We start from the raw sequence: 57,671 nt of genomic DNA, 5'->3' as shown, positions 1-57,671 counted from the left end.
AAAACGACCTGAGGCGAGGCGATGTCCACGACAATGCGGTCGAATTTGTAATCGGGCAGTGTTTCTTCATACTCGAATCCAAGTATCTGGAACAGTGATTTTGCAGGCATCTCCGATGGATAGTCGACAATCAGAAACTCTTCACTGCCGTCCTCCTTTACCGTAGGATTGAGGCGGTTCATATTATTGTATACGTTGATGTCCCTTATTCTGGTGCCGTCCAGAAACTCCCTGACACCGACGACGGCTTCTTCCTCTATTGTGCCTCTTGCATTCTCTCCGTCCACCCAGATGAGCTGATAGGCACGCATGACACTATCAAACGGCAAAGGCTCACCCTGTCCGGTATTCGACGTCGATTCGATGGAAGTATCAATCTGCGAGAATTCGGGCTGATAGCTCCATACCATGTACGTCAGTATGGCACTGCTCACAACAAGAACGAAAAGGATGATGGATTTGATAGTCTCTCTATGCACCCCAATCATCCTCCTCAAGTGTTTCACACGGCAGATTGATGAAGATTGTGGTCCCTTTATTCTCTACACTGTTGGCCCAGATCTTGCCATCATGCGCTTCTATGATTTCCTTCGAGATGGCAAGACCAAGACCGGTGCCGCCCATTTTGCGCGCCCGTCCCTTGTCGACACGATAGAAGCGTTCGAAAATGCGGTCGACCTTGCTTGCCGGAATGCCAAGGCCATTATCCTTGATCTGTACCGTCATACGGTTGTAGAGACGGTTCTGTTTGACATGGAACTCCACTTTCTTGTTCGTGCTGCTAGAGTATTTGATGGCATTCGAAATGACATTATCAAGTACTTGACCCATCTTGTCCACTGCGACTTCCGTGAAAATTGGAGTGGAAGGGATGTTGCGGACGAACTCGACCTGATCCTTATGTGTCATCTCGAAGCGGTCGATGATGCGGTTCAGGAACATGTTGAAATCGACGATTTCACGTGTCAGTTCCTCTGCTTCGTTGTCCATTCTGGAGAGCTGGAGCAGATCTTCGACCAGCCGGATCATGCGGTCCGTCTCTTCGCGTGTCACCCCGAGGAACTTTGGCGCAAGCGTATCATTCTTCCAGGCACCTTCCTGCAGTGCCTCGATATAGCTTCTCATGGAAGTAAGTGGCGTTCTGAGCTCGTGAGAGACATTGGCAACAAATTCCCTGCGCTCATTATCCACACGCTCCTGTTCCGTGACATCATGCAGTACCGCGATATAGCCGTTGATGAAGCCGGTATCCTTTACAATGGTGGAGAAATTGACACGGATCGTCGTATCTTCCTCGCCGTTATTCAGGAATAGAAGCTGGCTTTCATTCATTTCCTGTATGTCTTCCACAGCCATATCGGCATCAAGCTTCAGGATTTCGAGCATATCCTCGCCGTGAAGGTCCTCACCGGACATCCCGAGCATATCCAGTGCCATCTCATTGACTACCCGGACACGTCCTCTGCGGTCTGTGGCGATGATGCCGTCCGACATGTGGGTGATGACGGAGTCGAGACGCTTCTTCTCGCTCTCCGTATTGGCCTGGGCCTCCTGGACACGTTTCGACAGTATGTTGAAGGAGCCTGCGAGTTCACCGATTTCATCACTGCTGTATATTTTAACCCGCGATGTATAGTCCCCCTCCGACATGAGCAGCGCCTGGTTCCTCATATCGGTGATAGGCTTCGTAATGGTCCGTGCAATGAAAATTCCGAGGATGCTTGTAATGATCAGTGAAATCAAGGTGGCAATGATGAAGGTATTATTGATCGATTCAAGCTGCTGATATACCGTCTCGATATTCGAGGCGGCATAGATGGCACCAAGGATCTGACTGTCCTGGATGACAGGCTGGTTCAGCAGCCATACACGCTGATGGTCCTGCTCCACATTGACGTAGATCTCCTCATTGGGAGTGCCGGTGGTGACTGCTTCTTCAGTCAGCGGCGCATTGATCCTCGACCCGATGCTCGATTCATTGGAAATGCGACTTGTCGCCACCAGGACATTATCGGAGTTTACATATCTGATTTCTTCAATTTCCGGCCTGTTTCCATAATCGGAAAGCAGACTCTGAATCTCTTCCCTGAACTGTTCACTGTCATCTCCATATTCGGTGTACAGTTCCTTGACTCTCGTATCTATAAGGCTTACCTGGGTTTCGATATTATCTTGGAAATTCCCGGTCAGTTCCTTCTCAAGCGTATTCGTAAAATACAGACCGATGATCTGCATGCCGATGACGATGAGGAGCACATATATGATTACAAGCTTTATATGAAGAGATTGCAGATTTCTAAAAAACTGCTTCATTAAGTGTTAACCCCTTTATTCGTCACCTTGAATGTAATACCCGACACCTCTTCTTGTCATCAGGTATTCCGGATGGGAAGGATCATCTTCAATCTTCTCCCTGAGTCTTCTGACCGTCACATCGACAGTACGGACATCACCGAAATAGTCATAGCCCCATACCGTTTCAAGCAGATGCTCCCGTGTCATCACCTGGGAGATGTGCTGCGCAAGATAGTTGAACAGTTCGAACTCACGATGGGTGAGTTCTATGTCCTTGTCATTCTTCTTGATGGCATAGGAATCCGGTATTACGGTGATGGCCTTGACCTGGATGTTATTGCTCTCCGGTTCCCGGTCCTTCGATGCCGTCTCGACGTTTCTTCTCAGATTGGCTTTGACACGGGCAATCAGCTCACGTGTCGAAAACGGTTTTGTGACATAGTCATCGGCGCCGAGTTCGAGGCCGAGCACCTTGTCTATTTCGGAATCTTTGGCTGTCAGCATGATGATCGGCATATCATGTGTCTTGCGGACTTCACGGCACACTTCCATACCGTCCATGCCCGGCAGCATGATATCAAGCAGTACAATATCCGGCACGACTTCAAGAATCAGTGCCAGTGCGTCATTGCCGTCATAGGCACAATGCACTTCATAGCCTTCCTTCTCAAGGTTGAACTCCAATATATCAGCGATGGGTCTCTCATCATCCACTACAACGATTTTCTTAGGCATTTCATTCCCTCACTTTCGTTAAGTGCCTGTTCACATAGTCATATCCATTATAAATGTATCACTTTTCCATGTTTATTTCCATCCGGGTATAGGAAAGAAGCCATCAGCATTGTATGCTGATGGCTTCTTGTGACGGTCCCGACGGGAATCGAACCCGCGATCTCCTGCGTGACAGGCAGGCATGTTAACCGCTACACCACGGGACCATGTGATGAAAGAAATATGAAAAGTGACCCGTACGGGACTCGAACCCGTGTTACCGCCGTGAAAGGGCGGTGTCTTAACCGCTTGACCAACGGGCCATACTGTTGATTGGTATTGAACACAAAAGTTATTATAGCATGATATAAATTTCATTTTCAACTGAAACTTTAATTTTATTGAAAAATAAATATCCCACGGCCATCCATGCCATGGGATATATGCTAGCTCCAGAAATTTTTCAGGAGGTTCGTCTGATTGCGGTCGGGACCGACAGAGAAGATGGAGATGCCGACACCCGTCAGGCGCTCGATCTCTTCAAGATAGTTCCTTGCGTTATCCGGAAGATCCTCAAGACGCTTGATGCCTGTAATGTCCTCGTTCCAGCCGGGCATTGTCTTGAAGATCGGCTTGGCGCGATCCAGTGCATGAAGCGTCGCCGGATATTCCGTCACTTCCTTGCCATCGATCTCATAGGCTGTACAGATCTTTACTGTATCCAGACCACTCAGTACATCAATGGAGTTGAGGGAGAGGTCCGTAATGCCGCTGACGCGTCTTGCGTGGCGCACGACGACGCTGTCGAACCATCCAACACGTCGCGGGCGGCCTGTCGTTGTACCATATTCACGTCCGATTTCACGGATATGGTCAGCGCTTTCGTCAAACAGTTCCGTCGGGAATGGGCCATCGCCGACACGTGAAGTATAGGCTTTGCAGACACCGACGATGTTTTTGACAGCTGTCGGGCCGACACCACAGCCGACCGTCACGTTACCAGCAATCGGGTTGCTGGACGTAACGAACGGATATGTACCATGGTCGATATCGAGCATGACACCCTGGGCCCCTTCAAAAAGGACCTTCTGGTTGTTCTGGAATGCATCATCGAGTACTTTTGCCGTATCGGTCACATAAGGTGCCAGGCGTTCTGCGGCTTTCTGATACGGTTCAAAAATTTCATCAAATGTGAAGCCTTCGCGTTCATAGAGTGCTGAGAACATGTGGTTCTTCAACTTGAGGTTCTCTTCCAGTCTTTTTCTGAACGTTGCTTCATCGATCAGGTCCGCCATGCGGATGCCGATCCTCTGTGCCTTGTCGACATAGCATGGTCCGATGCCGCGTTTTGTCGTACCGATCTTGTTGTCTCCACGTGCTTCCTCTTCCAGTTCATCCTGAAGCAGATGATAGGGGAGAATGACTTGCGCACGGTTTGAGATTCTAAGATTATCTACGGATATGCCGCGCTCGATCAGTCCATCAAGTTCCTTGATGATGGAGAGCGGATCGATGACGACACCGTTGCCGATCAGCGAAATTTTATCATCATAGAATATACCTGAAGGTACGAGGTGCAGTTTATATGTTTCGCCACCAAACTGGATGGTGTGTCCTGCGTTGTTGCCTCCGGAGAAACGCGCGATGATATCTGCATCTTCTGATAGGAAGTCTGTAATCTTCCCTTTGCCCTCGTCGCCCCATTGTGTTCCGACTACTACTGTTCCAGACATGTCTTTGCCCCCATTTTCTTTGAATTACCGTAATCATTCTAACAATAAGCCCGATAAAAGGCAATAAAAATACGAACGTTTTTATAAGTGGTATATAAAAACATTCGTAAATTTAATTCGGTGGAATGTAACCATCGTCATATCCCCGGTTATCCTGATCGAAGAAGCTGCTGTAGGACTTGTTGAAGATCAGTTTCACCGTGCCTGTGGGACCATTCCTGTGCTTGGCCAGTATGATTTCGATCTCATCCTGTTCCCGCTGGGCACCTTCTGCATCTTCCTCTCCGTCACCCCGAACATAGTAGTCCTCCCGGTAGAGGAAGGCTACAATATCCGCATCCTGCTCGATCGAACCCGATTCGCGCAGGTCACTCATCATCGGACGCTTATCCTGGCGTGTCTCCACACTTCTTGAAAGCTGGCTGAGTGCAATGACCGGACATTCCATCTCACGTGCCAAGGCTTTCAGCATACGGGAGATTTCGGAAACTTCCTGCTGCCGGTTGTCGCTTCTCTTGTTGCTCGAGCCCTGGATCAGCTGCAGATAGTCGATGATGACCATGTCGATGCCATGCTCCTGCTTCAGACGCATGCATTTGGAACGGATGTCGCTCACCCGGATACCAGGTGAATCGTCTATGAATATTTTCGATTCCGCCAGACTGCCGATGGCTGTCGTGAAGTTGTCCCAGTCATCGTGGTTCAGATTCCCCTGACGCAGTTTTGTCGCATCAATCATGCCCTGGCTCGAAATCATACGTGACACGAGCTGGTCGGCCCCCATCTCGAGAGAGAAGATGGCGACGGTATATTTTTCACGGGATGTACCGACGTGCCCTGCAATATTGAGGGCGAATGCCGTCTTACCCATGGAAGGGCGTGCAGCCAGTATGATCAGATCGTTGCGGTTGAAGCCTGATGTCATGAAGTCGAGATCACGATAACCTGTCGGGATGCCTGTCGTACTGTCGGTCTGGCCGGCGCGTGCCTCGACCTGCTCATATACTTCGTGGACGACGGATTTCATGGATTTGAAGCCTTCGTTACGACGACTCTCCGAAATGGACATGATCCTCGACTCGGCCTCGGTCAGGAGATCTTCGACATCCATCTCTTCCGAGAAACCTTCATTGGCGATTTCTTCTGCTGTCCTGATCAGTGTGCGTTTCAGCGCGTATTTCGCCACTATATCCACATAGAAAGCGACGTTCCGGCTCGTCGGCACGACATTGGATAGTTCTGCAAGGTATCTCGGACCACCGACGGAGTTCAGTACTTCCATGCTTTTCAGCTGATCGATCAGTGTGACAACATCAATACTCTGATGATTTTCACTTAGAAAGCCCATTGCACGATAGACGTGCTGGTGCTCTGAACGGTAGAAATCTTCCGGCTCCAGCGTTTCCGCTGTGGAAATGAAAATTTCGGGATTGATCAGTATGGCACCAAGGACAGACTGTTCCGCTTCCATGTTATGCGGCATCTGCTGATGTATGTCCAAAATCAATCCCTCCCTGATCTACTATTGCTCAATAACATGCACCTTGATTTCTGCAGATACTTCCGGATGCAGTTTGACACTCATCTTATGGTATCCGAGGCTCTTGAGCGGCTGGGACATATCGAGCTTCCTTTTATCCAGCTTGATGCCATGCTGCTTTTCATATGCTTCAACAACCTGCTTGGAACTGATGGAGCCGAATAGACGACCGTCGTCACCGGACTTCGTCTTTATTTCAACTTCCTTCTGTTCCAGTTCCTCTTTCATCACTTTGGCATCTTCCAATGCCTGCTCAGCCTTCGCCTCCTCGGCGTTCTGCTGCTCTTCGAGCCTTTTCAGGTTGGCTGGTGTCGCTTCTTCGGCCAGACCTTTCTTCAGCAGGAAATTCTGTGCATAGCCTGTTGCGACTTCTTTCACTTCACCTTTTTTGCCTTTATTTTTAACGTCATTCAGAAAAATTACTTTCATTCCTCTTCACTCCTGTTATCAAGTATTTCCTTAATTGCTTCATCCAGTTCATCATAGAGTTCATCCATCGATTTGCCGCTCACCCGTGTTGCTGCATTGGACAGGTGACCGCCGCCGCCGAGTGCCTCCATGACGAGCTGTACATTCATTTCCCCGAACGATCGGGCGGAAATGCCGATCGACTCGTCTTCACGTGCTGCCATGACGAATGAAGCCTGTACGCCTTCGATCTGCAGCAGCTGGTCGGCTGCCTGTGCCACCGTTACAGGGTGGTAGGTCATCATGGAATCCGCTTTGACGATGGCAATGCCGTTATCCCTGATTTCGGCCGATTTGATCAGGTCACTTCGTGCGATATACGTATCAATGTCATCCTTCAGGAAAGTCTGGGCAAGCACCGGATCAGCACCGCTGCTTCTCAGAAAGCTCGCTGCATCGAACGTTCTCGACCCGGTGCGCAGCGTATAGTTTCTTGTATCCACAATGATACCGGTCAGCATGATTGTCGCTTCAAGGCGGGAGAGCTTCTGCTCCTTGTTCTGGTATTCGAGCAGTTCTGCAACAAGCTCACTTGCACTGGAGGCATACGGCTCCATATAGACAAGGAGAGGGTTCGAAATGAAGTCATCGGCACGTCTATGATGGTCGATGATGACCTTGCGTGCCGCCTTGTTGAGAATCACTTCGTCGAGCACCATGTTCGGGCGGTGCGTATCGACGACGACGACTGTCGTTTTCGGATTCATCTTCTCCCAGGCTTCCTCGGATGTGATGAACATCTTCATCAGATCTTCCCGTGCCTTAAGCTCTTTCATCATCCGCTGCAGTGTTTCATCGATGTCATCTTCATTCAGTACGATATGGGCCTCGATGCCATTCATGGAGGCGATCTTGGCAACACCGATGGCGGATCCCAGAGCATCCATGTCCGGATGTTTATGGCCCATGATGAGCACATTGTCACCTTCAAGCAGTATGTCCCGGAGGGCATGGGAAATGACACGTGCTTTGACACGCGTCCGTTTTTCCATCGGGTCCGTCTTGCCGCCGTAGAACCTGGCATTGCCGTTCACCGCCTTGATGGCCACCTGGTCGCCACCGCGTCCGAGGGCCAGATCAAGACTCGACTGGGCCAGTTCGCCGACTTCTATATAGTCATCGGAGCCTTCCCCAATACCGACGCTCAGCGTAATCTGTGCACCAAGCTCCTGTGATCGGTCACGTACTTCATCCAGCAGATTGAACCGTGTCGATTCGATTTCCTTCAGGCTGCTGGAATTGAGCAGGATGATGAAACGATCCTGGGAGAAGCGGCGGATATATATATGGTGCCGGTTGGCCCATTCATTGATGGTGTTTGTAATGCTGTTGTTGAGCTCGCTTTTCAAAGCCTCACTCATATTCTGGGTCACTTCGTCATAGTTGTCGAGAAACAGGATGCCGATGACCGGCTGCTTGTCTTCAAGCTCAGTTTCACGGTTGCGCTGGCTTGTAATATCTATCAGATGGAGGGCCTGGTGCTTTTCATCCCAATAAATCTTGAAGTATTTATCGTTATAGGTCGATTCCGTCCGATGGATGTTGTTGGCTTTGAGCGTTGTCATGATATTCGGGAACAGACGGTTGATCGGCGTATTCATATTATCCTTTGAAATTTCCTTGCACATGTAGTCGTTCATCCACTCGATCTCATCGTCATCATTCAATATGATGAGCCCCATCGGCAATTCGTCGATGGCATACTGCTTGCTGCCGGCAATATCGACCACCATCTGCCGGAAACGGTTCTCATTGATGACAAAGGAACGGTAGAGGTACAAGAATAGAAGTGTCAGGAGAATGGTACTTACGATCAGAAAGAGCAGGCCGGTTCTGAAATGGTTCGTCAGTACAAATATATTCATTACCAGAATATGAAACGCTGCGATTGCAAAAGGTATGAAGACCATTTTCCTGTCCAGCACGTTATACATTCCCATCACTTCCTTTTCAACTGTATTAGCGTCCTTATCCTAAAGATCATTTCGAACAGTCCGATCAGAAGTGTGATCGGTCTCAGGATGACCAGCGGAATCAGCAGCAGTATGGAAAGTGCTACATTCAGCTTCTTTTCCCTGAAGAAGAAATAGCTGAAGCTGAGACCATGAAGGTAGAGCATCCATTCCACAACAATCAGCAGGTTGCTGACTGTAGACTGCGCCGTCGTTCCTTCAGTTGTAAAAAATGATACTACAAATAGAATCAAAAATAAATAAAGGATGAGGCGGGGAAACGCCCAATCTTTAAATGAACAGTAGTTCCACATTTTCACAGAAGAGGAACTAAATAGCACACGCTGCATCAGTATGGTGTAGAGTGCGAGCAGGAACGCAATCACTGTAATATATGCAGGGAGATTGATGAATATCTGATCCATCGAAGTACGTATGATATCAGTATCCAGATCAGCGGCAAAAGTGCCGTACATCTCGAGCTGCGACAAGTACCAGCTGCGGATATCAAGATAGGCATCCGATATCGGCTGGATGATTCCGAATCCTTGTAGCAGGTTCAGTATGCCGATGAACGAAAGCATCAGCGTTGCCGTCACATAGAACAATGCCAGCTCCTGCGATATATTCTTTTTCAACGTGTGGTGAACCACTGTCGCCACTATATATAATACCACAAACCATACCCAGGCATCCGGTGAAAGCAGTAGCGCGGCAGGTATGAGAAAGCTGACGAATGTCAGCCAGAAATGATAGTTTGACTGATGCTTCAGATTGACCAGAAAGTACACCGCAAACGGCAGCAGGACTGCGCCGAAAAGCAGACTGATGTCGGTAAGTGTGATGAACACGAATACAGCAAACAGCACCAGCATCAGCTGAAGCATCGATACTCTTTTATTCAATTTTCCACTCCTCCAACCATAAAATAAAGCTCCTAAACGAATAGGAGCATTCAATATTACTATTATAACGCTTCAAGCTTTTCCTGACCACTCATATAAGGCCTCAGTACTTCAGGGATTGTCACTGAACCATCTTCGTTCTGGTAGTTTTCGAGCAGGGCGGCCATCGTCCGGCCGACCGCCAGTCCACTGCCGTTCAGAGTATGCAGCAGTTCCGGCTTGCCATCCAGCTCGCGTTTGAATTTGATATTCGCACGGCGGGCCTGGAAATCGGTCATGTTTGAAATGGAGCTGATCTCCTTGTAGTCCTGATAGCTCGGCAGCCATACTTCCACATCGTACGTCTTCGCAGATCCGAAACCGATATCTCCAGTACAGAGCAGCACGGTACGGTGGGGAATCTCGAGCAGATTCAGTATGTTCTCGGCATGATTTGTCATCTCTTCGAGCGCATCCCAGGAATCCTCCGGACGCTCCACACGGACCATTTCGACCTTGTTGAACTGGTGGAGGCGGATGAGACCGCGTGTGTCCCTGCCGGCAGAACCGGCTTCACTCCTGAAGCATGCCGTCTGGGCAGTAAACTTCACCGGCAGCTGATCATTGGAGAGCGTCTCATCCTTATGGAAATTCGTCAGAGTGACTTCCGATGTCGGAATGGTATACATCTCCATGCCGTCGATCTTGAAGAGGTCCTCTTCAAATTTCGGCAGCTGGCCTGTCGAGTACATCGCTTCCGCCCGCACAATCTGCGGCGTCATCATTTCCTTGTATCCCTTTTGACCATGCACTTCAAGCATGAAGTTCATCAGCGCACGCTCAAGACGGGCACCATCGCCGGTATGATATACAAAGCGGGCACCGGAAACTTTGGCACCGCGCTCAAAGTCGGCAAGCTCAAGGTCCTCAAGAATATCCCAGTGGGCCTTCGGATTGAAATCAAACTGACGGGGTTCACCTGTTTTGCGAATTTCCACATTCTCGGAGTCATCCGCACCTTCAGGGACATCATCATGGATGAGGTTCGGCACACGGCTCATCCTGTCCTCGAAGTCCGCTTTGATGGTGTTCAACTGTGAATCGATGCCTTTTATCTCTTCACCGACTTCACGCATTGATGCAATGGCATCGTCTGCGTTCTCCTTGTTGCGCTTCTTCTGTGCAATCTCTTCGGACACCTTGTTGCGTCGGCTCTTCAGTTCCTCCGTTTTCTGAATGAGCTGTCTGCGGGATTCATCCAGCTCGAGAATTTCGTCTATGGTTGCAGGATCCGTCCCGCGTTTTTCTGTTTTTGCCTTCACTTGTTCAGCATCGTTGCGAATCATCTTGATATCCAGCATAAGTCTACCTCCATCTTTATAGAAAAATAAAAGATACCACGCCCCGGAAAGGGACGTGGTATACGCGTTGCCACCCTAATTTGATGCTTTTAGCATCATCTCATTCTTCTAACGGTACGGGGTACCGGCCACTCTTTATCAGAAGGACGGAAATTCGTATTCCACTGTAGTCATTTTCACCATCCATGACCTCTCTATAAACAGGGGGACACTACTGCTTCCTTCAAGCGACTCATATTCAGCTTAGCCCCATTCTATAATGAAAATGCCGAAAATGCAAGACTACCGGATCGGCTCGAGTCCCGGCTGCCTATAGATGACCTGGCCCCGGGCGATGACAGTATGTGCGTGATTGACGCCGTAGTGGTAGGGGATATATTCATGATTCGGTGCATCCCAGAGGACGATGTCCGCCTGGTCACCCGCTTCAAGTGTTCCCTTATCCACATCGATGGCATGCGCGGCATTGACGGTCACAGCGTTCCATATTTCATTCGGTGTCATTTTCAGCTTGAGGCTCGCAATGGCCATGATCATCTGCAGGTTGTCCGTCACACAGCTGCCCGGATTATAGTCGGTTGCGAGACTGATTGCGCCACCATTCTCAATCATGCCGCGGGCATCCGCGAACTGGTCCTTGCCGAGATAGAAGGTCGTACCCGGAAGGAGTACAGCAACAGTGTCCGTATCAGCAAGCATCTTTTTTCCTGCCTCGCTTGCGGCAACAAGATGATCTGCACTGATGGCATTCTGCTCGATGGCAAGCTCAAGGCCGCCGAGCGGATCGATTTCGTCAGCATGGATCTTTACACGCATGCCGAGTGCATTGGCCGCCTCCATGTATTTTCTTGACTGTTCGATTGTGAATACACCTGTCTCGCAGAAGATGTCGGCAAAATCGGCATAGTCCTTTGCTTCCTCAAGCAGATTGATCATGTCATCCAGGAAGGCATCTCCATCTGCACCTTTCGGTATGGCATGCGGGCCGAGGAAGGTATGACGCATCGTTACCGGGAATTTTTCGGATATTTCCCGGGAAACTTTCAGCTGTTTCAGTTCGTTTTCACGATCGAGACCATAGCCGCTTTTGCTTTCGACAGCGAGCACCCCGTGCTGGATCATGCGCGTAATGCTTTTTGACGCCTTGTCGACAAGCTGCTGATGGGTCGCTTTGCGTGTCTGCTCCACAGTATTGAGAATGCCGCCTCCCTGTTCCAGTATGGTGAGATAGTCCACACCCTGGCGCTTCAGTGACATCTCATGCTCCCGTGAACCGCCATGGACTACGTGGGTATGCGGATCGACGAGGGCAGGGGAGGCGATCATGCCGGAGGCATCCAATTCTTCAGATGCTTCATATTCATCGGTTGCCGCACCACGATAGACGACCTGGCCATCCTTGATGACGATCATCGCACCTTCGATGATCTCCAGTTCATCCATCTCCTTGCCCTTAAGTGGTCTGTCGCTCTTCTTCGGCAGAATAAGTGCACCTATGTTCCTGATGATTGTATCGTTCATTACTGATCCTCCTTGAGCATTGGAATATTGACACCGCGTTCTTTCGCTGTTTCAATCGCAATCTCATAGCCTGCATCGGCATGTCTTGCCACACCCATGCCAGGATCACTCGTCAGTACACGTTCAAGACGGCGTGCTGCATTATCTGTACCATCGGCAACAACGACCATGCCGGCGTGGAGCGAGTAGCCCATGCCGACGCCGCCTCCATGATGGACGCTGATCCATGAACCGCCGGCTGCAGTATTGACCAGGGCGTTCAGGATCGCCCAGTCGCCGACAGCATCACTGCCATCCTTCATGCTTTCCGTCTCACGGTTCGGACTGGCGACGGAGCCACTATCAAGATGGTCACGGCCGATGACGACCGGTGCGGAGATTTCGCCGCTTGCGACCATGTCATTCAGTGCCATGCCCATCTTTGCACGCTCACCGTAGCCAAGCCATGCTATTCTTGAAGGCAGACCTTGGAATGCAATCTTCTCCTCGGCCATATCAAGCCACCTCAGAAGCTTTTCATTTTCCGGGAACAGCTCACGCATCTTCCTGTCCGCCGCTTCGATATCCTTCGGATCGCCACTCAGGGCCACAAAGCGGAATGGCCCCTTGCCTTCACAGAACAGGGGACGGATGTAGGCCGGCACGAACCCCGGGAAGTCGAATGCATCCTCCACACCTTCGTCTTTTGCCACCTGGCGGATATTGTTGCCGTAGTCGAAGACGACTGAACCGTTTTTCTGGAACTGGAGCATCGCCTGGACGTGGCGTGCCATGGATTCCGAGGCCAGTCTGACATATTCCTTCGGATCCTTTTCCCTCAGATCATCCGCTTCGCGAAGGCTGTAACCGACAGGAACGTAGCCGTTCAGGGGATCATGCGCGGACGTCTGATCGGTGACGATATCGATTTTGAACCCACGCTCCAGAATCTCATGATGGACTTCAGCCGCATTGCCGAGCAGGCCGATGGAGAGTGGCTCCCCTTTATTTTTGGCTGTTTCCGCCATTTCAAGCGCCTCATCCAGTGAATCGGTCTGCGTGTCGAGATAGCGCGTTTCAATACGCTTCTGTATTCTTGATGGATCAACCTCGACACAGATGGCCACCCCTTCGTTCATCGTGACAGCCAGCGGCTGGGCACCCCCCATGCCACCGAGCCCCGCTGTCAGAGTGATGGTCCCCTTCAGGCTGCCATCATAGTTCTGATTCGCCAGTTCCGCAAACGTTTCATATGTGCCCTGGACGATGCCTTGGGAGCCGATGTAGATCCAGCTGCCCGCCGTCATCTGGCCATACATCATGAGCCCCTTCCTATCCAGTTCGTTGAAGTGGTCCCAGTTTGCCCATTTCGGTACAAGCACGGAATTCGACAGGAGCACACGCGGGGCTTCCTCATGGGTTCTGAACACCGCAACCGGTTTGCCGGACTGTATCAGCATCGTTTCGTTCTTTTCCAGGTTGCGCAGTGTGTTCTCAATCGCTTCAAACGACTCCCAGTTCCGTGCCGCCTTGCCGATGCCACCGTAGACCACAAGGTCCTCCGGACGCTCCGCCACTTCAGAATCCAGGTTGTTATAAAGCATGCGCAATGCCGCTTCCTGTTCCCATCCTTTACATTCCAGTTCCAATCCTTTTTTTGCAGTGATTTTTCTAGACATATTTCTCTCTCCTTAGAATATTAGTAATGTGAACGGTATTACTATCAACAGGGAAAGTATGGCCCTGATCAGCCAGATGACCACCATTTTCCACACTTTCATCTTTATATCTGTTGCAAGAATGCATGATACGAGTGCTGAGAAGAAGATGATGCACGAAACGGAGATGACAGCTGTAATGAAACGTGTCTCCAGTGCAGCTTCAACCACAAGCAGGGATGGCAGGAACATTTCAATGATGGAGACGGTCGCCGCCTCTGCGAGCAGTGGTGCATCCTGTATCGGGAAAATATAGAGTATCGGGTAGAAGATGAACGATATCCAATAGATGATGTCGGTAAATTCGACAATCATGAGTCCAAGGAGCCCGATGGATAGAATGGTCGGCACAACCGTCATTGTCATTATGAAAGCATCCTTCAGGTTGGTAATGATGTTCTTCAGAATCGGATCGCTTTCATAGGACTGCTGCTTCGCCTTGTACCAGGCATATTTCAGACGTCCACCTTCAAAATCTTCCTGCTCAGCATTATTTCGACCCTCATAGTAGTAATCTTTTTCTGTCCTGAGTGGCGGAATTCTTACAGAAATCGCCGTAACAAAGAAGGTGACCAGGAGCGTTGTCCAGAAGAACAGATTCCAGTAGTCCATCAATTCCAAAGTCCTGCCGATGACGATCATGAATGTTGCTGAAACCGTCGAAAATCCTGTCGCGATGATCATTGCTTCTTTTCTGCTGTACAGCCCATCCTTATAGACCCGGTTGGTGATCAGAAGACCGATGGAATAGCTGCCTACGAATGAAGCCACTGCATCCACTGCAGACCGCCCCGGTGTTTTGAAGAGCGGCCGCATGATCGGCTCCATGATGACTCCGATGAAAACAAGCAGCCCATATCCGACGAGCAGACCGAGTACTGCGCCGCCAACTGGAATCAGGATGCTCAGATTGACTGCCAGCGAATTGAAGAGAAAGGGTCCGATGTCTTCTCTCAATACGAAAGCAGGACCGACTCCGAATACGACCATCACACCGACAACAACACCCAGAATCTTGAATATGGTAATGATGATATCTGTAAAACTTCTGTTCCATTCCTTCGAAAAGAATGGATAGGCCGCACCCAGCATGATGACCAGCAATGTGTAGTATTTGATGCCATCGCCAAATGTATTTCTCACTAATGTAACAAAGTGGTCGAGCAGTATGGAGTTGCTTTCAAACAGCGTCACCGGTATAAAGAACATGATGACTCCAATTGCGCTATATAGGAAAAAACGCCACATTCCTTTTCCACTCTGCGCCTGCATCTGCTTTTCTGTAATCATATCTCCACCCCCATGGAATTTATGAATGCCTACCTCACTTCTTCTGAAGCCGTTCCAACCCCTTTGATCTGTTCCAATTCATCCGAAAGGATCTTGATATCTTCGCTGAAGTTGCGGTCCTGGCTGATGAATGCCACGTGCCCGCGATAGATGTCGAACTTGTCACGTGTCCGTGGTGACAGTTTGTCCTCCCCTTTGATTTCAACTGCTGTCAGCGCGATGAACAGCTCGATCGCCAGTACGTTTCTGACGTTATCGATGATATCGCGGGCATGCCTTGCACCGATGGTGCCCATGGAAACGTGGTCCTCCTGGTTGGCTGAGGATGGAATGGAATCGACGCTCGCCGGATGGGCAAGTGTCTTGTTTTCCGACACGAGGCTCGCGGCTGCATACTGCAGGATCATTGCACCGGACTGCAGCCCTTCCTGTGGACTCAGGAATGCTGGCAGGTCGCCATTCAGTGCCGGATTGACAAGACGCTCGATGCGGCGTTCCGATATGTTGGCCACTTCACTGACACCGATCTTGAGCAGGTCCATGGCAATCGCAATCGGCTGGCCATGGAAGTTTCCACCTGAAATGACTTCCTCCTCACCGAATATGAGTGGATTGTCGTTGGCGGCATTCATCTCGATCTCGAGCTTCTCCTTGACGTAGGCAAGTGTCTGGAGAGAAGCCCCGTGCACTTGCGGAATGCATCTGAGGGAATAGGCATCCTGCACCCTGACTTCGCCCTGGCGTGTCGTCAGCTCGGAGCCTTCAAGCAGGTACCGCATCTTCTCTGCGACTTCGATCTGCTCCTTATAGCCGCGTGACAGGTGCACTTTTTCATTGAATGCATCCGTAATGCCATTCAGCGCCTGATGGGTGAGTGCGGAGATCCAGATGCTGTCGTCCATGATCTTTTCCGCTTCAATATAGTTGATCAGTCCCTGTGCCGTCATAGGCTGGGTACCATTGATCAGCGCAAGTCCTTCTTTTGCCTGCAGTGTGAGCGGGCGGATGCCGAGACGATCCAGTACTTCCCGGGAAGGGGACAGGCGGCCTTCATGAAATACTTCTCCTTCGCCGATCAGCGCAATCGCGAGATGGGCGAGTGGGGCGAGGTCACCGGATGCACCGAGCGATCCTTGTTCGGGCACTTTCGGTATGATGCGCTGGTTGATGAATGTCCTGAGCTGGTCGACCAGGTCGACTGTTACGCCGGAGTGGCCTTTCAAGAGCGTATTGAGCCTCAAAACCATCATGGCAAGTACCGTCTTTTCTGCAAATGGTCTGCCGACACCACACGAGTGGGAGCGGATGAGGTTGACCTGCAGCTCTGTCGTCTTGTCACCCGATATTCTTACATCACTGAACAGGCCGAACCCTGTCGTGATGCCGTAGATGGTGCTTTCATTTTCAATAATGCGTTCAACGGTTTTCCTCGATTCCCTTACATTCGCGTAGGCCGCCTCTGAAATTTCGATGGTGCTTCTGTCATCGTTCAGGAACGTCTTCATCTTCTCGATGGTCAGTTCCTGTCCGTTCAATGTTAAAACCGTCATGCTAACGCCTCCTTTTCTGCATTAAAAAAAGACACATTCATCCCTCCGGATGTAAAGTGTCTCTAATGGCTAATGTCTATGACATGTATATTCGATTGAAAACTACATATGATTGATGCCAAGGCCCAGTGTTTCATGCTCCTTGCCTTTGATGGGGGCACCGATGGTTCCGTAGAAGCATACGGCAATCCATTCCCCTTCATCCGCTTCTGCATAGGGTCGCCCTCTGACGACTGAGAATGTCAGTCCGACAGTACGCATGACTTCCCCGACGCTCAATTTGCCGCGTGTCACACCTTCCGCCGCTTCGATGATGGCGTGATAGAGTGCGTGGGTTTCGCGGTAGACCTCTCCATTGATCAGCTGGTTGCGCTTTGCTGCCGTCTCGACCGAGGAAATGACCTTCTTCAGGTCCATCGATCCGACTTTTCCAGTTACCACTTTGAAAGATTTGTATTCAGGCATGAGCCCGAGTGCCGTACCAGCATCTGTCAAAGCAACGAGTGTGGCATATTTGCCGAATGCCTGCTGCTGATTCTGATTCATTGGCATCCCTCTCCAAAATCCATCTATGATTATTTCTCTGATTGACTAATGACTACTTTATATTATAGCGCTTCCATCGTGTAAGCGCAATTGCATCTGCAATCAAAAAAATCCCGATCCATAATATATCATGGATCGGGGAATCTTCAGAAACGCATTCTATTCTTCTTCGACTGCCTCGGATTCCACATCTGCATTGGAATCCGCTTCTTCTTCGACGACTTCCTTCACTCTGGCGACTGTTGCGACCTTCTGATCGTCACTCATCTTGATCAGTCGGACACCCTGCGTATTACGGCCGGTGGAGGAGACTTCCTCCATGACCAGTCGGATGATGACACCGTGGTTTGTCACAATCATCAGATCCTCATCGCCATCGATGGCAGCAATATAGACAAGTTCACCGATGCGCTCTGTCAGATTCGCAGTCTTCACACCCATGCCGCCACGGTTTGTAATACGGTAGTCCGCTTCAGGCGTACACTTGCCATAACCGTTGTCGGTAACGACGAGGATGGACTGGCCTTCGGTGAGGACATCGAGTCCGATGACATAATCGCCTTCGCGCAGCTTGATGCCTTTCACACCCGCTGCCGTACGTCCCATCGTACGTATCTGCGTTTCCTCGAAACGGATCAGGTTGGCATCTCTCGTACCGAGAATGATGTCCTTGGAACCATCCGTCAGACGGACAGCGAGCAGCTCGTCATCGCCACGGAATGAAATGGCGATCTTGCCGTTCTTATTGATGCGTTCGAAGTCACCGAGTGGCGAGCGTTTTACAAGACCATTTCTGGTCGCAAACACAAGGAATTTATCCTCAGTATCCTCATCCTTTACGCCGATCATCGTACCGATCACTTCATCCTTGTCGATCTCCAGCATGTTGACGACCGGAATACCTTTCGACTGGCGGGAGAACTCAGGAATCTCATAGCCTTTCAGACGGTAGACACGGCCTTTATTTGTAAAGAACATGATGTAGTCATGCGTACTCATCGTCACAATCTGGCTGACAAAGTCGTCTTCGACCGTATTCATCCCCTGTACCCCGCGTCCGCCACGATGCTGCGCACGGTAGGTGGAGGACGGCAGACGCTTGATGTAGTTGTTGTGGCTCAATGTGACAACAATCTGCTCTTCAGGGATGAGATCCTCATCCTCGATGTCCGACAGGCTGCCAAGTGTGATTTCGGTCCTGCGTGCATCGCCATACTTCTCCTTGATCTCGATCAGTTCATCGCGGATGATCTGAAGCAGTTTCTCATCATCTGCCAGAATCTCCTTGAGGTACTGGATCGTTTTCAGGATTTCGTTGTATTCATCCTCGATTTTGCCTCTCTCAAGTCCTGTCAGGCGTCTGAGACGCATATCGAGGATGGCCTGGGCCTGGCGCTCGGACAGATTGAACTGTTCCATCAGACCGGTTCTCGCCGCTTCGTCGTTCTGGGAACCACGGATAAGCGCGATGATCTCATCGATGTTATCAAGCGCAATCTTCAGCCCTTCCAGAATATGCGCACGGTCTTCGGCACGTCTCAGATCGAACTTCGTACGTCTTGTCACGATGACCTTCTGGTGTTCCAGATAGTGGGCAAGCACTTCTTTCAAGCCGAGTATTTTAGGCTGCCCTTTGACAAGCGCCAGCATATTGATGCCGAAAGAGGTCTGCAGAGGTGTCTGCTTGTAGAGGTTGTTCAGAATGACGTTGGCATTCTTGTCCTTGCGGATCTCTATGATGATTCTGACACCTGACGCGAGGCTGGTTTCATCACGCAGATCGGTGATGCCTTCGATCTTCTTGTCGCGTGCAAGCTCTGCAATCTTCTCGACCAGTCTTGCCTTGTTGACCTGGTACGGAATTTCGGAGACGACGATGCGTTCCTTGCCGTTGCTCATCATTTCGATCTCACAGCGTGAACGCATCATGACCGAACCGCGACCCGTCTCATATGCCTTTCTGATGCCGCCTGTACCGACAATCAGGCCGGCAGTCGGAAAGTCGGGACCTTTGACATGCTCCATCAGCTCGGGCAGTGTGATTTCCCCGTCTTCCGAATAGGCGAGGACGGCGTCGATCACCTCAGTGAGGTTATGTGGCGGGATGTTCGTCGCCATACCGACTGCAATGCCGCTCGTGCCATTGACGAGGAGGTTCGGGAATCTTGAAGGCAGAACGACCGGTTCGCGTTCATTGCCGTCATAGTTATCCTGGAAATCGATGGTATCCTTGTTGATGTCACGCATCATTTCCATGGAGATCTTGCTCATTCTGGCTTCGGTATACCGCATCGCCGCCGCACCGTCGCCATCCATGGAACCGAAGTTCCCCTGGCCGTCAACAAGTGGATAGCGGTAGCTGAAGTCCTGTGCCATACGGACCATGGCATCATAGATCGAGGAGTCACCGTGCGGATGGTATTTACCCATGACGTCCCCGACGATCCTGGCAGACTTCTTGTAAGGCTTGTCGGAAGTCATGCCGTTATCGTGCATGCCGTAGAGTATTCTGCGGTGCACCGGCTTCATACCATCCCTGACATCCGGCAGTGCCCTTGAAACGATGACACTCATCGCATAGTCAAGGAAGGATGTCCGCATCTCTTTGCTTATATTTACTTCTTTCAATCTATCCGTTCTATCAACCATTCAATTACCTCCACTAATTAGACGTCAAGATTCTGGACGTATAACGCGTTTTCTTCAATAAAGTTCCTTCTGTGTTCGACAATATCGCCCATCAGCATTTCGAATGTCTGGTCTGCATCGACGGCATCGTCCATTGTGACCTGCATGAGCGTTCTGAATTCCGGATCCATTGTGGTCTCCCAAAGCTGGTCTGCATTCATCTCGCCAAGACCCTTGTAACGGGAAAGCGCAATTTTCGGTGTTTCCTTGAGTTCTTTTTTGAGCGCGTCAAGCTCCCTGTCATCAAACACGTAATATTTGTTCTTGCCCTGTTCGACTTTGTAGAGCGGTGGCTGGGCGATATAGACATATCCCGCTTCGATGAGCGGCTGCATGAAACGGTAGAAGAATGTCAGCAGCAATGTACGGATGTGCGCACCATCGACATCGGCATCGGTCATGATGACAATCTTATGGTAGCGGGCCTTCGACAGATCGAACTCCTCGCCGATGCCTGTACCGAGCGCCGTAATCATTGATCGTATTTCATTATTGTTGAGAATCTTATCAAGTCTTGCCTTTTCCACATTGAGAATTTTTCCTCGGAGTGGGAGAATCGCCTGGGTCGTGGAGTTGCGTCCGGATTTGGCAGAACCACCGGCGGAGTCCCCCTCGACGATGAACAGTTCACTTTTTGCGGGATCCTTGCTCGAACAGTCGGCAAGCTTTCCTGGCAGACTGGAGACTTCAAGTGCCGATTTCCTGCGTGTCATCTCACGCGCTTTCTTGGCTGCGACCCTTGCACGCTGGGCAGTAAGCCCTTTTTCAACGATGATTCTTGCAGCAGTCGGATTCTCGAGAAGGAATCTGTCGAAGCCTTCAGTGAACAGCTGGTCTGTGATGAGTCTTGCTTCCGAGTTGCCGAACTTCGTCTTGGTCTGGCCTTCAAACTGGGGATCCGTATGCTTGATGGAGATGACGGCGGTCATGCCTTCACGCACGTCCTCACCACTCAGACGGTCTTCATTCTCCTTGATGATGCGGTTCTTCACACCATAGGCATTGATGACTTTTGTCAGTGCACGCTTGAACCCGTCCTCATGCGTACCGCCTTCATACGTATGGATGTTGTTCGCATAGGAAAGCAGGGTGGAATTGTAGCCGTTATGGTACTGCAGTGCAATTTCGACTTCCACGTCGTCCTTCTCACTCTGCATGTAGATCACTTCATCATGCAGTACATCCCGTGTTTCATTCATCTGCTCGACGTAGGATTTGATTCCGCCTTCGTAGTAGTACTCAAAACGTTCATCCTCTTCCCCACGCTCATCGATCAGGGTGATTTCAAGTCCTTTGTTGAGGAAAGCGAGCTCCTTGATGCGTTTCTGCAGTGTTTCGATATCATATACCGTCGTTTCCGTGAATATCTCATCATCTGCCTTGAAACGGATGATCGTACCCGTCTTATCAGTTTCACCAATGACTTTGAGATCGAAATCAGGCACACCTCTTGTGTAGCTCTGGTGATGGATCTTGCCATTCAAGTGGACATAGACTTCGAGTGTTTCACTCAGCGCATTGACGACAGAGGAACCGACCCCGTGCAGTCCGCCGGACACCTTATATCCGCCTCCGCCGAATTTACCACCGGCGTGGAGTACGGTCAGGATGACCTCGACTGCCGGACGGCCCATCTTCTCCTGGATGTCCACCGGAATACCACGGCCATTATCGGTCACTTTGACCCAATTGTCTTCCTCGATCGTTACAGTGATGCGATCAGCATAGCCCGCCATCGCTTCGTCGATGCTGTTGTCCACAATTTCCCATACGAGGTGGTGCAGTCCTTTTGCAGCTGTGGAGCCGATGTACATCCCCGGGCGTTTGCGGACCGCTTCCAGTCCCTCCAGTACCTGAATCTGACTCGCGCCATACTGTTCCATATTATTTTCAGCCATATTATCACCTTCCATTATACTTTCACATTGCCGTCTTCTATGCCGAATACCTGCATTTCATCCATGATTGCATGATTGATGTCACTGATTGACGTCGTCGTGACAAAGGTCTGCACCCTGTCGCGGATCGAGGTCAGAAGATGGGACTGCCTTGTCTCATCAAGCTCGCTCAGGACATCATCGAGAAGCAGTATCGGATACTCGCCGACTTCTTCATTGATCAGTTCGAGTTCTGCCAGCTTCACAGAAAGTGCCGTCGTCCTCTGCTGTCCTTGGGAACCGTATGTCTGGACATCATAGTCGTTGATATGGAACGAAATATCGTCCCGATGCGGACCAACCAGTGCCTGGCCTCTTTCAATCTCCCGCTCGAGTGCTTCATCCAGCAGCAGTTTCAGTTCCTGTTCGAGCATCTCCACACCTGTCGCCTCGTACCTGATGTTCGGCCTGTATCTGACCGACAGGATCTCCTGGCCATTCGATATATCCGAGTGGATCTCCCTGGCATATCTTTCAATGGTATCCACGAACTGCTGCCTCTTTAAAATAATTAAACTTGCATAGTATGCAAGTTGTTCATTCAATACATCGATCATCACCCGATCGACATTCTTCTGTTTTAGATAGTTGTTTTTCTGGGCCAGTACCTTCTGGTAGCCGCTCAGCATGCTGATATACACCTTTGAGATCTGTCCGCATTCCATATTGATGAACTTGCGTCTGACCTGGGGGGAGCCTTTGACGATGTTGAGGTCTTCCGGTGCAAACAGCACCACATTAAGATGCCCGATATACTGGCTCAGTTTCGATACTTCCATATGGTTCACCTTCGCACGCTTCCCTTTTCCGCTGACACTGAGCGACAGGGGAAGGGTGCTGTAGGCAGTCGTAATATTGCCGTTGACGTACGCTTCATCCTGACCGAAGCGTATGAGCTCCTTGTCCTTTGAAGTACGGTGGCTCTTGGCCAGGGCGAGGAAATAGATCGATTCCAGAAGATTCGTCTTGCCCTGTGCATTCCGGCCGATGAAGACATTGAGTTTTGGATGGAATTCAAGGTCCAGCATTTCGTAATTTCTGTAATCCCCAAGGTGTATACGATTCAGAATCATTTGGAATATTCTATCCTGAATTGGCCGAATTCTCCCAGATCCAATACATCACCTTCATGCAGCTTCTTTCCTCGGCGGTTTTCAGGCTCTCCATTCAATAGTACTTCGTTCTCCTGAAGGAACCACTTGGCTTCTCCGCCGGTTCCTATGATGCCTTCGTGCTTCAGAAATTTTCCTAGTGTAATCAGTTCGTCGAACCGGATACTTTCCATGCACTCATCCTCCTTAATCTCACTTATATATTATACTACATTTTTCAATAAAATTCACCTTGGAAGCCCAAATAAAGCCCTAGGAGCGTTTTGCGATATAAACAAGGGTTTACCCCTGAAAACAAAAAAGCGACTGAGAACCCCTTTTTTTTAATTTCTGGGGGCTCAGTCGCAGTTTTGACTGGAATTCTAATATGTGCGGATTGGAAGGATCAGCTGAACGACCGCGTCCGATTCAGCTGCTTTCAGAGTGAATGGGCGCATCGTGCCGAAGAATTCGATCGTCACTTCGTCATCATTGATGGCCTTCAGTGCATCCATCATGTATCTGGAGTTGAAGGATATCTTCAGATTCTCGCCTTCAACGTTGCCGGTACTGATATCTTCGTGAACCGTACCGACTTCAGGAGAATTGGAGGATAGGGCAACGTTGCCGTTTTCCACACTCATGCGGATGACGTTGTTGCCGCCCTCCCTCGCGAGCAGCGAGACACGGTCGATGGCATGGTAGAATTCACCATTGTTCACAGTGACCTTCGTTTCATAGTTTTCAGGGAACAGACGGGATGTATCCGGATAGTTGCCTTCAAGCAGCCTGGAAATGAAGCGCATGTTGCCGTAGCTGATCAGCACCTGGTTCTGTGAGAAGTGGATTTCGACTTCCTCATCGGAATCATTGATGATCTTGTTGAGTTCATTCAATGATTTGCCCGGGATGATTGCATGCATGCTGTCCATACCGAACTGGTCACCTTCAAGTCTTCTCAAAGCCAGTCTATGGGAATCCGTAGCTGTGAACTGGATGCCCTTATCATCGAACTGCCAGTTTACACCCGTCAGTACAGGCCGTGTTTCAGACAGTGATACTGCAAAGTTGGTCTGGTTGATGATATTTTTCAGCACTGCAGATGGCAGGACGATGCTTTCTTCATCATTCACTTCAGGCAGCAGTGGATACTGGTCCGGGTCATTGCCGCTCAGATTGAATTCCGACTGGGAAGCTGTAATCTTCGTCTGGAATGCATCATTTGTTTCAAGCTGTACAAAGTTGCCTGAAAGCTTCTTGATGATATCCACAAAGAATCGGCCGGATAGTACAACGGTACCTGTTTCACTGATTTCGAGTATTTCTTCATTATCGATTTCTGTCGGGATGGTGATTTCAATTGAAATTTCAGAATCACTGCCAGTAAGAAGCAAATGATCCTCTTTTACTTCAAGTTTTATGCCATTAAGAATCGGTAGGGTTGTCCTTGGGGAAATTGCCTTGAGACAATGATTCAGCTGTTCGATGAAATACTGGCGGTTGATACTGATTTTCATAAGTTAGCGACTCCTTATATATATTAAGTAGTATTTAAAGTAATAATAGTAGTAAGCCCTGTGGATTTGTGGATAAGTGGGTTCGGTCCATGGCGTGCAAGTTATCCACATGTGGGTAAGCTGTTTGTTACAGTGTAACATCTATCCACATCATTCACATCTCTAATTGATCTGGTTTTCGATTTCCTCGAGCTCCTGCTTGAAGCGTTCGTCTTCATTGATCATTTTGGAAATTTTCTCATGTGCATGGATGACAGTAGAGTGGTCCCGTCCGCCAAAAACTTCCCCGATCTTCGGCAGGGAGTAGTCTGTAAGCTCACGTGCCAGATACATCGCGATCTGACGTGGGAAAGCAATGGATTTCGTCCGCTTCTTGGAGGCGAAAGACTCGATCTGTATATCATAGAAGGATGCCACTGCCTCCTGTATGTCTGTAATCGTAATCTTCTTGGATTTGGTCTGGGTGACGAGATCCTTCAGTGCTTCGGATACCATTTCCGGTGTCAGTGGCTGGTTGACCAGTTTCGAGTACGCTGCGACCCGTGTCAATGCACCTTCCAGCTCACGGATGTTCGTATGGATATGGTTGGCGATATAGATCATTGCTTCGTTTGGAATCTCGACTTTTTCTTCTTCGCATTTCTTTCTGAGAATCGCAATGCGTGTTTCAAGGTCGGGCGGCGTGATGTCGGTGATCAGACCCCATTCGAAACGGGAGCGTAGTCTGTCTTCGAGTGTCGGAATCTCCTTTGGCGTACGGTCGCTTGAAATGACAATCTGCTTATTGTCTTCGTGAAGTGCGTTGAAAGTATGGAAGAATTCCTCCTGCGTCGATTCCTTTCCGGCAAGAAACTGGATATCATCAATCAGCAGTACGTCGACATTGCGGTACCGGTTGCGGAATTCCTCGGTTTTGTTGTCGCGGATGGAATTGATGAATTCATTTGTAAACTTTTCACTGGAGAGATACGCCACTTTGGCGTTTGGACGGTGCTCCAGTACATAATGGCCGATGGCATGCATAAGGTGTGTCTTGCCGAGACCGACGCCACCATAGATGAAGAGGGGATTGTAGGCCTTCGCCGGAGCTTCTGCCACAGCGAGGGAAGCGGCATGGCTGAAGCGGTTGCCGTTGCCGATGACGAATGTTTCAAACGTATTGTTGACATTCAGCTGGCTGTTCACGGGAACTTCAGGTTCTGCTTTTGTCTTCTCAGGCGCTTTTGCAGGGGCCTCCTCTTCTTCAGTGACGATTCTGATTTCAGGCTTCTCTCCCATGACTTCGTACAGCTGCTCCTGAATCAGACCACTATAGTTCTTCTCAAGCCAATCCCTCTGAAACTGGGTATCTGCTTTGATGACAGCCGTGTCATTGTCCAGATGGATCATCGAAGTGTCCTGGAACCATGTCTGATAGCTGGCATTGGCGATGGTTTCTTTGATCCCTTTCAGCGTATTCTCCCAGATTTCTTTAATACTACTCATACGATTGTCCTCTTTTCCTATTCACATAATCACAGTGTGTGGATAATAATTTCCACAGTGCTGAACAACTATCCACAGGTTACTCACAATCTGTGGACAAATCTAGTTATCAGGACGGTTTTACCACAAATTCATACACAGAATTATAACGAAAAAAGCGAGTGATATCAACAGCTTTATAAAGATATACACAATTCAGGAAGTTATCCACACAGTAGATATCAAGGTCTGTGAATCTGGGGATAAACAGTGCAGATTGCTGTGGAAAATAGTTATCCACATTTCATTTATCCACACATCTTGTCCACACTGTGGGTTATCCACATGGCGGTGCGATAAATTCCTGGTGAAAAATGTATTGAAATCTATTGGCTCATCTGTTATTCTTTAATAGTTACAATTCTAAAAGCTATACACAGGCAATAGGTATCATGGAGGTGTATTTAATATGGTAAAACGTACTTACCAGCCAAATAAACGTAAGCACAGCAAAGTGCACGGTTTTCGTAAAAGAATGAGTACAAAGAACGGACGCAAAGTATTGGCCCGTCGTAGAAGAAAAGGTAGAAAAGTACTTTCAGCCTAATCCCCAAGATCATCTGATATAGGTGATCTTTTTTTGTGCATATAGGCGTGCTGTTTTATAAATTTCGTGTAATTTTGTATAATGAAATATCATATGTGAGAGAGCGTAATAGTGATGAAAAAGAGATTCAGAATTAAAAAAGAACGTGATTTCCAACTTGTTTTCAAAAAAGGCAAATCCTATGCAAACAGGCAGTTCGTCATCTACCTGGCCGATCATCCGAAGACGGATCACATGCGGCTCGGAATCAGTGTGTCGAAGCGTCTCGGCAATGCGGTAAAACGCAACAAAATCAAAAGACGGATACGTGTTTTCTTTCAGCATCACCAGGACAGGCTCAAGCCGAGAGAATATGTGGTCATCGCCAGACAGCCGGTCAGCAGCATGGATTACCATCAGATGGAGAAATCACTACTACATGTGCTGAAAATCGCAAAATGCATAAAATGACACGGGAGGCACCGTCATGGACAGAGTTTACAGGGATGAAACTGTTGATCGTGCAATCGCAAAAGGGCTGGAAGAACTGAATGTATCGGAAGCGGACGTCAAAATCGATGTTGAAGAAGAAGGCAGAAAAGGGCTGCTCGGTTTCGGCAAGAAGGATGCGGCAGTCAGACTGACGATCATCAACCCCGAACTGAAGCTTTATGACTCGATCGAAGCGTTGGCTGCAAGGAACATGGAAAAGACAGAAATCGATGTGTCTGGAATATCACCTGAAAATGAAGTGCAGGAACAGGCGTCGGCGCACCATAATACTATGGAAGAAACAGAACCGGTTCCTCCGGATACGGAAGTACAGGAAGATGCCCTGGTTCAGGAAGAGATGCCGGATGAGACAGGGCGGAATGAAATGTCCATCGAAGAAGCAGCGGAGGAGACAAGGCGCTATATCGACCGGGTCATCCGGGATATGAATATTGAAAGAAGCAGTGAAGTCAGCATCAGGCAGAACGAAGTCCAGATAGAACTGTCTTCGCCGATGGCAGCCAAGCTGATCGGCAAGCGCGGGGCGACGCTCAATGCGTTGCAGGAAGTGGCCCAGCAGTATTTCAATTCGATCTACAGAAGCTACGGTTCCATTCTGCTGGATGTCGAGAACTACCGGGAAAAGCGCCGTGAAACGCTTGAGAGCCTGGCAGTCAACATGGCCAAAAAAGCGCAGCGGACGAACAGACCGGTGCGCCTGGAGGCGATGCCTTCATCCGAACGGAAGATCATGCATCACGTATTAAGCAGAATCGAAGGTATTGAAACCCATTCCGAAGGCTCGGAACCGAACCGCTATATCGTAATAGAAAAGAAGTAAAGGAGTATTGCATCATGCAATTAGAAACAATATCCAGCATCTCCACCCCCGTGGGTGAAGGTGCAATCGCTATCGTGCGTCTATCAGGCGTCGATGCCGTTGAAATTGCAGACCGTCTCTATAAAGGGGCGAAATCCCTATCATCAGTGGATTCGCATACGATCAACTATGGTCATATCATGGATCCGGATACACAGGAGTCCGTGGAAGAGGTCATGGTTGCAATCATGAGGGCGCCCCGTACCTATACGCGCGAGGATATCGTTGAAATCAATTGCCATGGTGGCATACACACGGTCAACCGCGTGCTCCAGCTGACATTGAAACACGGCGCCCGCATGGCGGAACCGGGCGAATTCACGAAACGTGCATTTCTTAATGGCAGAATCGACCTGTCCCAGGCCGAAGGTGTCATGGATTTCATCAGATCGAAGACGACCGAAGCATCCAAAGTGGCCAATCAGCAGATGCAGGGCAGATTGAAGTCATACGTCGAAGATCTGCGCCAGAGCATCCTCAACATACTGGCCCAGGTGGAAGTCAATATCGACTATCCCGAATATGATGATGTCGAGGAAGCGACGACCGAATTTCTCCAGGAAGAATCCCGAAAGGTCAAACAGGAAATCGAGAAGCTGCTGAAAAGCAGTACGCAGGGCAGGATTCTAAGAGAGGGTCTGAGTACCGTCATCATCGGCAAGCCGAATGTCGGCAAGAGTTCCCTGCTCAACTATCTCATCCAGGACAACAAGGCCATCGTGACGGATGTCGCAGGGACGACGCGCGATATTCTGGAAGAGTATGTGAATGTCAACGGCATTCCGCTCAAGCTGATCGATACGGCAGGTATACGTGATACCGACGACATCGTGGAAAAGATCGGTGTCGAGCGCAGCCGCCAGGCACTGAAGGAAGCGGAACTCATCCTTTACGTGCTGAATAATAATGAACCACTGACCAATGAAGACGTGGAGATTCTCGATTCCATGGCGGATCAGAATGTCATCAGTATTGTAAATAAACTGGATCTGGAAGCAGAGCTTGATGTGGAAGATCTGAAATCAAGATACCCGGGGATGTCCATCGTCAAGACATCCATCATCAACAGTACGGGTGTCGATGAACTTGAGGACAGGATTGCCGGATTGTTCTTCGAAGGTGAAATACAGTCTGTGGATTCCACCTATGTATCGAACAACCGCCACATCCACCTGCTTGAGCAGGCAATATCCGCAATATCGGATGCAATAGAGTCTGCTGAAATGGATGTTCCGGTGGATATTGTCCAGATCGATCTTGTAAAAACATGGGAACTGCTTGGAGAAGTGATTGGTGAGGACGTCAGCGAACAGCTGATCGACCAGCTCTTCAGCCAGTTCTGTCTTGGAAAATAAAAAGGAGGATAACTATGGCAAGTAATATGAAATATGATGTTGTTGTCATCGGTGCGGGGCATGCCGGCGTTGAAGCAGGACTGGCCTCGGCACGAAAAGGGCTCAGAACGCTCATGCTGACAATCAACCTTGATAATATCGCCTTCATGCCCTGCAACCCTTCAGTAGGGGGGCCTGCAAAAGGCATTGTAGTCCGTGAAGTGGATGCACTCGGCGGACAGATGGCAAAAGTGATAGATAAGACACACATACAGATGCGCATGCTCAATACCGGCAAAGGTCCGGCAGTCCGGGCACTGCGTGCACAGGCGGACAAGGTCCTGTATCAGCAGGAGATGAAACGTGTGCTGGAAGATGAACCGAATCTGGACATTCTTCAGGGCATGGTGGATGAAATGATCATCGAAGACGAAGAAGTCAAAGGCGTCAGAACAAATATCGGTACAGTGTATGAAGCGGATGCAGTCATCGTGACGACAGGCACGTTCCTGCGCGGGGAGATCATTCTTGGAGATTTGAAATACTCCAGCGGTCCGAACCACCAGATGCCTTCCGTACCACTTGCCGACCAGATGAAGGATCTCGGCTTTGATATTGTACGCTTCAAGACGGGCACACCACCGAGAGTCAATTCCGACTCCATCGACTACTCCAAAACCGAAATCCAGCCGGGAGACGATGTCCCGCGTGCATTCAGTTTCGAAACAACTGAATTCATCATGGATCAGCTGCCTTGCTGGTTGACCTATACTTCGGAAAATACGCATATGATCATCAACGACAACCTGCACCTTTCAGCAATGTATTCCGGTATGATCAAAGGGACAGGGCCACGCTACTGTCCGTCCATTGAAGACAAGATTGTCCGTTTCAACGACAAGCCGCGCCACCAGATCTTCCTCGAGCCTGAAGGTCGCGATACGAAGGAAGTCTATGTACAGGGTCTTTCCACGAGCATGCCTGAGAATGTACAGAGGGAAATGCTCGCTTCAGTTCCAGGTCTTGAAAATGCCAGAATGATGCGTGCGGGCTACGCCATCGAATACGATGCACTCGTACCGACACAGCTCTGGCCGACACTCGAGACGAAGAAGATCAAGAATCTTTATACCGCTGGTCAGATCAATGGTACAAGTGGCTACGAGGAAGCAGCAGGACAAGGCCTCATCGCCGGCATCAACGCAGCAAGCAAATTGCTCGGCGAAGAGGAACTGGTACTCAGCCGTTCCGATGCCTATATCGGCGTACTCATCGATGACCTTGTAACAAAAGGTACAAATGAACCGTACAGACTGCTCACTTCAAGAGCGGAACACCGTCTGCTGCTGCGCCATGACAATGCGGATATGCGTCTGACCGAGATCGGTCACGACATCGGTCTGATTTCGGACGCACGATATGATGCATTCCAGGTGAAAAAGCAGAACATCGAAGATGAGATCGAACGTCTGAAAGGAATCCGTATCAAGCCGAATGAACTGGCCCAGTCCATTATTGCGGAAAAAGGCGGCACTGCACTCAAGGATGGCATTCTTGCCATCGAGCTGCTCAGACGTCCGGAGATGGATTATGATTCCATTATGACTATAATGGAAGATGAAACGACGCTGACACAGGAAGAGTATGAACAGGTTGAAATCCAGGTGAAATACGAAGGCTACATCAAGAAGTCGCTTCTTCAGGTCGATAAGGTGAAACGCATGGAGAAGAAGAAGATTCCAATGGACATCGACTATGACGTCATCCATTCCCTTGCCACTGAAGCCCGTGATAAACTGAAGACGGTCAAGCCGCTTGATATCGCCCAGGCTTCAAGAATATCCGGTGTTAATCCTGCAGACATCTCCATTCTGCTCGTCTACATCGAACAGGGTGACATCAAACGGGTGAATGCATGAGAGAAGGACAGTTCATCGACGCACTGAAGCAACAAGGTATTGAACTGACTGATGTTCAGATCGATCAGTTCAGAAAGTATTTCGACATGCTGGTCGAGTGGAATGACAAGGTCAATCTGACAGCAGTAACTGATGAAGCGGACGTCTATCTGAAACACTTCTATGATTCATTGACACCATTGTTCCATGTGGATATTCCAGAAGGTGCGAGCATCTGCGACGTAGGTGCCGGTGCCGGTTTCCCGAGTATTCCAATGAAAATAGTCAGACCGGATATCAAGGTGACCATAGTGGATTCGCTGAACAAGCGCATCATGTTTTTAAATGAGCTGACAGCAGAACTCGATCTGGATAAGATGCATCTGGTGCACGACCGTGCCGAAAACTTTGCACAGGGGGCACAGCGCCATATGTTCGATATCGTAACGGCACGGGCTGTCGCCCAGCTGAATGTATTGGCGGAACTCTGTCTGCCACTCGTCAGAACAGGCGGGCGATTTATCGTACTGAAAGGCCGCAAGGGTGCCGAGGAACTTGAAGACAGCCGCTTCGCCCTCGAGCTTCTCGGCGGAGAACTTGAAGGGACGCACAACTTTACGCTTCCGGAAGAAGACAGCGAACGGTATATACTGGATATCAGGAAACGAAGAAAATCACCCGGGAAATATCCGAGAAAAGCGGGTACTCCGAACAAATCTCCATTAAAATAAAAGGCAGGTGTGGCATGTGAAGAAACCATTTTCAAGACTTTTCGGTCTGATAGACAAAAGTGAAGATCAGCAGGAGAATGTATCATTGCAGCACTTGTCGATGGAAAATATCGTCCCGAACCGGTATCAGCCGCGGACGGAGTTCGATCGCGATCGTATCAGGGAACTGGCGGATTCCATCGAGGAGCATGGATTGCTCCAGCCCATCACCGTGCGCCCGATCGAAGAGGGAATGTATGAAATCATTGCAGGGGAACGCAGATTCAGAGCATTGAAGATGCTCAATCGGGAAGAAGCGGAAGTCATCGTGAAATATCTGACCGATACCGAATCTGCTGCCATCGCGCTGATAGAGAACATCCAGCGCGAAAACCTCTCCAGCATTGAAGAGGCGAAAGCCTATAAGAAACTGCTCAAGATGGATGGCATCACACAGAAGAATCTGGCTCAGAATCTCGGCAAGAGCCAGTCCTTCATTGCCAATAAGCTCCGTCTTCTGAAGCTCTCCGACGAAGTGATCGAAGCACTCCAGAAGCAGGAGATTACAGAACGCCATGCCAGATCGCTGCTCAGTCTTGAAGATGAGATGCAGGGTGAAGTCCTCGAGGAGATCAGACGGGAAAAGATGACGGTCAAGGACACGGAGCATGCTGTCAAAAAGAAGCTGAAGCATACCAATGATGCGCTTGATTTCAACGATGATGTCTCTTTCGTTCTGAACGATCTCAACCGGGAAGTGGATAAGCTGAAGAACAAAGGCTTCAATGTTTCCTATGAGGCGTCCGATGAAAAGGCATTTCATGAGGTGACGATCAAGATATACAAATAGACACTCACTTGTGTGGGTGTTTTTCTTATGTTACAAATGGCAAGCTGGCTGATATAATAACAGCATGTGATTTTTACATACAGGAATGCTGCACTGGAGGTAGTGGACATGGCGAGGCAAAAAGGATTGGGCAAAGGTCTCGGAAAGGGACTGGACGCTCTATTTTCCGGAATCAGGGAAGGTGAGGCAGTCATCGAACTCAAAATTTCCGATATCAGAAGGAATCCATATCAGCCCCGGGTTGAGTTCAACGAAGAAAAGTTGAAGGAACTGGCTGAATCAATTGAAAATCATGGTGTCATCCAGCCGATCATCGTCAGAAAGTCCGTCAAAGGCTATGATATCGTTGCTGGAGAGAGACGTTACCGTGCAAGCAGACTCCTAGGGCGTGAAACTATACCGGCCATCATCAAGGAGATGACGGATACGGAAATGATGGAACTGGCCATCATTGAAAACCTGCAGCGGGAGAACCTGAACCCGCTCGAAGAGGCACTGAGCTACCGGCAGCTGATGTCGACATTGAATATCACCCAGAGTGAAGTGGCCCAGAGGCTCGGCAAGTCACGGCCCTACATTGCCAACATGCTGAGACTGCTCAATCTGCCCCAGACCATCCGGCAGCTGATCAACGACGATGAGCTCTCGGGCGCCCACGGGCGGACACTGCTGGCACTCAAGGATCCCTTGCAGATGGAAGAAGCCGCAAAGCATGCTGTGCGAGAGCAGTTGAGTGTCAGAGCACTTGAAGCCTACGTGAAAAGCCTTCAGGAAGTGACAGTGGCCAAAAAGCCCAAGCAGCGCAGGCCGGCATTCATCGAGCGGCATGAAGCAATGCTCAAGGAGCGGTTCGGCACGACAGTGGAAATCAGGAAGAAGCGGAAAAAGGGCACCATTTCCTTTGAATTCAGAAGCGAAGAGGAATATAAACGGATCATGTCCTTGCTGGAAAATGAATAAAATGAAAAGTGAAGGTGAAAAATTGTGAGTTTGTTTAGTCTTAATCTTGGTAGCACAACATCGCTGGATGAGCCGGTGGATCTTTCGTTTATTGAGGAAATCATGGCTGAAATCAAAAATCCAGATTTGTGGATTGGAATCGGCGCCAGGATACTAGCGGCGATTGCACTGATCATCGTAGCAATGATCGTCATTAAAATCATCAACAGGATCATAGGCAACTTCTTTATCGTCAAAGGCAGGTCCCGCCTCAAAGGAACAGATAAACGCAACCAGACACTTGTCAGTGTACTGCAGAATGCAGTGACGGTCTTCATCTGGTTCGTCATCATCATGATGATTCTTGAATCCTTCAGTCTGCCCGTACGCACACTCCTTGCCGGTGCCGGTGTAGTCGGTCTGGCTATCGGTTTTGGTGCGCAGAGTCTTGTAAAGGACATCATCACCGGATTCTTCATCCTTCTTGAGAACCAGTTTGATAAGGGTGATTTCATCAGAGCGAATACTTCCGGCGCTACCGTAGCGGAAGGTGAAGTGCTGTCTTTCGGCCTCCGTGCGACAAGAATCCAGGGCTGGGAAGGTGAATTGTTCATCATTCCGAACGGCATCATCAATGAAGTGGTCAACTTCTCGCGCTATAATGCGATAGCGATGCTCGATATAAACGTTGCAGTCGAAGAGGATGTCAAACGGATTGAGAACATACTCGAGTCCTACTTTACTGCACATTGGCAGGAGGAGGAGACTCTGATTGCGAAGCCTGAGGTTCTCGGACTGCAAGGCATCCAGAATGGTGAAGCAATCATACGTGTCATGCTTGAAACACAGCCGATGGAGCACTTCGGAGCGACACGTCGCATGAGACAGGCAATTAAGAGTCATCTTCTGGAGCATGGCATCCAGATTTCTGTACCGAAGATGGATATTCAGCAGTTCGATACCACTAAAAATAAAGGTGAATAGTCATGGCCAAAGATTATGATCTGAACGATATTGTTGAAATGAAGAAGCAGCATCCATGTGGCAACAGGATGTTCCGTATCACCCGCATGGGGGCGGACATCAAAATCAGATGCACCCAGTGCGATCGGGTGATCATGATGCCACGACGCGATTTTGAAAAGAGAATGAAAGCAGTAAAACAAAAATATGAAGCATAAAGGTGATTAAAAATGGCTTTGACAGCAGGTATCGTCGGGTTGCCGAACGTCGGTAAATCCACACTATTCAACGCAATAACAAAAGCAGGCGCGCTCGCAGCAAACTATCCATTCGCAACAATCGATCCGAACGTCGGCATCGTGGAAGTACCGGATGAGAGACTGAATGTACTGACGGAGATGGTGGAACCGAAGAAGACCATCCCGACCGCTTTCGAGTTTACGGATATCGCCGGCATCGTGAAGGGTGCTTCCAAAGGGGAAGGGCTTGGCAACAAATTCCTCGCCCACATCCGCGAAGTGGACGCAATCTGCCAGGTTGTCCGTGCGTTTGATGATGAGAATGTGACACACGTTTCAGGCAAGGTCGATCCGATTGATGATATAGAAATCATCAATATGGAATTGATTTTTGCTGACCTTGAAAGCATCGAAAAAAGACTGCCGCGCCTCGAGAAGATGGCGAGACAGAAAGACAAGGAAGCGATGGCAGAACAGGCGCTGCTGTCCAAGATCAAGGAAGGTCTGGAGAACGACCAGCCGGTCCGTGCGCTTGAATTTACTGAAGACGAAGCGAAGCAGGTCAGAACGCTCCACCTGCTGACGCAGAAGCCGATGCTTTATGTAGCGAACGTAGCAGAAGACGAACTGGGTGATCTGGATCAGAATGAATACCTCAAATCGATTCAGGAATACGCTGAGAAGGAAGGCTCTGAGGTCATTGTCATTTCTGCGAAGGTCGAAGAGGAGATTGCGGTGCTGGATGATGAGGAGAAGGAGATGTTCCTCGAAGATCTCGGTATCGAGGAATCCGGCCTCGACAAGCTGATCAAGGCGGCATATGGCCTGCTTGGACTGGCAACATACTTTACAGCCGGTGTGGAGGAAGTCAGGGCATGGACGTTCAAAGAAGGCATGACGGCACCGGAATGTGCTGGCATCATCCATACCGACTTCCAGAAAGGCTTCATCCGTGCAGAGACGGTCAGCTATGATGATCTCGTCAGCAACGGTAATATGGCTAGAGCCAAAGAGGCCGGCAAAGTCCGCCTTGAAGGCAAAGAGTACATCATGAAAGACGGGGACGTCGTTCATTTCAGATTTAATGTATAGAAACATTGTAAAATGAATCAATGACTGGTATAATGTTGGATTGTGAGTAATGAAAATTATTCCTTGCCTATTTCCATGTAGATAGGCCGCTAAAGACCATAAGGAGGTGTAGAAGATGAAGGCATATGAAATTCTATATGTTATCCGCCCGGATATCGAGGAAGATGCGAAAAAAGCGGTTGTTGAACGTTTTGACAACGTACTGACTTCCCAAGGTGCGGAAATCGTCGAATCAAAAGAGTGGGGTAAACGTCGTCTGGCTTACGAAATCAATGATTTCAAAGAAGGCTTTTATCACATCATCAAAGTCAATGCTGATGTGGAAGCAACAAGCGAATTCGATCGTTTGGCCAAAATCAACAATGACATGATCCGTCACATCATTGTTGTTGATGAACAAGCTGAAAACAACAAGTAATAATACAATGGAGTTGATTACATGCTGAACCGTGTTGTATTGGTAGGGCGTCTTACTAAAGACCCTGAACTGAAAGTCAGTCAAAGTAATATTTCTGTAGCGACCTTCACACTGGCGGTCAATCGTCCGTTTACAAGTTCGAATGGTGAGCGCGGTGCTGACTTCATCAACTGTGTGGTTTTCCGTAAACAAGCAGAGAACGTCAACCAGTATTTGAAGAAAGGCAGTCTGGCAGGAGTAGATGGCAGATTGCAGAGCCGTTCCTATGAGAACAAAGAAGGTCAAAGAGTGTATGTGACTGAAGTAGTGTGTGATAGTGTGCAGTTCCTGGAGCCTAAAGGGCAGCAGGGGCAAGGCAGTAATCAACAGTATAATAACAATTCCGCAGATAGCTACCAGAATGCGTACGGCAATCAGTCCACTGGTTCCAGACCGGCACCTCAGCAGTCGAGAAAGAACTCGAATGAAGAGAACCCATTTGCCAATGCAGATGGACCGGTCGATATCAGTGATGATGATCTACCATTCTAATCGATACCCAAAGAATGGGTATTTGTAATAAACGTGTGAAAAGTGTGTGTGTGCGTATATGGGATATTGTGTGGTATTCCATATGATAGGCATTCCGGATAATCCGGAATGCCTTTTTTATTTCACAATAAATCACCGTGACTGTGTTCTATAATGCCTTACGAATGTTTATAATTGTAGATGAACCTATAATCGAGAATGGAGCATTTTTATGAGAAGGATCATGCTTGCATGCATGCTGATATTCATGATGCTTGCCGGCTGCAGCAGTGCTTCCGGCGAAGCAGAGCAGTCTCTGACCGTTTCGGCAGCAGCGAGTCTCGGTGATGCCATGGACGAAATCAAGACGTTTTATGAAGAAGCAAATCCCGAGGTTTCGCTGTCCCTCAATTTCGGGGGATCAGGGACATTGCAGAAACAGATTTCCCAAGGCGCCCCTGTGGATCTTTTCATATCAGCAGCAGAAGACAGATTCCAAATACTGCTTGATGAAGGCAGGATGGATGACTCGGCACATACCGAACTGCTCGGCAACTCGCTCGTTCTTATCGTGCCAGAAGGAAACGAAGAGATTGCCATGGACGAACTGGATCATGTGGATACACTTTCCATCGGTACACCAAGTACAGTTCCGGCCGGCATGTATGCCAAGGAAGCACTGAAGTCTTTGGGCCAGTTTGAAACATTGGAAGGGAATATTGTCTACGCGAAGGATGTCAGGCAAGTGCTGTCCTATGTGGAAACAGGGAATGTCGATGCAGGCATTGTCTATCGTACAGATGCTGTGGGGAGCGAGAAAGCCACCATTACTGAAGAAATTTCTCCATCTCTCCACACCCAGATCAACTATCCGGCGGGTGTACTGAAAGATTCGCAAAATCACGAAGCCGCAATGGATTTCTATAAATTTCTCCAGTCCGAAGCGGCACTGAAGGTGTTTGAAGACCATGGATTCACGACTCAGTAGCATTACATTGGAAGCCTTTCTCGAGCCGGTCCTCCTTTCTTTGAGAGTGTCCATCATCGCGTTCATCATCGTGTTCATTCTCGGTACTTTGACAGGAAAATGGATGGTGGATCGCAGGTTTAGAGGCCAGTCCGTCGTAGAGACGATCATCATGCTGCCACTGGTACTGCCGCCGACGGTAGTCGGATTTCTGCTGATCATCCTTTTCGGCAACAACAGCATTCTGGGAGAGTGGATTACATGGATCTTCAGCCAGCCTGTCATTTTCACCTGGTATGCCGCAGTGATTGCGAGTACTGTTGTCGCCTTTCCGCTGATGTACCAGTCCGCCAAGGCAGGATTCCAGAATATCGATAGAGATGTTGAAGAAGCAGCCAGGGTGGACGGTGCAGGACACTTTCAGACATTCCTCCGCATATCCATCCCTCTTGCATCGAGAGCGCTCATGGCAGGTGGTATACTGAGCTTTGCCAGAGCTCTTGGGGAGTTCGGTGCGACTTTGATGTTTGCCGGCAATATCCCCGGGGTCACACAGACGGTGCCGACTGCCATCTATATCGCGCTTGATTCCGGGAGGATGACGCTTGCCTGGTTGTGGGTCATTACCATCATCATCATTTCATTCATCATGCTGTTCATTGCGAGAACAAAAAATCCAAGCCGATAATTGTTTGAGTAGAAGATACAATTAACATAATTCTTGGATTGACAACAGTCCTGAAAATGTGTAAAATATACCATGCACATACAAAGACACTTCCACACGTTCATAAGAAATAACAAAATTATAGATATGAACATGCTTACGCAGTACCCACACACTACTGCAACGCAGCGTTCAATCTGTAGAGGAGGATAACTCATGGCAGGTCCAAGAAGAGGCGGTCGTCGCCGCAAAAAGGTTTGTTACTTCACAGCTAATGGCATTACGCACATTGACTATAAAGAAGTAGATCTCCTTAAAAAGTTCATTTCAGAACGTGGAAAAATTCTTCCAAGACGTGTAACAGGTACTTCTGCGAAGTATCAGCGCCAGCTTACAAAAGCGATCAAGCGTTCACGTCACATGGCATTGCTTCCATATGTTAAGGAAGAGCAATAATATAGGCTAAGTGTTAAACCCTTGGAGCGGCAACGTTTCAAGGGTTTTTGTTATGTTCTTATTGAGCTATCGAAGAAAATCTCCTACTGCACTGGTATGCTACAATAGTATAAAGTTAACCTATTACACATAAGGGGGGGGATGTTTCGGATGAATAACGATGGAGAAACACCTGAACAGAGAAGAGAGAGATTGAGGCAGGATGAACTGAAAAATAATTCAGGCGGCAATCTGAGAGATGCTTCGGGTAGAGCAGGTGGTGGCAGTCTCACCGATTTGACAGGCGGCCTGGGCTCGAAAGGGCTTGGCATACTGATCCTGATTATTATGATAGTGGCAGCCATCGGTTTTCTCATTTTCAACTAATAGCAGTAATTGTTCACACAATGTTCACTTATGAAGCGGGTTGCTATATAGGTATACTGACTCTTATTGATTAGAAAAGGAGATTCATGTATGCCAACTACAAAAAAAGAAAGCCTAGTTTTTAGTATGATCATGTGCTTTTTCATGGTCTTTATCATGACCATATACAATGAAGTTTTAAACGGTAGTATTTTCACCATGTCTTTTTCCAAGCAGGTTGTCAGTTTCATCTTCGCCTATGTGATCGCTCTATTTCTGGATATGGTTCTGATTGCGCCGATCGCTAAGGGTATCGGCCACAAAGTCTATAGTATGACATCGAAGAAGATCTTTATGATATTGACCATCTCGTTCTTCATGGTGACTGGAATGGCAATGCTGATGTCCATCTTCGGTCTAGTGATGTCATCCATGAACACTGATGCAGTGGGTAATATATCATTGGTCAATCTGTATCTATCCACTTTCCTGAAAAACTTCATTTTTGCACTGCCGCTGCAACTGATTGTAGTAGGGCCGCTGGTCAGATTCATCTTCAGTAAAATATATGTCAGGCAAGCCGCTGCAGCTTAGCTATAACTGTTCAGCCAGTCAGATGATAAGACATAAAGAAACCCCAGTGACTAAATAAAGTCATTGGGGTTTAAATCTATTACTAGAATCTATTTCTGTCGTTATCCAGACGGTCGTTGTCCAAACCATCTCTATCCAGACGATCATTATCAAGCGTGCCTCTTGAAGTGTCGGTTTCATCAATGTCTACGTCTTCACGACGGACATCTTCGGAAACGTGCTCTGTATCTCTGACTTTATCTTTTTTGACAACAACTTCTTCGCTTACTACATCTTCTTTTTCAACGTTTACACGCTCTTCGTTGATAGAAACATTGATGGAGTCGTTGTCTGTTGCATCGATATCACCAGCTGGCCGGTTACCATCTACAGGACGGCGTTCGATTGTTACTTCGTCACGCTCTACAGGGACATCGAATTCCTGGTGTTCTGTTTCGGTATGCTTATCAATGTTTACTTCGCCTGTTTTGACATTCTCTTTATCTACATTCAGTCGTTCTTCACGGAGTTGAATTTTTTCTTCATCAGTCAAGTCCGTTCTGTCGGAAAACTCATCATTAATTCCATCATTATTATTCAGTGCTCTTTCATCCACGTTATATACACCTTCTCTTTCTCCTAGTGGCGCATCTCTTTCAGTGTCCACAATATTTTGATCGCGACGTCCTTCGACCAGGTCGTCATTGATTACACGGTTATCTCTTTCACCATCACGATAGTCTTGACCACGTTCCGGAAGGTCAGCTCCATCAACATAACTGTTTTCATGACGTCTCCGCTCATCGCCAATTCCACCAGCAGCAGCCGTTGCGCCAGCAGCACCCGTTACGCCTGGGCGGTGTGCACTGCCTGGAGTGGAATCCGGACGGTTCGCTGTTTCGCCGGTATCTACTCTATCGCTTTCATCTTCCAGCAGTGGGTCAGTCGGATAGTCAGTAGTACCACTCTCAATTTCATCATTTACATATAGAAGGATTTTACCGCTGTCCAATGCCTGTCTATATTCTTCTTCTTCTTCGGAGGACAGGTTCATGTTTGACATGACACGCTCTTCCGGTTGCTCTGCAGAGAACCATGAAACGATTTTGTCCCAAGTAGTACCTTCAGATGTCTTGTAATTAACATCAGTGTAGTTCAATGAGGAACCTTCAAGCTCTTCTCTGGATACTACAGTGATCTGGTCTTCGTTGATACCTTCGGATTTCAGTTGCTCGATTCTACCCAGCATTTCCTGTTCACTTGTATAGGATTCAATCTCACGCATAACTCTTACCTCCATTTTTTTAAATAGTTAATTGCCGTTATGACTCTTACGTTTACTTCTTCAATTCCATTTTTTATACTTTCTTTGCATGTAATAAATGTATACCCATCATGAAATCGAATAAACTAAGCATGAAAATTTAAATAGACAGAAGTATCAACATTATGGAATAATATTCTAAAAAGGGTGGGAACATTTGGAAAATGTAGGAGAAAAAATCAGGGGGAGAAGAAAGATGATGGCATTCTCCCAGTTGAAGTTGGCTGAAAATATAACATCCCAATCTGCGATATCGAGACTGGAGAATGATATATTCACCATTCCTTTGAATGAACTGATGGACGTTCTCGAAAGATTGAATCTGAGCATGCATGATGTGTTTTGTGGGAACGAAAAGACACTTGGTAATATCGTCCGAGAGGAATTGGATGAAGCTCGAGGAGAGCTGGATTATGAAAGAATGGAACAGATTCTAAAAAGCTATAATAAAAAATTTTGGAACCAATCGCCTGAAATGGCAGGTTACGAGTCGTGGCATCGTGGGCTTGTTAAACAAGCAAATGGAGAATATAGAGATGCCCTGCGTTTGATCAGCAAAGCAATCGAAAAGAATCAAATAAATGAAAAGATGTATGAAATGATTGCAGAGATGCATTTAGCAAAAGGGAACATATATAATATGAACAACTTGAGTGGTCTGGACTCTTATAAAGAAGCATTATACTACTATGAACTTTCCAAAAAAAGTTCTCATAAGCTGGTTGTGAAGATCTTATACAACCTTACAGTGAGTTTCTGTGAAGCTGAAGAACACGGGAAATCTCTCAGATACTCTAATAAAGCTCTGGAAATTCTTCATAAGAATGAATCTACATATCTGATCTGCTACATAATGTATATGAAAATGTCTGCCATGATTCATTTGGGGAAGCAGGAGGAATACGTTCTATTCAGAAATAATAATAGGATATTTTTTGAGATTTATAATAAACTGCAATTGCTGGTTAATTTAGAAAATTATTCCCGGGAGAATATTTCGTGACAAGTAGTAAGTTTTACATAGTCATTACTCTATAATGAAGGTGTTCTAGGAATAGAAACATACATCAAAGATTATGGAGGGTTTAAAATGAAGAAGTTATTCGTGTTTTTCGCAGTATCATTAATCTTGGCAGGTGGAAGTGGTGTATCATCTGAAAATAGTTTAGCTAAGCAATCTCATGATTGCTGGTGTTTAGAACATATTTTCTAGATGAAGGTAGACGACATTAAGATGAGAAATCTGGAAAATCCTGTTATACGTCTGCTGTATTTCAATCAGTATAAGATTCTAAGTCTGCTGGATCCGATAAATCGCTCGTCTTATGGCTACTATATGGACATTCTCGTTGAAGGGATACAGAAAAGGTATCCTGACATTCTGGAAATGGTCGATGCGGAGGGTATAAGGGTGGATGTTTCTGATGAAGTGGATCTGATTCTTGAGATGTTTGCAAAATTGGAAAAGTCGTTGGATTGTCTCCCGGATGAGTTACGAAATGATCTGGTTGATAAATATCATGTATATTTCGGAGGTTTTGACTGCAGCAGCAAGGTGGAGCATCATTGTTTTATATATTATAATTTTCTAAAGCGTCATCAGAAGGTCAACATTCAGAAAAGGACAGGGATGCACGCGAACCTGTCTCTTCATCATTATCGACAGATGGCTGTGACTTATAGGTCCCTAGGCTATGTGGCCGTACTGTCGGCTGAACAGATCCGGAGGGTCTGCATTCGAAAGGGCAGGGAATCGCAGCTGCTCCGTCCCATCCATATAAATTTCCCGGAACCATGGGGAGCGGGTGGTGCACAGCTGGTGAAGGAAGAAAGATTTGATCTGGAAGAATAAACATCTAAAAAACGATTTGGAAACGCACTTGCGCTCCAAATCGTTTTCTCTATTTAATAGGATCTCTGGCTTCTGCTTTGAAATCCGCTTCTGCGCTTTCGTCCTTGTCTTCTTTTCTGCGTTCCATCATTCCGTAATCCGTATAGAACATCAGGTAGTTGCCTTCACTGATCTTATATAGATATCTTTCGACTTCATCTTCATCAGGCAGATAATAATGCAGGAACCTTTCTGCGGGTTCACTTCTGGCCAGTATTTCCTTGAGTCCTCTATCATCCGGAACATGCATGTGGTATGTTACTTCTGTATACTCCAAAGCATCAAATTCTCTGTCGTCCCTGCCGAGCAGATGGATATCTTCTTCATAATACCCTTCAGATTTCAACTGAGCCATTCGATCGAGTACAGCTTCCTGACTATCGTAAAGTTCAAAATAAATCACAATGGACCTCCTTTTTCAGTTTTTATGTATGTTTACATTTCTATTCCCTGATAGCCCTTCCCAAAACGCCAATAGTCATATTAATTAAATTTTCTGTATTGTCTATCTTATTTGAAATGGATTGTTTATAATGAGCTTTTTTGCTATCATAAGTAATTAATTATTTTATTTCATATAATCATAATAATATGGATTATGAGTTTCTAGGCTTTACCTTAAATAAAGCTGCTATGAAATAACAATTGGATATTCGGCAATAGCTGTATTTCTATTGTTCCTATCATATGTCTTATTTAAGGTGCACTGTTTGAAAAATAGGAGGCATTAAGAATGTGGGAGAAAAAGTTTGAAAAAGAAGGTTTGACGTTTGATGATGTGCTGCTTGTTCCAGCGCATTCTGAAGTATTGCCAAAAGAGGTGGATCTGTCCGTTCAGCTATCCGATAGAATTAGATTGAATATTCCTGTACTGAGTGCCGGTATGGATACTGTAACTGAATCGGCCATGGCGATTGCGATTGCACGCCAGGGTGGTCTTGGTGTCATCCATAAGAACATGTCGATTGAGCGCCAGCGCGACGAAGTGGAAAAGGTGAAGCGTTCTGAGAATGGTGTCATTACCAATCCTTTCTTCCTGACCAAGGAGGAGCAGGTCTTTGCGGCGGAGCATCTGATGGGCAAATACCGTATCTCCGGTGTGCCGATCGTCAATAATCCGGAAGAGAAGAAGCTGATCGGTATCATTACAAACCGCGACCTTCGTTTCATCGAGGACTACTCCAAACCGATTGACGATGTCATGACCAAGGAGAATCTTGTTACAGCTGACGTCGGTACGACACTCGACCAGGCAGCGAAGATTCTGCAGCAGTACAGAATAGAAAAGCTCCCACTGGTTGATGAGAATAATATACTGAAGGGGCTCATTACGATAAAAGATATCGAGAAGGTCATCGAGTTCCCTGATGCGGCGAAGGATGAGCAGGGGCGTCTGCTTGTTGCTGCTGCCATCGGTATCGCGAAAGAAACTGAAAAGCGTGCGCAGGAACTGGTAGAAGCGGGCGTCGATGCACTCGTCATCGATACAGCACACGGTCATTCCGCAGGTGTACTTGCCGCAATTAAGGACGTCCGCGATAAGTTCCCGGATGTAGCACTGATTGCCGGTAACGTAGCGACAGCGGAAGGAACGAAAGCTCTGATTGATGCAGGTGTTGATGTCATCAAGGTCGGCATCGGCCCCGGATCAATCTGTACAACACGCGTTGTTTCAGGTGTCGGTGTGCCTCAGATTACCGCCGTATACGATGCCGCTTCAGAAGCACGCAAGCACGGCAAGGCGATCATCGCAGATGGTGGCATCAAACTATCCGGTGATATTGTCAAGGCACTGGCAGCGGGTGGCCACGCAGTCATGCTCGGCAGCCTGCTTGCAGGTACGAGCGAATCACCAGGTGAGACGGAAATCTTCCAGGGCAGAAGGTACAAGACCTATCGCGGCATGGGCTCCCTCGGCGCAATGGAGAAAGGGTCGAAGGACCGCTACTTCCAGGAAGATTCAGAAGCGAAGAAGTTTGTTCCGGAAGGTATTGAAGGTCGCACAGAGTACAAGGGACCATTGAGTGATACAATCTATCAACTGATGGGTGGACTGAGATCCGGCATGGGCTATACAGGATCACAGAACCTGGAGGCTTTGAGAGAACAGGCACAGTTCATAAAAATAACAGGTGCCGGTCTGATTGAAAGCCATCCGCATAACGTACAGATCACTAAAGAATCCCCAAACTACTCTAGATAGGAGCACTGCTGAAAGATGGAAATGGCTAAAGAACAAGAACTCATACTGGTTATCGACTACGGCAGTCAATATAACCAGCTGATTACACGACGCATCCGTGATCTCGGAGTCTATAGTGAACTTCACAATCCGAGCATTACGGTAGATGAAATAAAAGCACTGAATCCTAAAGGCATCATCCTTTCAGGTGGACCACGCTCCGTCTATGCAGACGACGCTTTCAAGGTGGACCCTGAAGTATTCGAACTCGGCGTTCCCGTCCTCGGCATCTGCTACGGCATGCAGCTGATCACGCAACTGAATGGTGGAGAAGTGGTCCCATCCAATGAGAAGGAATTCGGCCCGACTGAAATCAGCCTTGATACCAGCGCATCAATATTCAATGGTCTTGTTGAAAATGAAACGGTACTGATGAGCCACAGCGATAAGGTGACCCGCATTCCGGAAGACTTTAAACAGATTGCCTATACGCCACTGTGCAAATATGCAGGCATCCAGCACGAAGAGAAGCACATCTATGGTGTGCAGTTCCACCCGGAATCCAAGCATACAAAAAATGGAGACACATTCCTCAGAAACTTCATCCGCGATATCTGTGGATGCCATGGAGAATGGACGATGGGCAACTTCATCGACATCGAAGTGGAAAAGATCCGTGAAGAGGTCGGCGACCGGAAAGTCCTCTGTGCAATGAGTGGCGGCGTAGATTCCTCTGTGACCGCTGTACTGATGCATAGAGCCATCGGCGACAATTTGACATGTATTTTCGTCGATCATGGTCTGCTTCGTAAAGGCGAAGGCGACATGGTCATGGAGCAGTTCGGTGAAGGCTTCAACATGAACATCATCAGAGTTGATGCAAAAGACCGCTTCATGAGCAAGCTGAAAGGCGTTGCGGACCCTGAGCAGAAACGCAAAATCATCGGCAACGAATTCATCTATGTATTCGACGATGAAGCGACAAAACTGAAAGATGTTGACTTCCTGGCACAAGGCACCCTCTATACGGATATCATCGAATCCGGTACCGAAACCGCGACAACGATCAAATCACACCATAACGTCGGTGGCCTGCCGGAAGACATGCAGTTCAAACTGCTCGAGCCGCTCAATACCTTGTTCAAGGATGAAGTGCGCGCACTCGGTATCGAACTCGGCATTCCGGAGCATCTCGTATGGAGACAGCCATTCCCAGGTCCAGGTCTCGGTATCCGGATTCTCGGTGAAATCACTGAAGAGAAGCTCGAAATCGTACGTGAAAGCGACTGGATTCTGCGTGATGAAATCAGCAAAGCCGGCCTCGACCGTGAAATCTGGCAGTACTTCACTGTACTCCCTGATATCCGCTCCGTCGGCGTCATGGGCGACTACCGTACGTATAGCCATACCATCGGCATTCGTGCAGTCACAAGCATCGACGGCATGACAAGTGAATTCGCAAAGATCGACTGGGACGTACTTGAGAGAATCTCAAAACGCCTCGTCAACGAAAGCGAACAGATCAACCGCGTCGTATATGATATAACAAGCAAGCCACCTGCTACGATCGAGTGGGAATAGTGACATAGAGGAAATTCGGCCCCAGTCTTTTAGGTTGGGGCCGAATTTTTATTATAGATATTTATTTAATAATGGTTCTGGAATATGGCAGTAGTCATCCGGATGTTTGGAGAGTCTGTCCTGATGTTCCTCTGCACTTCTTATGTAGTTTGTAAGCGGGAGGACTTCGACAGCAATCCTCTCCCGATCTACTCTACGATTAAGAAATGACTCCGCTGCTGCCAGGTGTTTCGGATTCTCGCTATATACCCCAGTTCTGTATTTTTCGCCAACATCTTCGCCCTGTTTGTTCAAACTGTACGGGTCGATGATTTCGAACAGGTATTCCATCAGTGCCTTGACGGATACGACTTCAGGATCGAATGTTGTTCTGACACATTCGGCATATCCATCATACTCGCCATTCAAGGAACTGCTCGATCCATTCGCTCTTCCGGCTTCTGTCGCCTCGACCCCGGGCAGGGTTTTTAAAAATGCCTGGACGCCCCAAAGGCATCCGCCGGCAATATATATGGTTTCCATGTTGTTTCTCTCTCCTTTTGTTCATACGGTCAGAGACAGTGTAACATTAAAAGTTTTCTCATATGGCTTCAATGGATTCTTAATTCATGGAAAGTGGATTGTTTCGGGTGCAATACTGATTTGATGGTGTTTTTATTCCATTTTTTATAGTATTATTTAACCTAGTGTTACAGTAATTGGATAAGTAAAATTATAAAATACATAACAAGCAAATAGGAGGCTGACATGCGTAAAATCACCTATTACATGGTCATCATATTGCTCGTCATACTCATCCCTGTTTCTCGTGCCGCTGCGGACAGTACTGAAGAGATGACGCAGGAGGAGTATTCGGAGCAGCCATCTGTTGAGGGAACGATGGAAGAGCCGGTGGCTGAGCCGTCGGTCCAGGAGGAATATACAGAGGAATACAGCTCGGAGGAATATACGGTAGAGGAGTACACAACAGAGGAATACACACAGGAATACTCTGAAGAGTGGACGGAAGAACCTTACCAGTCCTATCAGCAGCCTGAACCATCCACTGAAGAGACGTTTGAACAGACAGTCGAACAGTATACTGAAGAAGTGACTGAACAGCCGATCGTTGTGCCGACTGAAGAGCCTTCCATTGAACCTTCTGTTGAACCCGAACCTGAACCGGTCCAGGAGCCGGTAGATGTGAGCATCAACCAGATGGAAGTGACGGAGTTTTCCATTGAAGGTGAAGTGGTATCGGAAGGCGAAGGCATGGAGGGTGTTGCAGTTTCATTGACAGGCGGGATGGAAGCGGAAGTGATGACGGATGCTGAAGGCCAATTTTCATTTACGGAAGTGCCTGCGGGTGACTACACGATTGAGAGTGGTGTGCCTGACGGATATGAACTTGAGGAAAACAGTCGTACTCTGACGCTCGAGGACAAAAGCAAGAAAGGGATTACTTTTGATCTTTCTGCCATTCCTGAAGAATCGGAAGAGGAAACAGAAGAAAGTATCGAGACGATCGCCCCTGATGAACGTGTATCGGCAGATCAGAATGTAGATGACAGCAGTATGAATATGATGCTGATTGTCATAGGCAGCGCCCTTCTATTTTTTGGACTATTGATTTTCATGATACGTGCTCTCAGAAACAGATAGATAATGAGCAATGTAAGAAAGTCTGACATGTGATGTCAGGCTTTTTTACATAGATTTTGAATATTCGAAAAATGCGGTTATACTGTGTCCATACTTAAATTTGGAGGGATAAATTATGGACAGTGTTTTCATTTTTCTTTGTACTTTGCTCGTGTGGCTCATGACGCCAGGTCTCGCTCTATTCTACGGTGGTCTCGTACAGTCAAAAAACGTATTGAACACATCAATGCATAGTCTGGCTGCGATTGTTGTTGTTACTTTTGCCTGGGTGGCTGTCGGATTTTCAATCAGTTTCGGAGGTAGTAATCCATTCATCGGTGACCTGTCATACATCGGTCTCTCAGGCGTAGGCGCTGAGCCGAACCCTGCATTTTCCGAAACCATTCCTTTCGCACTTTACATGCTGTTTCAACTGACGTTCTGTACAATCGCAGTTTCCATCCTGACAGGATCGGTTGCGGAACGTATGAAATTTGGTCCTTTCCTGGTATTCATGGCATTATGGGTCATTCTTGTCTATAGTCCAGTTGCACACTGGGTATGGGGCGGCGGTTGGATCCACGCCATCGGCGCCATCGATTTCGCCGGAGGAACAGTTGTACATATTTCCTCAGGTGTTTCAGGACTTGTACTTGCGCTGATGCTTGGATCAAGAAAGCCGGATAACAAAAAGCCGCCACACAATCTTGTCATCACAATGGTTGGTGCCATCCTCGTATGGTTCGGCTGGTTCGGATTCAATACAGGCAGTGCATTGACGTTTGATGCCATCGCAATGAGCGCTTTCACCAATACAATCCTTGCTTCCACTGCTGGTATTGCAGGCTGGAGCATTGTTGAAAGAATCACCAAAGGCAGAGTATCACTGATCGGTACACTCTCAGGCATGCTTGCCGGACTCGTTGCAATCACACCAGCAGCTGGATTTGTCACTTATGGTGGCGCGATGGCACTTGGATTGCTTGGGGGAGCAATCTGTTTCTTCGCCATCACCAACCTGAAAGTAATGCTGAACTATGATGACGCACTTGACGCGTTCGGTCTTCACGGTATCGGTGGTATCGTCGGTGCAATCGGTACAGGTGTCCTTCAGACGAGTGCAGTAAATCCGGGTGTTGCAGACGGTCTCCTTGCTGGCGGCGGTTTTGCACCGGTACTGGCACAGATTGTAGCAGTGACGGCAACGATCATTTTCAGTGCAGTCATGACATATGCAATTGCTAAAGGTATCAGCATCTTCGTTACATTGCGTACAGATGAAAAAGAGGAACTGGATGGACTCGATGTGGTCATCCACGGGGAGAAAGCCTATGAGTATTCCAACTCATAGAAAATGATTTGAACAAAGGGGTTTCAATCATATATTAAGGGGTACAATAGAACAGACTGATATATATTTCCTTCCAAAGACCCGATGCCGCTCATACAAGCGGCATTTTTTTATGTCTTTTTATACTTTATGAAAGCCTTTACACGTCTGTCTAGACATGCTAAAATTATGTCAATAAAACAAACATGAGGGAGTGTGGAAGGAATGGCAGTGAACCGCGACGATGTGAGAGCGATAATTGAAGCAGTAGGCGGTAAGGAAAACATTAATGCAGCAACGCACTGTGTCACTCGATTAAGACTTGCATTGGAAGATGATTCCAAAGTGGATAAGGAGAAACTGGATGCCATCGACCTGGTCAAAGGCTCATTTGCAGCAAATAATCAATTTCAGGTTGTTATCGGCCAAGGAACTGTAAATGATGCATTCAAAATTTTTGAGGAGGAGACAGGCAAAGGTGGCGGTACCAAAGACGAAGTCAAGGCTGCTGCTGCACAGAAGATGAACCCGCTTCAGCGCTTCATCAAAATGCTGGGTGATATTTTCATTCCCATTCTTCCAGCCATCGTGACAGCAGGTCTCCTGCTCGGTATCAACAACCTGCTCACTGTCCAGGGTCTCTTCTGGGAGAATGATTCCATCATCACCCGCTTCCCTGGTATTGAAGGCATCGCGAGCATGATCAACTTCATTGCGGTCGCGCCATTCATCTTCCTGCCGGTGCTCATCGGCTGGTCAGCCATGAAAGTGTTTGGTGGGAATCCGCTGCTTGGTATTGCGCTCGGACTGGCTCTCTGCCACCCGGATCTTGCCAGCCAGTATGGTCTGTTCGATGCTGAAGCGGGGGAACTTGCAGAAATTCCGACCTGGAACTTCTTTGGACTGCAGATTGAACAGCTGAACTATCAAGGACAGGTACTGCCGGTGCTTGTTGCCACATGGCTGCTTGCCAAGGTGGAGCATTTCCTGAACCAGCGTGTCCATGATATGTTCAAACTGCTTCTGGTTGCACCGATTGCATTACTCGTTGTCGGTATTCTTACTTATACACTGATCGGTCCGGTCACACTCTTCCTCAGTACCATCATCTCCGATAGCATTGTCTGGCTTTTCGAAACGGTTGGTGTGCTCGGTGGCGCAGTATACGGTCTGTTCTACGCCCCACTTGTTGTAACTGGTCTCCATCACATGTTCCTCGCGGTCGATCTGCAGCTTATCGGTACGACAGGCTCCACCTACCTGTGGCCGATCCTCGCCATTTCCAATATTGCGCAAGGGTCAGCGGCTTTCGGTGCCTGGGTCATCTACCGTCAGCAGAAGAAAAAGAAAGAAGAAGGTCTGGCGATGACTTCAGGCATCTCCGGATGGCTTGGAGTTACTGAGCCGGCAATGTTCGGTGTCAACTTGCCACTTAAATATCCATTCATCGCAGCGGTCATCACCACTGCTATCGTCGGTGGTATTTTTGGGATCAATGGACTGACTGCAGCCAGTGTCGGTGTCGGGGGTGTACCTGGTGTCATATCGATCACAGAAGGATTCTGGCTGCTCTTCACCATCGGCATGCTGATTGCAATCATCGTTCCGTTTGTGCTTACGCTTATCTTCTCCAGATTTGTAAAAGAGAAGACCAAAGACATGGTAAAAGAGTAAATCAAGCATAAAGGAGTTTTTAACAATGGCATCCATGGACTGGAGAAAATCGGTCGTCTATCAGATCTATCCCAAATCCTTCAACGATACGACAGGAAGCGGAGAGGGAGATATCAGAGGCATTATCGAGAAATTGGATTATTTCAGCAAGCTTGGCGTGGACTATTTATGGCTGACGCCTGTATATGAATCGCCGATGAATGACAATGGATATGATATCAGCGACTACTATGAAGTGAATCCGCAGTTCGGCAGCAAGGAGGATCTTAAGGAACTTCTTGGGAAAGCGCATGAAAAAGGGATTCGGATCATGATGGATATCGTCATCAATCATACCTCTACAGAACACCAGTGGTTTATCGAATCGAAAAAATCCAAAGACAACAAGTATAGAGACTACTATATATGGAAGGATGGCACTTACGATCAGCCGCCGACAAACTGGGAATCCAAATTTGGAGGCAACGCCTGGAACTACGATAAACAGACGAACCAGTACTACCTCCGCCTCTTCGATATCACGCAGGCAGACCTGAATTGGGAAAATGAAGATCTGCGGCGCGATATTTACGACATGATCAACTACTGGATCGATTTTGGAGTGGACGGGTTCCGCTTCGATGTAGTCAATCTCATATCAAAGGGCGAGTTCGTGGATTCCGATGGACCAGGGAAGGAATTCTATACAGATGGACCGAAAGTCCACGAATATCTCAATGAACTCAACCGGAACACTTTCGGCGATAAGGATATAATGACGGTCGGGGAAATGTCGTCGACCACCATAGACCATTGTCTGAAATACACAGATCCCGAACGGAATGAACTGAACTCGGTTTTCAACTTCCATCATCTGAAGGTCGACTATCCTGGCGGAGAAAAGTGGGCGCTGGCCAATTTCGACTTCCTTGAACTGAAAAGGATACTGATGGAATGGCAGGTGGCAATGGACGAAGGGGGCGGCTGGAATGCAATATTCTGGTGCAATCACGATCAGCCACGTGTGGTGTCGAGGTTCGGTAATGACGAAACTGAAGAGAACCGGGTGTTGAGTGGGAAGATGCTTGCCATTGCGCTGCATGGACTGAAAGGTACACCTTACATCTATCAGGGTGAAGAAATCGGCATGACGAATCCAGCGTTCAAGCGTATCGACCAGTATCGGGATGTGGAGAGTTTGAATGCGTACTCCATTTTAAGAGATAAAGGAATGGATGCCAGCCACATCATGGATATATTGGCAACAAAGTCGAGGGATAATTCAAGAACGCCGATGCAGTGGGATGATTCTCTGCATGCTGGCTTTACTGAAGGCGAGCCGTGGATTGAAGTCTCCGATAGATATCAGAAGATCAACGTAACCCACGCGCTTGAAGATGAGCATTCCATTTTCTATACGTATCAGAAACTGATCAGACTCAGACACGAACTCGACGTACTGACATACGGCAGCGTGGAACCGTATTTGATGGATGATGAAAATCTTTTCATCTATACACGTATCCATGAAGATGAAAGTATCATGGTCATTGCAAACTTCAGAAACAAGGAAGTGCCTTATCCGGAAAATATCAGCGTGGAAGGAGAAATCCTTCTATCCAATTATGATGACAGAAAAGATGTGCTCAGACCTTATGAAGCGCTGATGGTATATGGACAAGGCGAATAAAAAAAGTTATGATGTATTTGATTTTAATACATCTTCGAGGATAATAAGGTGAGCGCGATGAATCTGAACAAATATAATCATATCTATCAAGTGCTATCGAGTGATATTTCGGAAGGCAACTATGGAAGAGGGGACGTACTGCCTTCTGAACATACGCTGGTCAGCACGTTCGATGTTTCCCGGGAAACAGTCAGAAAGGCCTTGAACCTCCTACAGGAAAATGGCTACATCCAGAAGATGAAAGGAAAAGGCTCAGTTGTCATCTATAATCCTTCGATGGATTTTACGGTGTCCCATCTGACGAGTTTCAAGGAGATCCAGCAGCTGAAAACAAAGCAGTACACGACAAAGGTCGTGGAACTCGTCCAGTATCCTGCTGCGGAATTCCCGAAAGTGCTTGAGGCGCTGAAGCTGGAAGCTGATGACAGGGTATGGCGTTTAATCCGTCAGAGACAGTTCGAAGGCAAGACGCATATTGTGGATACAGATTACTTCATTGTCGAAATGATGCCGGGGTTGAACACGCGGATTGCCGGCGATTCAATCTATGAATATATAGAAAAACGCCTTGGTCTGACGATTGCCTACTCTCACAAGGAAATCACTTTTGATCCGATGAATGAAAAGGATCTTGAGCTGTTCGGCAACGTCATACCGCCATATACGGCAACGGTACGTTCAGTCGTCCATCTGACTGATGCCCGCCCGTTCCAGTACAACATCTCAAAACATCTTGCCAATGAATTCAAGTTTGTCGACTTCTCAAGGCGTTTTCAAGGGGGATAGCGCATTAAATCTTGCATTGGCTGACGGATTTTGATATTATAAAATATGCCGTGCTAAGTGGGGAGGTAGCGGTGCCCTGTACCTGCAATCCGCTCCAGCAGGACTGAATTCCGCTTCTGAGGATATTCCGTGTGAGGACTGCCTTGATCTCACCGGTGTTGAGATTCCGGTCCTATGCAATAGAACGTCACGAATCATGTCAGGTCCGGAAGGAAGCAGCATTAAGTGGCCCATTCTATGTGCCGTAGGACAGCCGGAGTTGAGCTGGTGGATCAAGTAACGCTTGTGCCGAATGTTCAAAGAAGCGGTGCACGGTTACATAATGAATGACTGTATCTTTGGATACAGTCATTTTTTTATTGCTCTGAATTAGGGCGGATCACATATATATGGTATAATCAATAGCAGAAATGACTCACTATGGAGGTGCCGCTGGATGGAATATCAAGCATTATACCGGGCGTTCCGGCCCCAGACATTTGAAGATGTGGTGGGGCAGAAACATGTTACTAAAACTCTAAGAAACGCAATCGTCAGAGATAAGGAATCCCATGCCTATCTGTTCAGCGGACCCAGAGGGACAGGGAAGACGAGTATAGCGAAAATCTTTGCCAAGGCGCTCAATTGCCGTTTTGGTTCCGGTGGTGAACCTTGCAATGAATGTGATATATGCATGAGCATCACCGATGGCAGTGCCAATGATGTGATTGAAATCGATGCTGCCAGCAATAATGGTGTCGATGAAATCAGGAATATACGCGAAAAGGTGAAATATGCACCTTCGGAAGCCAGATACAAGGTCTATATCATCGATGAGGTCCATATGCTGACTACGGGTGCTTTCAATGCGCTGCTCAAAACATTGGAAGAGCCACCCGGCCACGCCATCTTCATATTGGCGACGACGGAACCGCATAAGATTCCTGCAACCATCATCTCGAGGTGCCAGCGCTTCGATTTCAAAGCGATTGAGCTGAATGAGATTGTCAGCAGGCTCGAATATGTAGCCCAGAGCGAGTCTTTGGAATACGATAAGGATGCCATCGAGTACATTGCGAGGACTTCAGAAGGCGGAATGCGTGATGCGCTGAGCATCATGGACCAGGTCATCGCCTACAGCAATGATATCATCACTCTTGAAGATGCAGTCATGATTACAGGCGGCATTCGTTCGGAGGAACTGAATGAATGGCTGAAACTGATTGACCACAGGGACTCCAGGGAAGCGTTCATGAAGTACCATCAGTTCATCGAGGAAGGTAAGGATCCGACGAGACTGATCCACGAGCTCGTATACTATATCAGGGATATCATTCTGATGAAGCATGCAGGAGAAATAGAGGATGACATCGCATTTGCACATACGGAAGACAAAGTGCTCTATGAAATGATCGATGTACTGAATGATGCCATGGTCATGATGCGTTTTTCAGTCAATACGAGTGTGCACCTCGAGGTTGTCATAGTCAAACTGATCCAGATACTCAACAATAATGATCGTTCCATTGAGCCGCAAGCGATGGATCTGTCGCATATCGAGCAGAAGCTTGCCGAGCTCGATAAGAAGTTCTCCAGCCAGCCGCAAGTATCAGCAGCTCCCGTAACAGAGCCCCAGACCCGGTCGGCGAGCCAGTCTTCAAAAGGTTTTTCTCTGAGGCAGATTGAGAAAGTACTGGATCATGCCAACAAGGAAGATCTGGTAAAGCTGAAAGATGACTGGCCGAAAGTCTACCAGCACGTTGAAGAAAAGGGACTGCAGGCACTGCGCTCACTGATCAAGGATTCCGAGCCGGTGGCCGCCAGCGATACGCATGTACTGCTCAAGTTCAAAAGTGATGTCCACAGTGACCTTATCAATAAGGATGAAAAGAAACGTCAGGAACTTGAAGCGGTCATTCCTTCCATTATAGGGAAGGAAGTGGTTGTAGTCGGTGTTCCCGACTCCAGCTGGCTGCAGGTAAGGCACGACTACATCCAGGAGAAGAAGGCGAGCAAGCAGAAGCAGTCGGAAGGTGATGAAAAGAAGCCTTCTGATGTCGCCAAGGAGATATTCGGGAGTGACGTTGTAGAAACACGCTCATAATATCGGTTTATTAAAGAAGTTATTTCAGATATACTATATAGAAGAAAAAAGAAAATTGACTTGGAGGAGAATATATATGCGTGGTGGAATGAACAATATGCAGGGCATGATGAAACAGATGCAGAAGATGCAGAAGAAGATGCAGGAAGAGCAGGAAAAACTGAAAGACGAGAAAGTCGAAGGCACAGCTGGCGGCGGCATGGTCAAAGTGACCGTTTCCGGACATAAGGAAGTACTCGACGTGGAAATCCAGGAAGAAGTGGTGGATCCTGACGATGTAGAAATGCTCCAGGATCTGATTGTTGCAGCGACTAATGAAGCAATGAACAAAGCGGATGAACTGACAAGCGAACGTCTCGGTCAGCATACTAAAGGTATGAATATCCCGGGAATGATGTAGAATGCATTATCCCGAACCGATATCAAAGCTGATCGACAGCTTCATGAAATTGCCGGGCATTGGGCCGAAGACTGCCCAGCGCCTGGCATTTTATGTACTTAACATGAAAGAGGACGATGTCGTCAATTTTTCACGCAGCCTGATGGAAGTTAAAAGAGATTTGCAATTCTGCTCAGTATGCGGACATATTACAGATATAGATCCATGCTATATATGCCAGGATAAGAACAGGGATCGTTCCATTGTCTGTGTCGTCCAGGATACAAAGGATGTCATCGCAATGGAGAAGATGCGTGAGTATGGTGGACTGTATCATGTACTTCATGGCGCCATCAGTCCGATGGATGGCATTGGACCTGAAGACATCAACGTTGCTTCATTGATTGAAAGACTCAAGGATGACCAGATCAAAGAGATCATATTGGCGACCAATCCAAACATTGAAGGGGAATCGACAGCAATGTACATTTCCCGGCTGGTCAAACCGATCGGCATCAAGACGACGCGTCTCGCCCACGGCCTGCCGGTCGGCGGGGACCTGGAATACGCGGATGAAGTGACGCTATCAAAGGCAATAGAGTACCGTACAGAACTATAAAGAACCCGGGCCATTTAATAAAAAATGGCCCGGGTTAACTTTTTTTAAAAAAACCCTTGCATTCATTAGGCAAACCCTGTATAGTTATTTCTTGTCGGACGAAACATAAAGCCGATACAACAAACGTTACTATCATGTTAAAAAGATTTAAAAAAGGTGTTGCATTAATCGGGCAAACCCTGTATAGTTATCTCTTGTCGGACGAAACATGAAGCCGACACAACAAACGTTACTATTACGTTAAAGAGATTTGAAAAAAGTGTTGCATCGCTGAGATGAACATGCTATAATAGTAAAGCAGTCAAAACAGAACATTGAAAACTGAATGACAATATGTCAATGTTTAATTCCGATAAAGGGATGGCC

The 57,671-nt window shown here is 47.9% G+C and carries 54 protein-coding genes, 2 tRNA genes, 1 other RNA gene and 1 riboswitch (1 of these 58 running past the window's edge); of the genes, 32 read left to right on the top strand and 25 right to left on the bottom strand.

The window, feature by feature from the left end:
* The 22 genes from FO441_RS06495 to dnaA form a co-directional block, all read right to left on the bottom strand.
* Nucleotides 1-488 carry the 5' end (the start) of a YycH family regulatory protein gene (locus FO441_RS06495; RefSeq protein WP_246095059.1) on the bottom strand. Its footprint begins 835 nt before the window's first position, so the window shows 488 of its 1,323 coding nt (coding positions 1-488); the start codon lies at nt 486-488; its stop codon lies beyond the left edge, outside the window.
* A complete protein-coding gene (gene walK, locus FO441_RS06490) occupies nt 472-2,313 on the bottom strand; it encodes a cell wall metabolism sensor histidine kinase WalK (protein WP_145287527.1) in 1,842 nt (613 codons plus the stop codon). Before walK ends, FO441_RS06495 begins: the two co-directional genes overlap by 17 nt.
* Nucleotides 2,314-2,328: 15 nt before the next feature.
* Nucleotides 2,329-3,030, bottom strand: a complete 702-nt coding sequence (yycF, locus tag FO441_RS06485) for a response regulator YycF (protein WP_145287524.1) — start codon at nt 3,028-3,030, stop codon at nt 2,329-2,331.
* A 133-nt stretch (nt 3,031-3,163) separates the two neighbouring features.
* Nucleotides 3,164-3,236: transfer RNA gene (locus tag FO441_RS06480), tRNA-Asp, on the bottom strand.
* Nucleotides 3,237-3,260: 24 nt separating this feature from the next.
* Nucleotides 3,261-3,332 (bottom strand) — tRNA-Glu (locus FO441_RS06475).
* A gap of 123 nt (nt 3,333-3,455) precedes the next feature.
* Nucleotides 3,456-4,742: an adenylosuccinate synthase gene (locus FO441_RS06470; RefSeq protein ID WP_145287521.1), complete on the bottom strand. Its 1,287-nt coding sequence runs from the start codon at nt 4,740-4,742 to the stop codon at nt 3,456-3,458.
* 112 nt (nt 4,743-4,854) lie between these two features.
* On the bottom strand, nt 4,855-6,225 hold the full coding sequence (gene dnaB, locus FO441_RS06465) for a replicative DNA helicase (RefSeq protein ID WP_186365505.1): 1,371 nt from the start codon (nt 6,223-6,225) through the stop codon (nt 4,855-4,857).
* Between the two features lie 39 nt (nt 6,226-6,264).
* Nucleotides 6,265-6,711, bottom strand: a complete 447-nt coding sequence (gene rplI, locus FO441_RS06460; RefSeq protein WP_145287515.1) for a 50S ribosomal protein L9 — start codon at nt 6,709-6,711, stop codon at nt 6,265-6,267.
* Nucleotides 6,708-8,684, bottom strand: a complete 1,977-nt coding sequence (locus tag FO441_RS06455; protein WP_237605737.1) for a DHH family phosphoesterase — start codon at nt 8,682-8,684, stop codon at nt 6,708-6,710. The genes rplI and FO441_RS06455 overlap by 4 nt, the downstream gene beginning before the upstream one ends.
* A 5-nt stretch (nt 8,685-8,689) precedes the next feature.
* Entirely contained in the window at nt 8,690-9,607 is a 918-nt protein-coding gene (locus FO441_RS06450; RefSeq protein WP_145287510.1) for a DUF2232 domain-containing protein, read from the bottom strand.
* 62 nt (nt 9,608-9,669) lie between these two features.
* A complete protein-coding gene (gene serS, locus FO441_RS06445) occupies nt 9,670-10,947 on the bottom strand; it encodes a serine--tRNA ligase (protein ID WP_145287506.1) in 1,278 nt (425 codons plus the stop codon).
* 282 nt (nt 10,948-11,229) lie between these two features.
* Complete coding sequence (hutI, locus tag FO441_RS06440; RefSeq protein ID WP_145287503.1) at nt 11,230-12,468, bottom strand: imidazolonepropionase; 1,239 nt, start codon at nt 12,466-12,468, stop codon at nt 11,230-11,232.
* Nucleotides 12,468-14,126 (bottom strand): urocanate hydratase, encoded by a 1,659-nt coding sequence (gene hutU / locus FO441_RS06435; protein WP_145287500.1) that lies wholly within the window; start codon nt 14,124-14,126, stop codon nt 12,468-12,470. The genes hutI and hutU overlap by 1 nt, the downstream gene beginning before the upstream one ends.
* Nucleotides 14,127-14,138: 12 nt before the next feature.
* Nucleotides 14,139-15,455 (bottom strand): YjiH family protein, encoded by a 1,317-nt coding sequence (locus FO441_RS06430; protein ID WP_145287497.1) that lies wholly within the window; start codon nt 15,453-15,455, stop codon nt 14,139-14,141.
* A 29-nt stretch (nt 15,456-15,484) separates the two neighbouring features.
* Nucleotides 15,485-17,005 carry a histidine ammonia-lyase gene (hutH, locus tag FO441_RS06425; protein WP_145287493.1) on the bottom strand — a complete coding sequence of 507 codons (1,521 nt, stop codon included), beginning with the start codon at nt 17,003-17,005 and terminating at the stop codon, nt 15,485-15,487.
* Nucleotides 17,006-17,107: 102 nt separating this feature from the next.
* Nucleotides 17,108-17,551 (bottom strand): histidine utilization transcription antiterminator HutP, encoded by a 444-nt coding sequence (gene hutP, locus FO441_RS06420; RefSeq protein WP_145287490.1) that lies wholly within the window; start codon nt 17,549-17,551, stop codon nt 17,108-17,110.
* A 159-nt stretch (nt 17,552-17,710) separates the two neighbouring features.
* The gene (gyrA, locus tag FO441_RS06415) at nt 17,711-20,200 is read right to left on the bottom strand and encodes a DNA gyrase subunit A (RefSeq protein ID WP_145287488.1); all 2,490 of its coding nucleotides are present in this window, start codon (nt 20,198-20,200) and stop codon (nt 17,711-17,713) included.
* A 17-nt stretch (nt 20,201-20,217) separates the two neighbouring features.
* The gene (gene gyrB, locus FO441_RS06410; RefSeq protein ID WP_145287485.1) at nt 20,218-22,137 is read right to left on the bottom strand and encodes a DNA topoisomerase (ATP-hydrolyzing) subunit B; all 1,920 of its coding nucleotides are present in this window, start codon (nt 22,135-22,137) and stop codon (nt 20,218-20,220) included.
* A 14-nt stretch (nt 22,138-22,151) separates the two neighbouring features.
* A complete protein-coding gene (gene recF / locus FO441_RS06405) occupies nt 22,152-23,249 on the bottom strand; it encodes a DNA replication/repair protein RecF (RefSeq protein ID WP_145287482.1) in 1,098 nt (365 codons plus the stop codon).
* Complete coding sequence (gene yaaA, locus FO441_RS06400) at nt 23,246-23,461, bottom strand: S4 domain-containing protein YaaA (RefSeq protein WP_145287480.1); 216 nt, start codon at nt 23,459-23,461, stop codon at nt 23,246-23,248. The genes recF and yaaA overlap by 4 nt, the downstream gene beginning before the upstream one ends.
* 189 nt (nt 23,462-23,650) lie before the next feature.
* On the bottom strand, nt 23,651-24,784 hold the full coding sequence (gene dnaN, locus FO441_RS06395) for a DNA polymerase III subunit beta (protein WP_145287477.1): 1,134 nt from the start codon (nt 24,782-24,784) through the stop codon (nt 23,651-23,653).
* A gap of 162 nt (nt 24,785-24,946) precedes the next feature.
* Nucleotides 24,947-26,269, bottom strand: coding sequence for a chromosomal replication initiator protein DnaA (gene dnaA, locus FO441_RS06390; RefSeq protein WP_145287474.1), 1,323 nt, complete (start codon nt 26,267-26,269; stop codon nt 24,947-24,949).
* A gap of 448 nt (nt 26,270-26,717) precedes the next feature.
* On the opposite strand from dnaA, the gene rpmH reads away from it, so the two are divergent.
* The 18 genes from rpmH (at nt 26,718) to FO441_RS06300 (ending at nt 40,188) form a co-directional block, all read left to right on the top strand.
* Nucleotides 26,718-26,855 carry a 50S ribosomal protein L34 gene (rpmH, locus tag FO441_RS06385; RefSeq protein WP_000240855.1) on the top strand — a complete coding sequence of 46 codons (138 nt, stop codon included), beginning with the start codon at nt 26,718-26,720 and terminating at the stop codon, nt 26,853-26,855.
* A 114-nt stretch (nt 26,856-26,969) separates the two neighbouring features.
* On the top strand, nt 26,970-27,305 hold the full coding sequence (rnpA, locus tag FO441_RS06380) for a ribonuclease P protein component (RefSeq protein ID WP_186365492.1): 336 nt from the start codon (nt 26,970-26,972) through the stop codon (nt 27,303-27,305).
* Between the two features lie 16 nt (nt 27,306-27,321).
* Entirely contained in the window at nt 27,322-28,167 is an 846-nt protein-coding gene (gene jag, locus FO441_RS06375; RefSeq protein ID WP_145287468.1) for an RNA-binding cell elongation regulator Jag/EloR, read from the top strand.
* A gap of 14 nt (nt 28,168-28,181) precedes the next feature.
* Nucleotides 28,182-29,561, top strand: coding sequence for a tRNA uridine-5-carboxymethylaminomethyl(34) synthesis GTPase MnmE (mnmE, locus tag FO441_RS06370; RefSeq protein ID WP_145287466.1), 1,380 nt, complete (start codon nt 28,182-28,184; stop codon nt 29,559-29,561).
* A 14-nt stretch (nt 29,562-29,575) separates the two neighbouring features.
* The gene (gene mnmG / locus FO441_RS06365) at nt 29,576-31,459 is read left to right on the top strand and encodes a tRNA uridine-5-carboxymethylaminomethyl(34) synthesis enzyme MnmG (protein ID WP_145287463.1); all 1,884 of its coding nucleotides are present in this window, start codon (nt 29,576-29,578) and stop codon (nt 31,457-31,459) included.
* Nucleotides 31,456-32,169 carry a 16S rRNA (guanine(527)-N(7))-methyltransferase RsmG gene (gene rsmG / locus FO441_RS06360; RefSeq protein ID WP_145287460.1) on the top strand — a complete coding sequence of 238 codons (714 nt, stop codon included), beginning with the start codon at nt 31,456-31,458 and terminating at the stop codon, nt 32,167-32,169. The genes mnmG and rsmG overlap by 4 nt, the downstream gene beginning before the upstream one ends.
* A gap of 16 nt (nt 32,170-32,185) precedes the next feature.
* The gene (locus FO441_RS06355) at nt 32,186-32,998 is read left to right on the top strand and encodes a ParB/RepB/Spo0J family partition protein (RefSeq protein ID WP_145287457.1); all 813 of its coding nucleotides are present in this window, start codon (nt 32,186-32,188) and stop codon (nt 32,996-32,998) included.
* Between the two features lie 108 nt (nt 32,999-33,106).
* A complete protein-coding gene (locus FO441_RS06350; protein WP_281287284.1) occupies nt 33,107-33,958 on the top strand; it encodes a ParB/RepB/Spo0J family partition protein in 852 nt (283 codons plus the stop codon).
* Nucleotides 33,959-33,982: 24 nt separating this feature from the next.
* Nucleotides 33,983-34,921 (top strand): mechanosensitive ion channel family protein, encoded by a 939-nt coding sequence (locus tag FO441_RS06345; RefSeq protein WP_246095056.1) that lies wholly within the window; start codon nt 33,983-33,985, stop codon nt 34,919-34,921.
* Nucleotides 34,922-34,923: 2 nt separating this feature from the next.
* Complete coding sequence (locus FO441_RS06340) at nt 34,924-35,118, top strand: DUF951 domain-containing protein (RefSeq protein ID WP_145287454.1); 195 nt, start codon at nt 34,924-34,926, stop codon at nt 35,116-35,118.
* Between the two features lie 12 nt (nt 35,119-35,130).
* The gene (ychF, locus tag FO441_RS06335; RefSeq protein WP_145287451.1) at nt 35,131-36,231 is read left to right on the top strand and encodes a redox-regulated ATPase YchF; all 1,101 of its coding nucleotides are present in this window, start codon (nt 35,131-35,133) and stop codon (nt 36,229-36,231) included.
* A gap of 115 nt (nt 36,232-36,346) precedes the next feature.
* Complete coding sequence (gene rpsF, locus FO441_RS06330; RefSeq protein ID WP_145287449.1) at nt 36,347-36,649, top strand: 30S ribosomal protein S6; 303 nt, start codon at nt 36,347-36,349, stop codon at nt 36,647-36,649.
* Between the two features lie 21 nt (nt 36,650-36,670).
* On the top strand, nt 36,671-37,180 hold the full coding sequence (gene ssb, locus FO441_RS06325; protein ID WP_145287446.1) for a single-stranded DNA-binding protein: 510 nt from the start codon (nt 36,671-36,673) through the stop codon (nt 37,178-37,180).
* Nucleotides 37,181-37,391: 211 nt separating this feature from the next.
* The gene (gene modA, locus FO441_RS06320) at nt 37,392-38,147 is read left to right on the top strand and encodes a molybdate ABC transporter substrate-binding protein (RefSeq protein WP_145287443.1); all 756 of its coding nucleotides are present in this window, start codon (nt 37,392-37,394) and stop codon (nt 38,145-38,147) included.
* Nucleotides 38,128-38,814, top strand: a complete 687-nt coding sequence (modB, locus tag FO441_RS06315) for a molybdate ABC transporter permease subunit (RefSeq protein WP_145287440.1) — start codon at nt 38,128-38,130, stop codon at nt 38,812-38,814. Before modA ends, modB begins: the two co-directional genes overlap by 20 nt.
* A 195-nt stretch (nt 38,815-39,009) precedes the next feature.
* The gene (rpsR, locus tag FO441_RS06310; RefSeq protein WP_031546752.1) at nt 39,010-39,249 is read left to right on the top strand and encodes a 30S ribosomal protein S18; all 240 of its coding nucleotides are present in this window, start codon (nt 39,010-39,012) and stop codon (nt 39,247-39,249) included.
* Between the two features lie 150 nt (nt 39,250-39,399).
* Nucleotides 39,400-39,615: a DUF6366 family protein gene (locus FO441_RS06305; protein ID WP_145287438.1), complete on the top strand. Its 216-nt coding sequence runs from the start codon at nt 39,400-39,402 to the stop codon at nt 39,613-39,615.
* A gap of 90 nt (nt 39,616-39,705) precedes the next feature.
* Nucleotides 39,706-40,188, top strand: coding sequence for a DUF2798 domain-containing protein (locus tag FO441_RS06300; protein ID WP_145287434.1), 483 nt, complete (start codon nt 39,706-39,708; stop codon nt 40,186-40,188).
* An 82-nt stretch (nt 40,189-40,270) separates the two neighbouring features.
* Here the strand turns inward: FO441_RS06300 and FO441_RS06295 are convergent, their stop codons facing one another.
* On the bottom strand, nt 40,271-41,452 hold the full coding sequence (locus tag FO441_RS06295; protein WP_186365491.1) for a DUF2382 domain-containing protein: 1,182 nt from the start codon (nt 41,450-41,452) through the stop codon (nt 40,271-40,273).
* A 196-nt stretch (nt 41,453-41,648) separates the two neighbouring features.
* On the opposite strand from FO441_RS06295, the gene FO441_RS06290 reads away from it, so the two are divergent.
* The 3 genes from FO441_RS06290 to FO441_RS06285 all read left to right on the top strand — a co-directional run bounded on the left by FO441_RS06290 (nt 41,649) and on the right by FO441_RS06285 (nt 43,343).
* On the top strand, nt 41,649-42,494 hold the full coding sequence (locus tag FO441_RS06290; RefSeq protein WP_145287428.1) for a helix-turn-helix domain-containing protein: 846 nt from the start codon (nt 41,649-41,651) through the stop codon (nt 42,492-42,494).
* 87 nt (nt 42,495-42,581) lie between these two features.
* Nucleotides 42,582-42,704 (top strand): hypothetical protein, encoded by a 123-nt coding sequence (locus FO441_RS12725; RefSeq protein WP_281287283.1) that lies wholly within the window; start codon nt 42,582-42,584, stop codon nt 42,702-42,704.
* Between the two features lie 21 nt (nt 42,705-42,725).
* On the top strand, nt 42,726-43,343 hold the full coding sequence (locus tag FO441_RS06285; RefSeq protein ID WP_186365490.1) for a YfbU family protein: 618 nt from the start codon (nt 42,726-42,728) through the stop codon (nt 43,341-43,343).
* A 49-nt stretch (nt 43,344-43,392) separates the two neighbouring features.
* Here the strand turns inward: FO441_RS06285 and FO441_RS06280 are convergent, their stop codons facing one another.
* A complete protein-coding gene (locus FO441_RS06280) occupies nt 43,393-43,785 on the bottom strand; it encodes a general stress protein (RefSeq protein WP_145287423.1) in 393 nt (130 codons plus the stop codon).
* Nucleotides 43,786-43,935: 150 nt separating this feature from the next.
* Nucleotides 43,936-44,036, top strand: a riboswitch (purine riboswitch).
* A 79-nt stretch (nt 44,037-44,115) separates the two neighbouring features.
* Between FO441_RS06280 and guaB the strand changes: the two genes are divergently transcribed.
* Nucleotides 44,116-45,585 carry an IMP dehydrogenase gene (gene guaB, locus FO441_RS06275; protein WP_145287421.1) on the top strand — a complete coding sequence of 490 codons (1,470 nt, stop codon included), beginning with the start codon at nt 44,116-44,118 and terminating at the stop codon, nt 45,583-45,585.
* A gap of 15 nt (nt 45,586-45,600) precedes the next feature.
* The gene (gene guaA, locus FO441_RS06270) at nt 45,601-47,145 is read left to right on the top strand and encodes a glutamine-hydrolyzing GMP synthase (protein ID WP_145287419.1); all 1,545 of its coding nucleotides are present in this window, start codon (nt 45,601-45,603) and stop codon (nt 47,143-47,145) included.
* Between the two features lie 51 nt (nt 47,146-47,196).
* On the opposite strand, the gene FO441_RS06265 is transcribed toward guaA, so the two are convergent.
* The gene (locus tag FO441_RS06265) at nt 47,197-47,667 is read right to left on the bottom strand and encodes a peptide-methionine (S)-S-oxide reductase (RefSeq protein ID WP_145287417.1); all 471 of its coding nucleotides are present in this window, start codon (nt 47,665-47,667) and stop codon (nt 47,197-47,199) included.
* Nucleotides 47,668-47,892: 225 nt separating this feature from the next.
* Between FO441_RS06265 and FO441_RS06260 the strand changes: the two genes are divergently transcribed.
* The 9 genes from FO441_RS06260 (at nt 47,893) to recR (ending at nt 57,305) form a co-directional block, all read left to right on the top strand.
* On the top strand, nt 47,893-48,786 hold the full coding sequence (locus FO441_RS06260; protein WP_145287415.1) for a carboxypeptidase-like regulatory domain-containing protein: 894 nt from the start codon (nt 47,893-47,895) through the stop codon (nt 48,784-48,786).
* Nucleotides 48,787-48,901: 115 nt separating this feature from the next.
* Nucleotides 48,902-50,116: an ammonium transporter gene (locus FO441_RS06255; protein ID WP_145287413.1), complete on the top strand. Its 1,215-nt coding sequence runs from the start codon at nt 48,902-48,904 to the stop codon at nt 50,114-50,116.
* A gap of 204 nt (nt 50,117-50,320) precedes the next feature.
* Entirely contained in the window at nt 50,321-51,769 is a 1,449-nt protein-coding gene (treP, locus tag FO441_RS06250; protein WP_145287411.1) for a PTS system trehalose-specific EIIBC component, read from the top strand.
* Nucleotides 51,770-51,794: 25 nt separating this feature from the next.
* The gene (gene treC / locus FO441_RS06245; RefSeq protein ID WP_145287409.1) at nt 51,795-53,438 is read left to right on the top strand and encodes an alpha,alpha-phosphotrehalase; all 1,644 of its coding nucleotides are present in this window, start codon (nt 51,795-51,797) and stop codon (nt 53,436-53,438) included.
* Nucleotides 53,439-53,495: 57 nt separating this feature from the next.
* The gene (gene treR / locus FO441_RS06240) at nt 53,496-54,224 is read left to right on the top strand and encodes a trehalose operon repressor (protein ID WP_145287407.1); all 729 of its coding nucleotides are present in this window, start codon (nt 53,496-53,498) and stop codon (nt 54,222-54,224) included.
* Nucleotides 54,225-54,272: 48 nt separating this feature from the next.
* Nucleotides 54,273-54,539: signal recognition particle sRNA large type (gene ffs, locus FO441_RS06235), an RNA gene on the top strand.
* A gap of 121 nt (nt 54,540-54,660) precedes the next feature.
* Nucleotides 54,661-56,307, top strand: a complete 1,647-nt coding sequence (gene dnaX, locus FO441_RS06230; RefSeq protein WP_145287406.1) for a DNA polymerase III subunit gamma/tau — start codon at nt 54,661-54,663, stop codon at nt 56,305-56,307.
* A gap of 76 nt (nt 56,308-56,383) precedes the next feature.
* Entirely contained in the window at nt 56,384-56,707 is a 324-nt protein-coding gene (locus tag FO441_RS06225) for a YbaB/EbfC family nucleoid-associated protein (RefSeq protein ID WP_145287403.1), read from the top strand.
* Between the two features lies 1 nt (nt 56,708).
* The gene (recR, locus tag FO441_RS06220) at nt 56,709-57,305 is read left to right on the top strand and encodes a recombination mediator RecR (protein WP_145287401.1); all 597 of its coding nucleotides are present in this window, start codon (nt 56,709-56,711) and stop codon (nt 57,303-57,305) included.
* The last annotated feature ends 366 nt before the right edge of the window (nt 57,306-57,671 follow it).

This window comes from Salinicoccus cyprini (assembly GCF_007713705.1).
GTDB classification, from domain to species: Bacteria; Bacillota; Bacilli; order Staphylococcales; family Salinicoccaceae; genus Salinicoccus; species Salinicoccus cyprini.
Note: the sequence above shows the minus strand (reverse complement) of the source record. Positions and strands in the feature narration are given on the sequence as shown.

What these genes read in the sequence shown, in the direction of transcription:
- FO441_RS12725 (WP_281287283.1), top strand. Translation starts at nt 42,582, where the DNA reads ATGAAGAAGTTATTCGTGTTTTTCGCAGTATCATTAATCTTGGCAGGT.
- rnpA (WP_186365492.1), top strand. Translation starts at nt 26,970, where the DNA reads ATGAAAAAGAGATTCAGAATTAAAAAAGAACGTGATTTCCAACTTGTT.
- FO441_RS06430 (WP_145287497.1), bottom strand. Translation starts at nt 15,455, where the DNA reads ATGATTACAGAAAAGCAGATGCAGGCGCAGAGTGGAAAAGGAATGTGG.
- yycF (WP_145287524.1), bottom strand. Translation starts at nt 3,030, where the DNA reads ATGCCTAAGAAAATCGTTGTAGTGGATGATGAGAGACCCATCGCTGAT.
- treP (WP_145287411.1), top strand. Translation starts at nt 50,321, where the DNA reads ATGGCAGTGAACCGCGACGATGTGAGAGCGATAATTGAAGCAGTAGGC.
- treR (WP_145287407.1), top strand. Translation starts at nt 53,496, where the DNA reads ATGAATCTGAACAAATATAATCATATCTATCAAGTGCTATCGAGTGAT.
- rpsR (WP_031546752.1), top strand. Translation starts at nt 39,010, where the DNA reads ATGGCAGGTCCAAGAAGAGGCGGTCGTCGCCGCAAAAAGGTTTGTTAC.
- serS (WP_145287506.1), bottom strand. Translation starts at nt 10,947, where the DNA reads ATGCTGGATATCAAGATGATTCGCAACGATGCTGAACAAGTGAAGGCA.
- jag (WP_145287468.1), top strand. Translation starts at nt 27,322, where the DNA reads ATGGACAGAGTTTACAGGGATGAAACTGTTGATCGTGCAATCGCAAAA.
- FO441_RS06225 (WP_145287403.1), top strand. Translation starts at nt 56,384, where the DNA reads ATGCGTGGTGGAATGAACAATATGCAGGGCATGATGAAACAGATGCAG.
- rpmH (WP_000240855.1), top strand. Translation starts at nt 26,718, where the DNA reads ATGGTAAAACGTACTTACCAGCCAAATAAACGTAAGCACAGCAAAGTG.
- gyrB (WP_145287485.1), bottom strand. Translation starts at nt 22,137, where the DNA reads ATGGCTGAAAATAATATGGAACAGTATGGCGCGAGTCAGATTCAGGTA.
- dnaB (WP_186365505.1), bottom strand. Translation starts at nt 6,225, where the DNA reads ATGCCGCATAACATGGAAGCGGAACAGTCTGTCCTTGGTGCCATACTG.
- rpsF (WP_145287449.1), top strand. Translation starts at nt 36,347, where the DNA reads ATGAAGGCATATGAAATTCTATATGTTATCCGCCCGGATATCGAGGAA.
- rplI (WP_145287515.1), bottom strand. Translation starts at nt 6,711, where the DNA reads ATGAAAGTAATTTTTCTGAATGACGTTAAAAATAAAGGCAAAAAAGGT.
- mnmG (WP_145287463.1), top strand. Translation starts at nt 29,576, where the DNA reads ATGGCAAGTAATATGAAATATGATGTTGTTGTCATCGGTGCGGGGCAT.
- FO441_RS06340 (WP_145287454.1), top strand. Translation starts at nt 34,924, where the DNA reads ATGGCCAAAGATTATGATCTGAACGATATTGTTGAAATGAAGAAGCAG.
- FO441_RS06305 (WP_145287438.1), top strand. Translation starts at nt 39,400, where the DNA reads ATGAATAACGATGGAGAAACACCTGAACAGAGAAGAGAGAGATTGAGG.
- recR (WP_145287401.1), top strand. Translation starts at nt 56,709, where the DNA reads ATGCATTATCCCGAACCGATATCAAAGCTGATCGACAGCTTCATGAAA.
- FO441_RS06260 (WP_145287415.1), top strand. Translation starts at nt 47,893, where the DNA reads ATGCGTAAAATCACCTATTACATGGTCATCATATTGCTCGTCATACTC.
- dnaN (WP_145287477.1), bottom strand. Translation starts at nt 24,784, where the DNA reads ATGAAAATCAGTATCAACCGCCAGTATTTCATCGAACAGCTGAATCAT.
- FO441_RS06285 (WP_186365490.1), top strand. Translation starts at nt 42,726, where the DNA reads ATGAGAAATCTGGAAAATCCTGTTATACGTCTGCTGTATTTCAATCAG.
- FO441_RS06455 (WP_237605737.1), bottom strand. Translation starts at nt 8,684, where the DNA reads ATGTATAACGTGCTGGACAGGAAAATGGTCTTCATACCTTTTGCAATC.
- guaB (WP_145287421.1), top strand. Translation starts at nt 44,116, where the DNA reads ATGTGGGAGAAAAAGTTTGAAAAAGAAGGTTTGACGTTTGATGATGTG.
- FO441_RS06295 (WP_186365491.1), bottom strand. Translation starts at nt 41,452, where the DNA reads ATGCGTGAGATTGAATCCTATACAAGTGAACAGGAAATGCTGGGTAGA.
- walK (WP_145287527.1), bottom strand. Translation starts at nt 2,313, where the DNA reads ATGAAGCAGTTTTTTAGAAATCTGCAATCTCTTCATATAAAGCTTGTA.
- treC (WP_145287409.1), top strand. Translation starts at nt 51,795, where the DNA reads ATGGCATCCATGGACTGGAGAAAATCGGTCGTCTATCAGATCTATCCC.
- hutH (WP_145287493.1), bottom strand. Translation starts at nt 17,005, where the DNA reads ATGACGGTTTTAACATTGAACGGACAGGAACTGACCATCGAGAAGATG.
- guaA (WP_145287419.1), top strand. Translation starts at nt 45,601, where the DNA reads ATGGAAATGGCTAAAGAACAAGAACTCATACTGGTTATCGACTACGGC.
- gyrA (WP_145287488.1), bottom strand. Translation starts at nt 20,200, where the DNA reads ATGGTTGATAGAACGGATAGATTGAAAGAAGTAAATATAAGCAAAGAG.
- recF (WP_145287482.1), bottom strand. Translation starts at nt 23,249, where the DNA reads ATGATTCTGAATCGTATACACCTTGGGGATTACAGAAATTACGAAATG.
- mnmE (WP_145287466.1), top strand. Translation starts at nt 28,182, where the DNA reads ATGCAATTAGAAACAATATCCAGCATCTCCACCCCCGTGGGTGAAGGT.
- ssb (WP_145287446.1), top strand. Translation starts at nt 36,671, where the DNA reads ATGCTGAACCGTGTTGTATTGGTAGGGCGTCTTACTAAAGACCCTGAA.
- FO441_RS06470 (WP_145287521.1), bottom strand. Translation starts at nt 4,742, where the DNA reads ATGTCTGGAACAGTAGTAGTCGGAACACAATGGGGCGACGAGGGCAAA.
- dnaA (WP_145287474.1), bottom strand. Translation starts at nt 26,269, where the DNA reads ATGAGTAGTATTAAAGAAATCTGGGAGAATACGCTGAAAGGGATCAAA.
- yaaA (WP_145287480.1), bottom strand. Translation starts at nt 23,461, where the DNA reads ATGGAAAGTATCCGGTTCGACGAACTGATTACACTAGGAAAATTTCTG.
- hutU (WP_145287500.1), bottom strand. Translation starts at nt 14,126, where the DNA reads ATGTCTAGAAAAATCACTGCAAAAAAAGGATTGGAACTGGAATGTAAA.
- hutI (WP_145287503.1), bottom strand. Translation starts at nt 12,468, where the DNA reads ATGAACGATACAATCATCAGGAACATAGGTGCACTTATTCTGCCGAAG.
- ychF (WP_145287451.1), top strand. Translation starts at nt 35,131, where the DNA reads ATGGCTTTGACAGCAGGTATCGTCGGGTTGCCGAACGTCGGTAAATCC.
- modA (WP_145287443.1), top strand. Translation starts at nt 37,392, where the DNA reads ATGAGAAGGATCATGCTTGCATGCATGCTGATATTCATGATGCTTGCC.
- modB (WP_145287440.1), top strand. Translation starts at nt 38,128, where the DNA reads ATGGATTCACGACTCAGTAGCATTACATTGGAAGCCTTTCTCGAGCCG.
- FO441_RS06255 (WP_145287413.1), top strand. Translation starts at nt 48,902, where the DNA reads ATGGACAGTGTTTTCATTTTTCTTTGTACTTTGCTCGTGTGGCTCATG.
- rsmG (WP_145287460.1), top strand. Translation starts at nt 31,456, where the DNA reads ATGAGAGAAGGACAGTTCATCGACGCACTGAAGCAACAAGGTATTGAA.
- hutP (WP_145287490.1), bottom strand. Translation starts at nt 17,551, where the DNA reads ATGAATCAGAATCAGCAGCAGGCATTCGGCAAATATGCCACACTCGTT.
- dnaX (WP_145287406.1), top strand. Translation starts at nt 54,661, where the DNA reads ATGGAATATCAAGCATTATACCGGGCGTTCCGGCCCCAGACATTTGAA.
- FO441_RS06350 (WP_281287284.1), top strand. Translation starts at nt 33,107, where the DNA reads ATGGCGAGGCAAAAAGGATTGGGCAAAGGTCTCGGAAAGGGACTGGAC.
- FO441_RS06300 (WP_145287434.1), top strand. Translation starts at nt 39,706, where the DNA reads ATGCCAACTACAAAAAAAGAAAGCCTAGTTTTTAGTATGATCATGTGC.
- FO441_RS06265 (WP_145287417.1), bottom strand. Translation starts at nt 47,667, where the DNA reads ATGGAAACCATATATATTGCCGGCGGATGCCTTTGGGGCGTCCAGGCA.